At 68.8% G+C, this 57,348-nt stretch carries 57 protein-coding genes, 4 pseudogenes and 1 CRISPR repeat array (2 of these 62 only partly in view); of the genes and pseudogenes, 37 read left to right on the top strand and 24 right to left on the bottom strand.

Annotated features, from left to right (window positions below):
• A protein-coding gene (gene ppdK, locus F4560_RS04650) for a pyruvate, phosphate dikinase (RefSeq protein ID WP_221483337.1) crosses the window boundary here: on the top strand, positions 1–581 show its 3' portion. It extends 2,107 nt beyond the left edge of the window; the window shows 581 of its 2,688 coding nt (coding positions 2,108–2,688); its start codon lies beyond the left edge, outside the window; it ends in the stop codon at positions 579–581.
• Positions 582–780: 199 nt separating this feature from the next.
• Here ppdK and F4560_RS04655 read toward each other — a convergent pair whose 3' ends face one another.
• The 6 genes from F4560_RS04655 to F4560_RS04680 are packed head-to-tail and all read right to left on the bottom strand — an operon-like array spanning position 781 to position 4,271.
• On the bottom strand, positions 781–1,452 hold the full coding sequence (locus F4560_RS04655; protein ID WP_184916694.1) for a LiaF transmembrane domain-containing protein: 672 nt from the start codon (positions 1,450–1,452) through the stop codon (positions 781–783).
• Positions 1,449–1,724, bottom strand: coding sequence for a DUF4342 domain-containing protein (locus F4560_RS04660; protein ID WP_184916699.1), 276 nt, complete (start codon positions 1,722–1,724; stop codon positions 1,449–1,451). The genes F4560_RS04655 and F4560_RS04660 overlap by 4 nt, the downstream gene beginning before the upstream one ends.
• Positions 1,725–1,738: 14 nt before the next feature.
• Complete coding sequence (locus F4560_RS04665; RefSeq protein ID WP_184916702.1) at positions 1,739–2,539, bottom strand: ABC transporter permease subunit; 801 nt, start codon at positions 2,537–2,539, stop codon at positions 1,739–1,741.
• Positions 2,529–3,428 (bottom strand): ABC transporter ATP-binding protein, encoded by a 900-nt coding sequence (locus F4560_RS04670; RefSeq protein ID WP_184916705.1) that lies wholly within the window; start codon positions 3,426–3,428, stop codon positions 2,529–2,531. Before F4560_RS04670 ends, F4560_RS04665 begins: the two co-directional genes overlap by 11 nt.
• Positions 3,425–4,015 carry a hypothetical protein gene (locus F4560_RS04675; RefSeq protein WP_184916708.1) on the bottom strand — a complete coding sequence of 197 codons (591 nt, stop codon included), beginning with the start codon at positions 4,013–4,015 and terminating at the stop codon, positions 3,425–3,427. Before F4560_RS04675 ends, F4560_RS04670 begins: the two co-directional genes overlap by 4 nt.
• Positions 4,016–4,049: 34 nt before the next feature.
• On the bottom strand, positions 4,050–4,271 hold the full coding sequence (locus F4560_RS04680; RefSeq protein ID WP_184916711.1) for an SHOCT domain-containing protein: 222 nt from the start codon (positions 4,269–4,271) through the stop codon (positions 4,050–4,052).
• A 146-nt stretch (positions 4,272–4,417) separates the two neighbouring features.
• Between F4560_RS04680 and F4560_RS04685 the strand changes: the two genes are divergently transcribed.
• Positions 4,418–4,708, top strand: a complete 291-nt coding sequence (locus tag F4560_RS04685) for a PLD nuclease N-terminal domain-containing protein (RefSeq protein ID WP_184916714.1) — start codon at positions 4,418–4,420, stop codon at positions 4,706–4,708.
• Positions 4,709–4,845: 137 nt separating this feature from the next.
• On the opposite strand, the gene F4560_RS45955 is transcribed toward F4560_RS04685, so the two are convergent.
• The 5 genes and pseudogenes from F4560_RS45955 to F4560_RS04705 form a co-directional block, all read right to left on the bottom strand.
• The gene (locus tag F4560_RS45955) at positions 4,846–5,037 is read right to left on the bottom strand and encodes a hypothetical protein (protein WP_312869898.1); all 192 of its coding nucleotides are present in this window, start codon (positions 5,035–5,037) and stop codon (positions 4,846–4,848) included.
• Positions 5,038–5,099: 62 nt separating this feature from the next.
• A pseudogene (locus tag F4560_RS45960) lies at positions 5,100–5,228 on the bottom strand (ABC transporter ATP-binding protein); the annotation flags it as partial.
• Positions 5,176–5,664, bottom strand: a complete 489-nt coding sequence (locus F4560_RS04695; RefSeq protein ID WP_184916717.1) for a universal stress protein — start codon at positions 5,662–5,664, stop codon at positions 5,176–5,178. The pseudogene F4560_RS45960 and the gene F4560_RS04695, both read right to left, overlap by 53 nt.
• 70 nt (positions 5,665–5,734) lie before the next feature.
• Positions 5,735–5,911: a hypothetical protein gene (locus F4560_RS04700; protein WP_184929742.1), complete on the bottom strand. Its 177-nt coding sequence runs from the start codon at positions 5,909–5,911 to the stop codon at positions 5,735–5,737.
• On the bottom strand, positions 5,908–6,903 hold the full coding sequence (locus F4560_RS04705) for an Acg family FMN-binding oxidoreductase (protein WP_184916720.1): 996 nt from the start codon (positions 6,901–6,903) through the stop codon (positions 5,908–5,910). Before F4560_RS04705 ends, F4560_RS04700 begins: the two co-directional genes overlap by 4 nt.
• A 192-nt stretch (positions 6,904–7,095) precedes the next feature.
• Here F4560_RS04705 and F4560_RS04710 point away from each other — a divergent pair, with 192 nt between their 5' ends.
• Entirely contained in the window at positions 7,096–7,677 is a 582-nt protein-coding gene (locus tag F4560_RS04710; RefSeq protein WP_184916723.1) for a CBS domain-containing protein, read from the top strand.
• 144 nt (positions 7,678–7,821) lie between these two features.
• Here F4560_RS04710 and F4560_RS04715 read toward each other — a convergent pair whose 3' ends face one another.
• Entirely contained in the window at positions 7,822–8,040 is a 219-nt protein-coding gene (locus F4560_RS04715; RefSeq protein ID WP_184916725.1) for a hypothetical protein, read from the bottom strand.
• 70 nt (positions 8,041–8,110) lie between these two features.
• On the opposite strand from F4560_RS04715, the gene F4560_RS04720 reads away from it, so the two are divergent.
• From F4560_RS04720 to F4560_RS04780, 13 genes are all read left to right on the top strand, one after another.
• On the top strand, positions 8,111–9,568 hold the full coding sequence (locus F4560_RS04720) for a carboxypeptidase-like regulatory domain-containing protein (protein WP_184916728.1): 1,458 nt from the start codon (positions 8,111–8,113) through the stop codon (positions 9,566–9,568).
• Between the two features lie 182 nt (positions 9,569–9,750).
• Complete coding sequence (locus F4560_RS04725; protein WP_184916731.1) at positions 9,751–10,356, top strand: Rv1733c family protein; 606 nt, start codon at positions 9,751–9,753, stop codon at positions 10,354–10,356.
• Between the two features lie 266 nt (positions 10,357–10,622).
• A complete protein-coding gene (locus F4560_RS04730) occupies positions 10,623–11,207 on the top strand; it encodes a CBS domain-containing protein (RefSeq protein WP_184916734.1) in 585 nt (194 codons plus the stop codon).
• Positions 11,208–11,471: 264 nt separating this feature from the next.
• Positions 11,472–11,918, top strand: a complete 447-nt coding sequence (locus tag F4560_RS04735; RefSeq protein WP_184916737.1) for a hypothetical protein — start codon at positions 11,472–11,474, stop codon at positions 11,916–11,918.
• A complete protein-coding gene (locus F4560_RS04740) occupies positions 11,915–13,345 on the top strand; it encodes a DUF4389 domain-containing protein (protein WP_184916740.1) in 1,431 nt (476 codons plus the stop codon). Before F4560_RS04735 ends, F4560_RS04740 begins: the two co-directional genes overlap by 4 nt.
• Positions 13,338–14,018, top strand: coding sequence for a CBS domain-containing protein (locus F4560_RS04745; RefSeq protein ID WP_184916743.1), 681 nt, complete (start codon positions 13,338–13,340; stop codon positions 14,016–14,018). Before F4560_RS04740 ends, F4560_RS04745 begins: the two co-directional genes overlap by 8 nt.
• 5 nt (positions 14,019–14,023) lie before the next feature.
• The gene (locus F4560_RS04750) at positions 14,024–16,555 is read left to right on the top strand and encodes a cation-translocating P-type ATPase (RefSeq protein ID WP_184916746.1); all 2,532 of its coding nucleotides are present in this window, start codon (positions 14,024–14,026) and stop codon (positions 16,553–16,555) included.
• Complete coding sequence (locus tag F4560_RS04755) at positions 16,552–17,403, top strand: universal stress protein (protein ID WP_184916749.1); 852 nt, start codon at positions 16,552–16,554, stop codon at positions 17,401–17,403. Before F4560_RS04750 ends, F4560_RS04755 begins: the two co-directional genes overlap by 4 nt.
• Positions 17,403–17,915 carry a flavodoxin domain-containing protein gene (locus F4560_RS04760; protein ID WP_184916752.1) on the top strand — a complete coding sequence of 171 codons (513 nt, stop codon included), beginning with the start codon at positions 17,403–17,405 and terminating at the stop codon, positions 17,913–17,915. Before F4560_RS04755 ends, F4560_RS04760 begins: the two co-directional genes overlap by 1 nt.
• Entirely contained in the window at positions 17,912–18,715 is an 804-nt protein-coding gene (ppk2, locus tag F4560_RS04765; RefSeq protein WP_221483338.1) for a polyphosphate kinase 2, read from the top strand. Before F4560_RS04760 ends, ppk2 begins: the two co-directional genes overlap by 4 nt.
• A gap of 103 nt (positions 18,716–18,818) precedes the next feature.
• Complete coding sequence (locus F4560_RS04770) at positions 18,819–19,046, top strand: hypothetical protein (RefSeq protein WP_221483339.1); 228 nt, start codon at positions 18,819–18,821, stop codon at positions 19,044–19,046.
• Between the two features lie 100 nt (positions 19,047–19,146).
• Complete coding sequence (locus F4560_RS04775; protein WP_184916762.1) at positions 19,147–20,544, top strand: MBL fold metallo-hydrolase RNA specificity domain-containing protein; 1,398 nt, start codon at positions 19,147–19,149, stop codon at positions 20,542–20,544.
• Positions 20,545–20,680: 136 nt separating this feature from the next.
• Positions 20,681–21,802: a lycopene cyclase family protein gene (locus F4560_RS04780; RefSeq protein WP_184916765.1), complete on the top strand. Its 1,122-nt coding sequence runs from the start codon at positions 20,681–20,683 to the stop codon at positions 21,800–21,802.
• Between the two features lie 244 nt (positions 21,803–22,046).
• On the opposite strand, the gene F4560_RS04785 is transcribed toward F4560_RS04780, so the two are convergent.
• Positions 22,047–22,493, bottom strand: coding sequence for an STAS domain-containing protein (locus F4560_RS04785; RefSeq protein WP_184916768.1), 447 nt, complete (start codon positions 22,491–22,493; stop codon positions 22,047–22,049).
• A gap of 820 nt (positions 22,494–23,313) precedes the next feature.
• On the opposite strand from F4560_RS04785, the gene F4560_RS44080 reads away from it, so the two are divergent.
• The 3 genes from F4560_RS44080 (at position 23,314) to F4560_RS04795 (ending at position 25,452) form a co-directional block, all read left to right on the top strand.
• Complete coding sequence (locus F4560_RS44080) at positions 23,314–23,547, top strand: sugar phosphate isomerase family (protein ID WP_246478112.1); 234 nt, start codon at positions 23,314–23,316, stop codon at positions 23,545–23,547.
• A 254-nt stretch (positions 23,548–23,801) separates the two neighbouring features.
• Complete coding sequence (locus F4560_RS46810; RefSeq protein WP_512700341.1) at positions 23,802–24,038, top strand: helix-turn-helix domain-containing protein; 237 nt, start codon at positions 23,802–23,804, stop codon at positions 24,036–24,038.
• 133 nt (positions 24,039–24,171) lie between these two features.
• Positions 24,172–25,452 (top strand): tyrosine-type recombinase/integrase, encoded by a 1,281-nt coding sequence (locus F4560_RS04795; RefSeq protein WP_221483340.1) that lies wholly within the window; start codon positions 24,172–24,174, stop codon positions 25,450–25,452.
• Between the two features lie 319 nt (positions 25,453–25,771).
• Here the strand turns inward: F4560_RS04795 and F4560_RS04800 are convergent, their stop codons facing one another.
• The 9 genes and pseudogenes from F4560_RS04800 to F4560_RS46495 all read right to left on the bottom strand — a co-directional run.
• Positions 25,772–27,256: an ApeA N-terminal domain 1-containing protein gene (locus F4560_RS04800; protein ID WP_184916771.1), complete on the bottom strand. Its 1,485-nt coding sequence runs from the start codon at positions 27,254–27,256 to the stop codon at positions 25,772–25,774.
• 560 nt (positions 27,257–27,816) lie between these two features.
• Positions 27,817–28,014: a hypothetical protein gene (locus F4560_RS04805; protein WP_184916774.1), complete on the bottom strand. Its 198-nt coding sequence runs from the start codon at positions 28,012–28,014 to the stop codon at positions 27,817–27,819.
• On the bottom strand, positions 28,001–28,207 hold the full coding sequence (locus F4560_RS04810) for a hypothetical protein (protein WP_184916777.1): 207 nt from the start codon (positions 28,205–28,207) through the stop codon (positions 28,001–28,003). The genes F4560_RS04805 and F4560_RS04810 overlap by 14 nt, the downstream gene beginning before the upstream one ends.
• A pseudogene (locus F4560_RS04815) lies at positions 28,204–28,830 on the bottom strand (TnsA-like heteromeric transposase endonuclease subunit); the annotation flags it as partial. The pseudogene F4560_RS04815 and the gene F4560_RS04810, both read right to left, overlap by 4 nt.
• 63 nt (positions 28,831–28,893) lie before the next feature.
• Complete coding sequence (locus tag F4560_RS04820) at positions 28,894–29,100, bottom strand: hypothetical protein (RefSeq protein WP_184916783.1); 207 nt, start codon at positions 29,098–29,100, stop codon at positions 28,894–28,896.
• Positions 29,101–29,107: 7 nt separating this feature from the next.
• Positions 29,108–29,464 (bottom strand): hypothetical protein, encoded by a 357-nt coding sequence (locus F4560_RS04825; RefSeq protein WP_184916785.1) that lies wholly within the window; start codon positions 29,462–29,464, stop codon positions 29,108–29,110.
• Complete coding sequence (locus F4560_RS04830) at positions 29,461–29,655, bottom strand: hypothetical protein (RefSeq protein ID WP_184916788.1); 195 nt, start codon at positions 29,653–29,655, stop codon at positions 29,461–29,463. Before F4560_RS04830 ends, F4560_RS04825 begins: the two co-directional genes overlap by 4 nt.
• 274 nt (positions 29,656–29,929) lie before the next feature.
• Positions 29,930–30,094, bottom strand: a pseudogene (locus F4560_RS46490) (serine hydrolase domain-containing protein); the annotation flags it as partial.
• A 127-nt stretch (positions 30,095–30,221) separates the two neighbouring features.
• A pseudogene (locus F4560_RS46495) lies at positions 30,222–30,848 on the bottom strand (serine hydrolase domain-containing protein); the annotation flags it as partial.
• A gap of 324 nt (positions 30,849–31,172) precedes the next feature.
• Between F4560_RS46495 and F4560_RS04840 the strand changes: the two are divergent.
• The 18 genes from F4560_RS04840 (at position 31,173) to F4560_RS43385 (ending at position 53,070) form a co-directional block, all read left to right on the top strand.
• A complete protein-coding gene (locus tag F4560_RS04840; RefSeq protein ID WP_184916793.1) occupies positions 31,173–32,417 on the top strand; it encodes a hypothetical protein in 1,245 nt (414 codons plus the stop codon).
• Positions 32,418–33,953: 1,536 nt separating this feature from the next.
• Complete coding sequence (locus F4560_RS04845; protein WP_184916795.1) at positions 33,954–34,418, top strand: hypothetical protein; 465 nt, start codon at positions 33,954–33,956, stop codon at positions 34,416–34,418.
• A 653-nt stretch (positions 34,419–35,071) separates the two neighbouring features.
• Complete coding sequence (locus tag F4560_RS04850) at positions 35,072–36,886, top strand: ATP-dependent nuclease (RefSeq protein ID WP_184916798.1); 1,815 nt, start codon at positions 35,072–35,074, stop codon at positions 36,884–36,886.
• A 672-nt stretch (positions 36,887–37,558) separates the two neighbouring features.
• On the top strand, positions 37,559–37,849 hold the full coding sequence (locus F4560_RS04855; protein WP_184916801.1) for a transposase: 291 nt from the start codon (positions 37,559–37,561) through the stop codon (positions 37,847–37,849).
• Entirely contained in the window at positions 37,846–38,265 is a 420-nt protein-coding gene (locus F4560_RS04860) for an IS3 family transposase (protein WP_184916804.1), read from the top strand. The genes F4560_RS04855 and F4560_RS04860 overlap by 4 nt, the downstream gene beginning before the upstream one ends.
• A 290-nt stretch (positions 38,266–38,555) precedes the next feature.
• Positions 38,556–39,782, top strand: coding sequence for an IS110 family RNA-guided transposase (locus F4560_RS04865; protein WP_184914420.1), 1,227 nt, complete (start codon positions 38,556–38,558; stop codon positions 39,780–39,782).
• A gap of 18 nt (positions 39,783–39,800) precedes the next feature.
• Positions 39,801–40,265: an IS3 family transposase gene (locus F4560_RS04870; RefSeq protein WP_184928897.1), complete on the top strand. Its 465-nt coding sequence runs from the start codon at positions 39,801–39,803 to the stop codon at positions 40,263–40,265.
• 240 nt (positions 40,266–40,505) lie between these two features.
• Positions 40,506–40,823, top strand: a complete 318-nt coding sequence (locus F4560_RS44085; RefSeq protein ID WP_246477729.1) for a phage integrase N-terminal SAM-like domain-containing protein — start codon at positions 40,506–40,508, stop codon at positions 40,821–40,823.
• Positions 40,823–41,143: a tyrosine-type recombinase/integrase gene (locus F4560_RS44090; protein ID WP_246477730.1), complete on the top strand. Its 321-nt coding sequence runs from the start codon at positions 40,823–40,825 to the stop codon at positions 41,141–41,143. Before F4560_RS44085 ends, F4560_RS44090 begins: the two co-directional genes overlap by 1 nt.
• A gap of 96 nt (positions 41,144–41,239) precedes the next feature.
• Positions 41,240–41,464, top strand: a complete 225-nt coding sequence (locus F4560_RS44095) for a site-specific integrase (RefSeq protein WP_246477731.1) — start codon at positions 41,240–41,242, stop codon at positions 41,462–41,464.
• A 164-nt stretch (positions 41,465–41,628) separates the two neighbouring features.
• Positions 41,629–42,756: a CRISPR direct-repeat array (repeat unit 28 nt; unit sequence GGACCACCCCCGCTCGCGCGGGGAAGAC).
• A gap of 1,564 nt (positions 42,757–44,320) precedes the next feature.
• Positions 44,321–46,705 (top strand): CRISPR-associated helicase Cas3', encoded by a 2,385-nt coding sequence (gene cas3, locus F4560_RS04880; protein WP_184928898.1) that lies wholly within the window; start codon positions 44,321–44,323, stop codon positions 46,703–46,705.
• Positions 46,702–47,073 (top strand): hypothetical protein, encoded by a 372-nt coding sequence (locus tag F4560_RS04885; protein ID WP_184916807.1) that lies wholly within the window; start codon positions 46,702–46,704, stop codon positions 47,071–47,073. The genes cas3 and F4560_RS04885 overlap by 4 nt, the downstream gene beginning before the upstream one ends.
• Positions 47,070–48,677, top strand: coding sequence for a type I-E CRISPR-associated protein Cse1/CasA (gene casA / locus F4560_RS04890; RefSeq protein WP_184916810.1), 1,608 nt, complete (start codon positions 47,070–47,072; stop codon positions 48,675–48,677). Before F4560_RS04885 ends, casA begins: the two co-directional genes overlap by 4 nt.
• A complete protein-coding gene (gene casB / locus F4560_RS04895; RefSeq protein ID WP_184916812.1) occupies positions 48,674–49,318 on the top strand; it encodes a type I-E CRISPR-associated protein Cse2/CasB in 645 nt (214 codons plus the stop codon). Before casA ends, casB begins: the two co-directional genes overlap by 4 nt.
• Positions 49,315–50,490 (top strand): type I-E CRISPR-associated protein Cas7/Cse4/CasC, encoded by a 1,176-nt coding sequence (gene cas7e, locus F4560_RS04900; RefSeq protein WP_184916815.1) that lies wholly within the window; start codon positions 49,315–49,317, stop codon positions 50,488–50,490. The genes casB and cas7e overlap by 4 nt, the downstream gene beginning before the upstream one ends.
• 5 nt (positions 50,491–50,495) lie before the next feature.
• A complete protein-coding gene (cas5e, locus tag F4560_RS04905; RefSeq protein WP_184916817.1) occupies positions 50,496–51,215 on the top strand; it encodes a type I-E CRISPR-associated protein Cas5/CasD in 720 nt (239 codons plus the stop codon).
• Entirely contained in the window at positions 51,206–51,871 is a 666-nt protein-coding gene (cas6e, locus tag F4560_RS04910; RefSeq protein WP_184916820.1) for a type I-E CRISPR-associated protein Cas6/Cse3/CasE, read from the top strand. Before cas5e ends, cas6e begins: the two co-directional genes overlap by 10 nt.
• 749 nt (positions 51,872–52,620) lie before the next feature.
• On the top strand, positions 52,621–53,070 hold the full coding sequence (locus F4560_RS43385; protein ID WP_221483341.1) for a hypothetical protein: 450 nt from the start codon (positions 52,621–52,623) through the stop codon (positions 53,068–53,070).
• Positions 53,071–53,353: 283 nt separating this feature from the next.
• Here the strand turns inward: F4560_RS43385 and F4560_RS04920 are convergent, their stop codons facing one another.
• Together F4560_RS04920 and F4560_RS04925 are read right to left on the bottom strand one after the other, a co-directional pair.
• Entirely contained in the window at positions 53,354–54,187 is an 834-nt protein-coding gene (locus F4560_RS04920; protein ID WP_184916822.1) for a hypothetical protein, read from the bottom strand.
• A 565-nt stretch (positions 54,188–54,752) separates the two neighbouring features.
• Positions 54,753–57,348 carry the 3' portion of a P-loop NTPase family protein gene (locus tag F4560_RS04925; protein WP_184916825.1) on the bottom strand. It continues 914 nt past the right edge of the window, so only the last 2,596 of its 3,510 coding nucleotides appear in the window; its start codon lies beyond the right edge, outside the window; its stop codon occupies positions 54,753–54,755.

Here is a 57,348-nt window from a genome sequence, read left to right on the forward strand (position 1 = left end):
CGGTGCGGATCCGAGCGGGTGGAACACCGCACGTGGAGATCATGGTCCCGCTGGTCGGCGACGCGCGCGAGTTGGAGATGGTCGCGGCGCGAGCCCGGCGAACCGTCGCCGACGTGGCCCGGGAGTCCGGCGTGGACATCCGGTACCGGATCGGCACGATGATCGAACTGCCGCGTGCCGCGCTCACCGCAGGCCGCATCGCCGAGTCCGCCGCGTTCTTCTCCTTCGGCACCAACGACCTGACGCAGACGGTCTGGGGCTTCTCCCGCGACGACGTCGAAGGCTCGTTCTTCCCGGTGTACCTCATCGAGGGCGTCTTCGAGGTGTCGCCGTTCGAGACGATCGACCGTGAGGGCGTCGGCCGGCTGATCGCCATCGCCGTGCGCGAGGGCCGCGCCGCTCGCCCGGACCTCGCGTTGGGCGTGTGCGGCGAGCACGGCGGCGACCCCGCGTCCATCCGGTTCTTCCACGAGGTCGGCCTCGACTATGTGTCCTGCTCACCGTTCCGGGTGCCCGTCGCCCGCCTCGAAGCGGGCCGCGCCGTGGTCGGAGAGGCCGACACGACCACCGACAACCGCTAGGAAGGACCGTAGACAGGACTTTCTCAAAGAGAACGTCCTGTCTACGGTCTCCCGGACGGCTGCGGACCCCGTTCCCGTCAAGGCCTTCGCTCGGAGGTCGAGACCGTCACATGTCCGAGTTGCTTCCCACCAGGACGTGGATCCGACTGTGTGCCGCGTCGCGCGGTCGATCCGCGACCGCGCGACGCGGGACTCTCCGTTACTTGGGGTCGTTGCGGACGTCGACACCACCGAAGAGCGCGGTGGCGTTGACCTTGAGCAGGGGCGCGTCGGAAGCCATCACCGTGTCGCGCTCGGTGTTGTCGTCGTAACCGCCGAAGAAGGGCAGCCCGCCCAACGACACCCGCCATCCTCTCGGCACCAGGATTTCCACGCCGCCGAACAGCGCGAAGGCGTCGACATCGGCCTCGTCGTCGATGTGCGCGTCACGCAGGTCGAGCGTCGCGCCACCGAACACCGCGGACACGTTCGCCCGGGTCAGGTGTTCGGCGCGGCTGCGCACCTTCGTGCCACCGAACAGCGCCACGGGCACGCCGATGTCGTCGGCGTCGTGGTGGTCGGCCGTGTGGCGGGTGCGCAGTCCGGTCAGGACGGCGACGCCGATGAGCAGCAGCAGGACCGGCCACAGCGGGTTGCCGGTGGTCCACCCCTGGCGGTCGGCCAGCAGCACGAGCCCGATCGCGGTCACCACGACCGGACCGAGCGAGACGTGCTTCTGGGCGATCATGGCGGTGAGGCCGACCCCGATGACGCCGATCGGCCACCAGGAGCCCAACGTGGTGCCGAAGTCGAGGACGTCCGTGGCGTCGAGGACGCCGAGCACGCCGAGCGTGACGAGCACGGCGCCGATCCAGATCCGCACGGGCTTCATGATGGTGCTCCCTTCCGGTCCTGGTGCCGTTCGACGGTGATGGTCCAGCCGCACCAGAGGGCGGCGATGGCGGCGACCGAGGTCACGATCGGCGCCAGGGCGCCGACGACCACGCCGGCGATGACCGGCACCTCCACCACCGGGTGACCGTCGTCATCCCTGACGACGACGTACCGGTCGCCGGCCTCGTGCGCGAGTTCCGCCGCCTTGTCGACGATCGCCTGACCCGTGACCTGTGCGGTGTAGGCCCGTTCCTGTTGCTTGGTGGTCATATCGACTGCTCCTCTCATCGTGTGACGTCGTGGCGCTGGAACACGGCTACCGCCGCACCCAGCACGACCGCCGTGACGAGCAGCAGCAGCGCGAGCCCGCCCCAGTCGGGGCGGCCGGCCAGTGCGTCGTCGATCCCCGCGTGGTGGAACGGCGAGAGCACGCGCCACGGCCGCAGGTCGTCGCTCAGCACGGACAGGGCGTCGAGCAGGAACGCGGGCAACGCGACACCCACCGGCACTGCGACCGCCAATCCAGGACGTCCCGTGCCCGCGCCGACGAGCAGGGCGAGTGCCCCGAACGGCAGTGCGACCACCGCCGCGGACGCGCAGGCGGCGACCAGACCGGAGACCGGTACGTCCAAGCCGACCACGCGGCTACCGACGACGAGCACCCCCGCCAACGCCGCTGCGACGCCCAGCAGGCCGACCATGATCGCGAGTGCTTTGTCGGCCAGCACCCTGGTGCGGGACACCGGGCTGGCGAGCAGCAGGTCCAGCGTCCCGGCCCGTTCCTCTGCCGCGGTGGCGCGGGCGGCCTGGCCGATCGCCACGCCGAGCAGCACCAGCGGCGCGAGGAAGCCGAACACCTCGGCCTGCACGTACCCGACGCCGCTGGTGAACGAGCCCTGCACGCCGAACAACGCCTTGAACGCCTCCGGATAGGCGTCGAGCAACCGGTCGAGGTCACCGCGGGCGTCCCGGACCGCCGGGTAGACGGCCAGCTGGAGGCCGACACTCGCCACGAGCACCGCACCCCAGCCCAAGGCGTTGCCGCGGTTGTCCCGCAGCGTCTTCCTGATCAGCTCAGCGGCCACGGTCCTCGCCCTCCACGTAGTCGAGGAAGATCTCTTGCAGGTCGGGTTCCTGGCTGGTCACGTTGACCAGGGGGAACAACGCCGCGGCACGCACCAGCTCGCCGACCGGGCCGACGACCCGGCAGTGCACGCGGGTGCCGTCCGAGCGGACCTCCTGCACACCGGCGACAGCCTCGAAGACCGCAGCCGACACCGGCTCCGCGAAGTCGAACGTCAACGCCCGCAACGCCTTGGCCTTCAGCGCGGCGACCTTCGCGTCGACCACCAGGCTGCCCGAGAGCAGGATGCCGACGCGGTCGGCGACCTGCTCGACCTCCGACAGCACGTGGGAGGAGAACAGCGCAGTCCCGCCTTCGGCGGCGAACTCACGCAGGTGGGCGTGGAACTCGCGCTGGGCCACCGGGTCGAGGCCGCTCGCGGGCTCGTCCAGGATCACCAGTTCGGGGCGGTGCAGGAACGCCTGCACGATGCCCAGCTTCTGCCGGTTGCCCTTGGACAGCTCGCCCGCGCGGCGGCTCAGGTCGAGGTCGAGCCGCTTGGCCAGCACACGCGCGTCGGTCAGGTCGGGGTGTCCGCGCAGGCCTGCGAGCAGCCGCAGGTGCTCCTCGCCGGTGAGCCGGCCGTAGAGCCCGAGGTCGCCCGGCACGTAGCCGATGCGCTGTCGAGCCTGGACCGAGCCGGTGGTGAGGTCTTCGCCGAAGAGCACGATCCGGCCCCGTGTGGGACGGATCAGGTCCATCAACAGGCGGATCGCGGTGGTCTTGCCCGCGCCGTTCGGGCCGAGGAGCCCGTAGACCTCGCCGGCGTGCAGGTCCAGGTCCAGGTGGTGCAGCGCCTCTCGGCGGCCGTAGTTCTTGGTCAGCTGTCTGGTGTGGACGACGACGGTCATCGGGCGCCACCCTGCTCGGCGTGTTCTTTGATCGACCGCAGGACCGCGTGTTCCAGCAGCGTGATGAACGGGCCGGCCAGGCGCCAGTAGCGGCGCAGGCGTGCCCACGATCGTGGGTCGGTCGCGGTGGTCCGCGTCTCGTAGGTCAGCAGGGTCCGGCGCTGCCCGTAGGGGACGACCGACAGGGAGCAGGCGACCTTGCCGAAGCCCGGCCGGGAGAAGTCGGGAAAGTCGCGCGCTTCGAGGTCGCGGACGTGCACGAACGGCCGCCAGAACGTGCCGATGGCACCGAACACGATTTCCGCGTTCGGACGTTCGCCGAGGCGGACCCACCCGGAGTCGGCGGGGATGTCGTCCAGCGTCATCCGGGTGTGCCAGGTGTGGCGACCCCTGAGCAGGTCGGGCAACCTGCGCACCCACGTCATCGTGTCCAGCACGGGTCCGTGGAGATCACCGAAGTCGAGTTCGCGCAGGGCGTGGTAGGTCGTGTCGGGGTCGACGTCGACCACGGCGTGCGCGGTGCGGGTGAAGTCGGGGCGCGGCGCGAGCTGGTCGATCAGCAGTGGCCGTGGGAGGGTGGAAGTCACGACGGATCACCTCGGGTGGAAGGTCGGTCTTCGCTCACCGGGTCCGCAGGAGATCGCGAACCCGTCGGAACTCGTCCGCGTCGATCTCGCCCCTGGCCAACCTGTCCTCCAGGATGCGCTGGGCGGAACCCGAGTCTTCGTGCGGCCGACGCATCGCCAACACGGTGATCGCGACCGCACCACCGAGCAGCAGGAGCCCGATCAGGGCCATCATCACGCCGCCGTAGCCCATGCCGTAACCGTTGTACCAGTGCATGACCACTCCTTTCGTCGACACCAGTAGCTCACCGCGCACCCCTCGGCGAATGCGGTCGAAGGCCCTCGATGAGAAGGGCACTAGGTCCACCGATCGGAGTACGAGGACCCTGTGGCCTCGCGCGGCGCCGGAGGACGCTGGTCGGTATGACGAGGCACAAGACCTGGTTGGAGACGACCTCCGCCCAACGGCGGGGCATCCTGGCGCTGAGCGCGGTGGAGGTCGTGCTCGCCGGGGTGGCGTGGGCGGACCTCGCCCGCCGCCCCGCCGAGACCGTCAACGGCCGCAAGCGCTGGTGGGCCACGGTGATCGCGGTGAACATCGTCGGCCCACTGGCCTACTTCCGCTGGGGCCGCAAGGGACACGCACCCCGGTTTCACCGGAACAGTGACCGGTGCAGGCGCCACGCGCCGAACGCGAACAGCACGACCGCGTAGCAGGTCAGCACGCCGATCTCGGGCCGCACGTCCACCAGACCGCCGTGCCGGGCTCGCCGAACGCGTTGTTCGCCCACGCGTGGGGCGTGACGAGCGCGATGGCCGCACGGCGTCGGCGAGGTCACCCGCCCGGTCAGTCAGGCCCACGACGTCGAGCACGTGGTCGACGCGCCTGGCCGCAGCCCGGCCGGACATGCCGTATAGGCGGGCGAAGAAGCGCAGGTTCTCCCGGGCCGCGAGGTCCGGGGGTAGAGCGCGAGTTCCTGCGGCACGTACCCGATGCGGCGCTTCGCGTCGGTGGTCGTGGTGGACAGCCGCTTGCCGTCCACCACGACGTCGCCCGCGTCCGGTCCAGGATGCCGACGACCATCGAGATGGCGGTCGTCTTGCCCGCCCCGTTCGGGCCGAGCAGCCCGTAGGTCTCACCGGCGGCCAGCTCGAAGCTCAAGCCGTCGACCGCGACCAGGTCACCGAAACTCTTGCGCAGTCCGCGACAGGCGAGCACCGTCCGCGTTGTCATCGTCCTTCCCTCCCACCGGGACGATCACGACGGGGCAGTGGGCACGCCGCAGGCAGTACGCGGCCACCGACCCGACTACCTCCAGTCCTGCCCTGTGGTAGCCGTGGCCACCCAGGACCAGGATGTCTGCGTCCTTCGACAGCTCGACCAGAACCGGTCCGGGACCGCCGGTCGGCACGAGCTGTTCCACGCCCTCGGCCTCCGGCCCGGCTCCCGCCACCGCCTCGCGCAGAAGGCGCTCGTGCATGCCGCGAAACGCGTCCGGTCCGGTCCCCAGTGGCGGCGACGCGTCCGAGGGCACCGGGTGCACCTGGCACACCGACACCGCGGTCACCCGCGCGACGCGCTCCTCGGCGTGCCGCACCGCCCAGGCCAGTGCCGCCTTGCTCGCCGGTGATCCGTCGACACCGACCACGATTCGCTTGAAACCATCCACAGCAGGACTTCCTCTCCGAACGAGGGAGCAGGCGGACCGGGGGAGGGGAGGGTCCGCCTGCTCCGGGGCGTCACCGCAGCCAGGCGTTGTCGCGGACCTGGGTTAGGCGAGCCCATTGGCGGCCGAATCCCTGGGTGTCACCCGCGATGGTTAACGCGACGGCGACCAGGGCGACGGCGTAGATGATGTGGTAGTCGTCGGTGCAGTGCACGATCAGCTCGGAAGAGGACCCGACGAAGCCGTTCATGTCGTCTCCCACTGGTCGATGAGGTCGGTGAGGGGACGACGCGGGGTCGGCGGCAGCGGGTCGGCGTTGAACGCGGCCCAGCCGACGCGCAGGAGGATCTGCGGGCAGGAGGTGCCGTCGAGCACGTCGGCGCGCACTCGGTCCCTGGTCTCGGCGACCTCCAGGGGCTGGCTGAGCGGGCAGGTCGCCAGGCCGGCCGCGGTCGCCTCCAGCAGCACAGCGCTCATGGCCTCGCCGGCGCGCAGCACCGACAGCCGGTCGTCCGAGGACGTGGCGAGCACCAGCAGCGACGCGCCGTCGTCCGCCCACTCGCCCGCCAGTTTGTCGATCAGTTCGCCGCCGGGGAACTCGCGCAGCTGCACGTCGCCGTGCTGCGGCACGCCGGAGGGCGCGTTGGCGGCGGGCACACCGTCGAGGTTCGCGTGGCCGCCGCTCCACCGGTGGGCCTCGGACCGGTAGGCGGGGTCCGCGTCCTGGACGGCCGCGGCCTTGCCGATCGCAGTGGCCAACTCGAAGCGGTCACGGGTGCCGACCACCTCATGGGCGAGGGAGCCCTCCTCGATGGCCCGCTCGGCCAGCAGGTCCAGCACCGGCCGCGGCACGTCCCAGGACGAGAAGCGGCGGCGGTCGGTGTGGCGGCGCGGGATCGCGGCGGCCATCGCCACGTCGGCGTCGGTCGGCTCCCGTCGCACGAACTCGATCGCGGCGAGGTGGTCGGGATCGGCCGGGTTGGGCAGCCGGTGGACCACCGCGCGCCACCCGAGCGCCGCCAGCGCGACGCGCAGGTGGTGCAGCGCGGCGCCGCAGCTGAGCAGCAGGTCCGCGCCACGCGGATCGGTCGCGGGCAGCTGCCGGGACGGGTCCGCGTACAGGTGCACGCTGCGGTCGCCCACTCGCCATCGCCACGGTTGGGTGTTGTGCACCGAGGGCGCGCGGCAGGCCAGTGCCACTGCCGCTGCGATCGTCTTCTCGTCGGGCCGGCCGTGGTCCATCCGACTCACCTCCACGCTGTGGTTCTGCGGTTCGCTGTCGACCGTGGCACCGGCGGTGGGGCGTCTCGCAGGGTCGGAGGTCCCGATCCACCAGGGACCGACGTGCCGCGTCCGCCCCCAGGGACCAAAGGCACCGGCTGGAAGGGCCGGTGCGCCCTGCCGACAACGGTTGGGGAGCGGACCGTTGTGGGTATGAACGCCGTAGATGTGATGACCCGGCCGGTGTACACGGTCGAACCGTCCACCACCGTGCGCGCCGCGAGCGCCGTCCTGGTCGACCACGGCTTCTCCGCGCTCCCCGTCGTGGGGCCGGGCGGGCTGCTGGTCGGCGTCGTGTCCGGCTCGGACCTGCTGTTGGCCAACCTCGAACTGGGCGTCGCGACCACCGTCGGGCAGGTGATGACCACGAAGGTCGCGAGCGCACGGCTCACCGCCACGCCCAGCGAGCTGGCGAGCGCGATGCTGGGGCACCGGCTGCGCTGCCTGCCCGTGGTGGACGCCAGGGGAGTGGTGGTCGGTGTGGTGAGCCGCAGCGACCTGCTGCGCGTCCTCACCCCGGACGACGACGTCCTCGCCGCCCGTGCGAACCGGCTCCTCACCGCCTACAGCCGCACCCGGCGCTGGGACGTCGACGTGACCGATGGCCGGGTCGTGGTGACCGGCCAGTTCGCCGACGAGGCCGAACGCCGCGTGGTGACCGCCCTCGTGCACACCGTTCCGGGCGTGGCAGCCATCGAGCTGCGGCGGGTTCCCGCGCCGACCGGTATCGCCTGATCCCGGGACATACCAGGGCAGGAAGCCCCTGCGCCTCCCAGGATTCCCGGACAGGCCGGCCAGTGCCGACGCCTCTACACCGCGCTCCGGCACCGGACAACGCTGAGGTGGAAGAAGTCCACAGGGAGGACGGGTAGAGGGGAATCACACGATGTCACGGTTACGCCGATCCATCGGCGCATTGTTGTTGACGGTCGTCGTCTTCGCGGGGGCGTCGGCCGGCCCGGCGCTCGGCGACATCCCGGCACCGGCCGAGCCCATCGCGACCACGTCGGCAGAGCCGGAGCCGACGACCGCTGAACCAACCACCACCACCACCACCACCACCGCGCCGGCCGAGCCGACGACGACCGAACCATCCACGACAGGCCCCGATACACCGTCGTCACCAGCACCCACTGAGCCGCCGGCCGTACAACCCGCACCGGCGTTCGTGGACCTCAGCCTCGCGGTCGCCTTCGACAAGCCGGTGTTCGTCGCGGACGAGCCGGTCACCGCGCGGGCCAAGGTGACCAACGTCGGCACCGCGCCGGCGAGCCGCGTGACCATCGACGGGACCGGGAACGTGGCGGGCGAGCGCAACTGGCCGGAGATCGGGTACTACGGCGTGCGCATCGAACCCGGGCAGACCGTGGAAGCCACGTTCGCCGGACGGGCGACGACCACGGAGTACCCGGCCTCGATGGTCGTGACGATCAGATCGCTCGACGAGCCGGACGCGAACCCGGCGGACAACGCCGCCACGATCAGCGTGCCGATCACCGTCGTCCGCGGCACGTTCGCGGGAACCGTCTACGCCGACCGCAACGGTGACGCCACCATGAACGCGGGCGAAGCGCTCACCGACCTCGCGGTGGAGGTCCGAGGTGGCAAGCCGTCCGGCTCCTACACCACGAATACGGACTCGGCCGGCCGCTTCACGTTCCGCGACCTGCCCCGCGGGGAATACGACGTCCTGTTCGGCACCAGTGAGGTGTCATTCCCGCCGAAGACGGTGCGGGTGGACGGCGTGGACGACCCGGACCTGCTGTTCCGCGGCGCCCTCTGGGTCGAGCCGGTCCTGACCGCGTCGGCGGCGCTTGACCGGCAGATCTACCGCAAGGGTGACACCGCCCGCATGACGCTGACCCTGACCAACAGCGGCGCGGTGCCGATCCCGGCCGTGCTGGCGTCGTCCTGGGCGAACGGCGACATCCAGGTGGACCTCGGGGACCTCTCCAACCCGGGCCCCGGCGTCACCGTGCCCGGGAACGCGACCCTGACCATCGACGTGCCGATCCCGATCGGTGACGCCGTCGCCGACTACGGCTACCTGTCGGTGGAGTGCGTGTTCGGTGCGCCGCCCGTCTACAACGGCGACCTCCGCACCACCGTGCGCGCACAGGTCCTGGGCGCCGTGGCACCCCGGGTCACCGGCTCGGTGGCGAAGGAGCACTCCCTGCGGCCCCCCAGCGTGCTGGGCGGTCCCTACCCCGGCCCGCCGGTGCCCAACCTGAAGGTGTACCTCAAGGATCGGGACACCGGTTCGGTTGCCGCCCGCGCCACAACGAACGCCGAAGGCACTTTCGAGTTCCGGGACGTGCAGGCAGGCGAGTACGTGTTCGACGTCGTCGGACCGTGGACGGTGGTCTTCGGCCGCACGTTCTTCGTCCGGGCGAGCGTCGATTCCTGGCGCACGGTGATCGTGGCCCCGGGCCCCGACCGGCCCGACCCCGATGCCACGCCCGCGCCCGGCGAACCACCCGCGCCGGGCGCAGGGCCGGCCCACCGGCCCACGACCGCCGTGCTCGCCGCGACGGGCGTGAACGTCACCTGGCTCGCGACGGGTGGCCTGCTCACACTGCTCATCGGGCTCGGCCTCGTCGTGCGCACCGGCCGCAGGTGGACCTGACCGTGTGACGCACCAGTCGGGCATCGGGCCCACGACCCGGTGCCCGGCGCGTGCGCGGCACGTCGGACGCAGAGTCGGAAGTCCCGGCGCATCAGGGACCGCCGTGACGACCAACGACTCTGTGTGTCGCGCCTCGGCCGTACCAGCCTGGAGTGGCCGGATCACACAGAGGAGGTCGGGACATGGACATGCGGTCGGGTAGTGCCGTTTCGAGGTTCGCGCGCCAGCTCTTCGTCTGGCGCAACCCGTTGGCTCGTCCCGGTGACCGGTTGGAGAGCGCGGTGGCGGTCGTCGCGGTGACGATGGTGTTGCTGGGGTTGCCCGTCGCGGCGGCGATGGGCTCGGAGATCCACGCGCAGCAGGCGGTGGTCTCCGAGCGGGAGTCGCGCACCCGCTACCAGGTCGACGCCGTGCTGCTGGCGGGCACACCCAGTTCCGTCGACGGGAACGCGCCCGCCGCGTCGGTGACGAAGCACGACGTTCCCGCGACGTGGACGCTGCCCGATGGCAAGACGCGACAGGGTGAGGTCGAGACGACCGGTGGCATGCTCGCCGGCAGCGAGGTCCGGATCTGGGTCGACGACCGCGGTTCGGTGGTGGACGTGCCGTTGACCGCCGAGGGCGCGGTGTTCACCGCAGTGATGGTCGCGATCGGTTCGTGGTTCGCGCTGGGCTGCGCGATGGCGGTGTTCTACGTGGTGGTCCGGTGGACGCACACCTGGCTCCGCCGACAGCAGTGGGGACTGGAATGGGCGGCGGTCGAGCCCGGCTGGCGGAAACTCGCGTGACGGCGCCCCTGTCGAGGTTCGGCCATCGGTCCGATCAGCGTCGAGCCGGTGGCCGCGCTCGTGGGACGCCGGTTCGACCGGTGACCGGGCCGTCTTTCACCTCGCCTGCCGGTGGCCGTGAGTTCGACCCGCTCTTCTTGCTTCGTATGCCTGCCCCATCAGGCCGTGGGGACCGACGTGGAGCGTGCGGGCCGCCGGTCCGCCCGACCACCGGACCGGGTTGACGTCGCCGTCCGGGCCGGTGCGCGTCGTGCCCGAGGTGCGCCGTGCGAGCACGGAACATCATGACCAGCCCGGTCATCACGGTGACACCGGACGTGCCGATTCGCGTGGCGGCGGCGCTGATGGTCTCGCACGGCTTCACGGCGTTGCCCGTGGTGGACGGCGACCGGCGGCTCGTCGGCATCGTCACCGAAGCCGACCTGCTGCGCGCCCGCTCCGCCGATGGTGAGGCCGGTGACGCACCGGTGCGCGACGTGTCGACCACACCGGTGTACGGGATGGACCCCTCCGCGCCTGCCCGCCTGATCGCCAGGGTCATGGTGGACGAGGGGATCCGGTGCGTGCCCATCCTGGACGGCTCGCGGCTGGTCGGTGTGGTGACGCGGCACGACCTGGTGCGGGCGTTGGCCCGCACCGACGCCTCCATCGAGCCCGAGGTGCGGGAACACCTGGATGCCTACGACCCGAACGGCCGGTGGTCGGTGGCGGTGCGCGACGGTCACGTCGACATCGGGACGACGTTCTCCGACGAGCAGTCCTGGAGGATCGCCGTTGCCTTGGCCGAAGCGGTGCCGGGAGTCATGAGCGCGTGCGTGCACCAGACGAGAGGCGTGGACGCGGAGCGTTGAGCCGGTGCCGGCACAACCGGCCGCGGCGGTGTGACCGGTGCGCGCCGCGTGGGTCAGCGACCAGCGCAGTGCCTTGCGGCTCGTGGGTCATCCGTTCACTCCCTCGCCTTCGGCTGCGCCTTGTCCACCGCGACTCGCGGCGGCGTTCGCAGGGTCGGAGGTCCCGGCTCTTCAGGGACCGTCGTGACGACCAACGACTCTGTGGACCGACCACGGACCGGACGAGCCTGAGAGGTGCGAAGCGGACGACGAGGAGGGCGGGACATGGAAACGCGGTCAAGTCCCGGAGGACCGGCACACCAGACCTCCACCGGGCGCAACCCGCTCGACGACCGGCTCGGAGGTGCCGTCGCGGTCGCCTCGGTCGCGGTGACGCTGCTCGAGCTGCCGATCGCCGCGGTGATCGGTTCGGAGGCGTACGCGACGCAAACCGCGCGGTCCGGGGAACAGACCCGCACCCGCTACTCGGCGCAAGCGGTCTTGCCGGTCGACGCGCCCGGCTCGCTGAGCGGCGGCACCGCGATCGTCGCCTCGGAAGTGGTCGAAGGCGCGGCCGTCGTGGCGGCGGCTGTGGCGATGGGCTCGTGGATCTCGCTGGGCGGCGCGATGGCGCTCGGGTACGTGCTGGTCCGTTCGGCGCAGACCCGGCTCCGGAGCCTGTGGAAGACCGAGTGGGCTGCTGTCGGGCCCGGCTGGAGGACGTTGGCATGACCACCTATCCCGTTCGCGTGCACGGCCGGTTCGACCCGGCGCCCAACCGCTGGTTGTGGCTGGTCAAGTGGCTGCTAGTGGTCCCGCACTACCTGGTGCTGGCCTTCCTCTGGATGGCCTTCGGGGTGGTGGGGTTGGCCGCGTTCGTCGCGATCGTGGTCACCGGCCGTTACCCGCGTCCGCTGTTCGACTTCGCCCTCGGCGTTCTGCGCTGGACGTGGCGGGTGGCGTACTACTCGTTCGGCGCGTTGGCGACCGACCGGTACCCGCCGTTCAGCCTGGGCGAAGAGCCGGACTACCCGGCGACGCTCGACATCGCCTACCCCGAACGGCTCTCGCGCGGCCTGGTGCTGGTCAAGTGGCTGCTGGCCATCCCGCACCTGCTCATCGTCGGGGTCTTCCTCGGCGGTGGCGGCTACCTGGCCTTCCGGGCGGGGGAGTGGGCGTACAGCCCGGCCGGCGGCCTGGTCGGGCTGCTCGTGCTGATCGCGGGTGGGGTGCTGTTGTTCACGGGCCGCTACCCGCGCGGCGTGTTCGACTTCGTGCTCGGCATGGACCGCTGGGCGCTGCGCGTCGCGGCCTACGTGGGTCTGATGACCGACGCCTACCCGCCGTTCCGGTTCGACACCGGCGGCGACGAGCCCGGCGTCGCCACGCTCGACGCGCCGCCTCCGCCAGCACCGTCGAGTGGCACTGCGGGCCGTGTCGTCGCGGCGGTGGTCGGCGTCCTGCTGCTCCTGGCGGGCACCGGGTTGTCGGCGGCCGGGGCGCTCGGGCTGTGGGCCGACCAGACCCAGCGCGACGCGACCGGCGCGGTCACCGCACCCGCGCAGACCCTGCGCACCACCGGGTACGCGGTGGAACTCGGCACCGCCGAGATCAACTGGACCGAGGCGGGCTGGGCGGTCGGTGACGACTGGCTCGGCGCGATCGGCCTGCGGGTCGACCAGGACGCGTTCGTCGGCATCGGCCCCACCGCCGACGTCACCCGGTACCTGGCGGGGGTCGACCGTGACCGCGTGACCGGCTTCGGTGACCAAGCCCTCTACCAGCACAGCACGGGTACCGCGCCCACTGCCCCGCCGCACGCCCAGCCGTTCTGGGTGTCCTCCGGCTTCGGCTCGCTCACCTGGACCGCACAGCCCGGCGACTGGACCGCGGTAGTGATGAACGCCGACGGCTCGCGCGTGATCGACACGCCCGTCGTGGCCACCGCGACCCTGCCCGCGCTCGCGCCGGTGGCGTGGACCGCGTTCGGCGTCGGCGTGCTCCTGCTGTTCCTCGGCGGCGGACTGGTGCTCTTCGCCGCGACCCGACCGACCCGACCGACCCGACCGACCCGACCGACCCGACCGACCCGACCGACCCGACCGACCCGACCGACCGCAGCCGTCCGGACCACCATCGAAGGAGAGACCCATGCGTGAACCCGATGTCGCCTCGCTGATGACCCGCGAGGTGGTGAAGGTCGACGTCGGCGCCCCGTTCAAGGAGATCGCCGCCGTCCTGACCGACGGCGCGTTCAGCGCCGTGCCGGTGGTGGACACCGACGGCCGACCGATCGGCGTGGTGTCCGAAGCCGACCTGCTGCCCAAGGAGGAGTACCGGGGCGGCACCGAACCCGGCCCGTCCGTGTTCGCCCGTCGCGACACCAAGCAGCGCTGGCGCCAGGCCCAGGGCACCACCGCAGCCGATGTGATGACCACCCCGGTCACGACCATCGGCCCGGACGCACCCGCGAGCGCCGCGGCGCACAAGCTGGCGGTGGAGGGTGTGCGCCGGCTGTTCGTCGTGGACAGCGACGGCAGGCTGGTCGGCGTCCTGTCCCGGCGGGACCTGCTGAAGGTGTTCCTGCGCAGCGACGAGGACCTGCGCCGCATGGTCGTGCGCGAGGTCTTGCAGCGGTCGCTGTGGGTGGAGCCCACAGCGGTCGAGGTCGAGGTGGTCGACGGCGTGGTCACGTTGCGCGGCAAGATCGAACGCCGCAGCGAAGCCGACATCGCGTACCGCCTCACCCTGGCCATGCCCGGCGTGGTCGATGTCCACAACCACCTGTCCTACGGCTGGGACGACACCGACACCAGCTACCGGATCGGGTGACGACCGTGCTGGACGCGGCAGAGCTCGCCACGGGCGGCCTCACCTCGGCCGAGGCCGCCCGGAGGCTGCGCGAGGACGGTCCGAACGTGCTCCCCGCCGGTGGTGGGGCGCACCCGGTCGTGCTGCTGTTCAAGCAGTTCGCGCACTTCTTCGCGATCCTGCTGTGGGTAGCCGCCGCACTGGCCTACATCGCGGGCATGCCGGCGCTATCGGTCGCGATCGCGCTGGTCGTCGTGCTCAACGGGGTGTTCGCGTTCGCCCAGGAGTACCGGGCCGACCGCGCGGCGCAACGGCTGCGCGACCTCATGCCCACCCGCGCCACCGTCCGCCGCGACGGCAAGCCCAAGGTGGTGGACGCGGCCGACCTCGTCGTAGGCGACGAGGTACTGCTCCAAGGCGGTGACCGCGTCTGCGCCGACGCCCGAGTGGCGCAGGCCGCCGCCCTGGCCGTGGACGAGTCGATGCTCAGCGGCGAAAGCGTGCCCGTGCACCCGGCCGCAGGCGACGTCGTGCGGGCCGGCACCTACGTCACAGAGGGCGAGGCGACCGTCGTGGTGACGGCCACCGGCTCCCACACCCAGCTCGCCGGCATCGCCTCGCTCACCCGCCACGCGGTCCGGCCCAAGAGCCCACTCGCCCTGCGGCTGCACCGCGTGGTGACCGTGGTCGGCCTCATCGCGGTCGCGGTGGGCGTGGCGTTCTACGGGGTCGCGATGCTGCTGGGTCTCGATCCGGCGGAGGGCTTCCTGTTCGCGGTCGGCGTCACCGTCGCGCTGGTCCCGGAAGGCCTGCTGCCCACCGTGACGTTGTCGTTGGCGCGGGCGGCCCAGGAGATGGCGCGCCGCAATGCCCTCGTACGGCGGCTGGACGCGGTGGAGACGTTGGGCGCCACCACGTTCATCTGCACGGACAAGACCGGGACGTTGACCCGCAACGAGATGTCCGCGGTGCGGGTGTGGACGCCGAAAGGCGAGGTTGTGGTGGACGGGCAGGGTTACGCCCCGACCGCCCGCGTGACCGGTGAACCCGACGCGCTCTATGCCGTGCGAACGCTCGCGATCAGCGCCGTCCGCTGTTCACCGACCGCGCACGTCGGCCACCGGGACGACCGGTGGCTGCCGGTCGGTGACCCGATGGAAGTGGCACTGCACGTGCTGGCCGCACGAGTCGGCGCGGACACGGCGACACCGGAGGCCACACGCTTCCCGTTCGACCCACGTCGACGCCGTTCGTCCGTTGTGGACGGTGGCGGCGTGCACGTGACCGGCGCACCCGACGCCGTGCTGCCGCTGTGCGCACCGGCACCGGGAGCGCACGAGGCGATCGACGCACTCGGCGTGCAAGGGCTCCGCGTGCTCGCGGTGGCGTGGCGACCCGGCACGGCCACCGGCTGGGAGGACGCCGAACGCGACCTCGTCCTGCTCGGCCTGGTCGCGTTGCAGGACCCACCACGCGATGACGTCGCCGACTCGATCGCCCTGTGCCGCAAGGCGGGCATCAAGCTCGCCATGGTCACCGGCGACCACCCGGCCACCGCCCGCGCCATCGCCGCCCAGGTCGGCCTGCTCGGACCCGACCGGCTGGTGGTGGAGGGCAAGGACCTGCCCGCCGATGACACCGCGTTGGGGGAGCTGCTGGACCACGACGGCGTCGTCGTCGCTCGCGTGACGCCCGAGGACAAGCTCCGCATCGCCCAGGCTTTGCAGCACCGCGGTCACGTCGTGGCCATGACCGGCGACGGCGTCAACGACGGACCGGCGCTGCGCGCCGCCGACATCGGCGTGACCATGGGCGCCTCCGGCACCGACGTGGCCCGTGAGGCCGCTGACCTCGTTCTGCTGGACGACCACTTCGGCACCATCGTCGGCGCCGTCGAGCTGGGCCGGGCGACGTTCGCCAACATCCGCCGGTTCCTGACCTACCACCTGACAGACAACGTCGCCGAGCTGACGCCGTTCGTCTTCTGGGCGCTGTCGGGCGGGTCCTACCCGCTCGCGTTGAGCGTGCTCCAAGTGCTGGCCCTCGACATCGGCACCGACCTGCTGCCCGCGCTCGCGCTGGGTGCGGAGAAGCCGAACCCGCGCACCATGGTCGGACCCGCTCGGACCGGATCGCTGATCGACCGCCCGGTGCTGGTCCGCGCCTTCGGCGTGCTGGGGCCGGCTGAGGCGTTGGCGGCGATGGCGGCGTTCACGCTCGTGTTGCTCGCAGGCGGTTGGGACCTCACTGATCCGGTGCTGCTCGCCACCGCCTCGGGCACCGCGTTCACCGCGATCGTGCTGGGACAGCTGGCGAACGCCTTCGCGTGTCGCAGCGCCACCACACCGGTGAAGACCCTGCTGGGCAATCGGCTGCTGATCGGCGCGGTGTTGTTCGAGCTCGCCGTGCTGGCCGTGTTCCTGTTCGTGCCGCCGTTGCCCGACCTGCTGGGCGGCCGTGCGCCGACCCCGCTGGGCTGGGCGCTCGCGGCGATGACCATCCCGGTCGTCCTGCTCGTGGACGCCGGGCACAAGTGGATGAGGAGGCGTTTCGCATGAACAAGCCGGTGGTCGTCGGTGTCGACGGTTCGCGGCCCGCGTTCGACGCGGTGCGGTGGGCGGCGCAGGAGGCAAAGACGCGTGACGTGCCGCTGCGGCTGGTGCACGCCGAGCTGCGCCTGCCCGGCGACGTTCCCGACCACGACGGACGCACCCGCAAGGCGCTGCACGAGCAGGCGCTGCGTTGGCTGCACCGGGCCGCGGACGTCGCCCGTGACATCGACCCCGACGTGCGACTCGACGTGCACGTGGAGGTCGCCGATCCGGCGCCGTTGCTGGTAGCAGAGTCGGTCGACGCGGAACTGGTCGTGCTGGCCTCACGCGGACTGGGAGGGTTCACCTCGATGCTGTTGGGCTCCACGGCCATCGCCGTGACCAGCCGCGGCGCCTGTCCGGTGGTCGTCGTGCGCGGGGACCGGCGGTCCGGTCCCGTCGTGTGCGGGGTGGAGGGCGACAGTCCGACCGTGCTGGCCCACGCGTTCGACCAGGCGGAGACACGCGGTGTGCCGCTGGTCCTGGTGCACGCCTGGCACGCGCCGCCCGAGCCGCTGGCCGACATGGTGGGGATCGAGTTGGCCGAGTACGACGCCGCACAGGGCGGGGACCTCGCCGCACTGGTGGCGCCGTGGCGGGAGAAGTACCCCGACGTTCCGCTGGAGCTGATCGTCGCCCACGGCAACCCGGCGCGCGCGCTGATCGACCGCGCTCAGGACGCCGCGCTGCTGGTCGTCGGCTGTCGAGGTCGCGGCGCCCTTACCGGTCTGCTGCTGGGCTCCACCAGCCACGCCCTGCTGCACCACGCGCCGTGCCCGGTGCTGGTGGTGCGCGCGACCGTGCAGGACCTGTGATGCGCGTCCTGGTGGCCTACGCGACGGCCGAAGGGTCGACCACGGGGGTTGCCGAGCGCATCGGCACGGTCTTGCGCCGGTCCCGTCACGACGTCGACGTGCTGCCAGTCGGCGACGTGACCGGAGTCGAGGACTACGACACCGTGGTCCTCGGCAGCGCCGTGCACGACCAGCGGTGGCTGCCCGAGGCGTCGCGGTTCCTGGCAGGTCAGCGCGCCTCGCTCGCCCGACGGTCGCTGTGGGCGTTCAGCGTGGGGATGCCCGACGCGTTCCGCAGTCGTGCCCGCGACTGGGTGCGCACCGAGGCGGACGACCTGCTCGACGACGTCCTCCTCCAGGTCGAACCACACGACCACCAGCTGTTCTCCGGAGTCGTGCGGCCGGCGCAGTTCGAGTGGTGGCGTCGCGCGCTATTCCGCCTGGCGGGCGGCAGGTTCGGCGACTTCCGCGACGGAGCCGCCATCGACCGATGGGCCGGTCGCATCGCCCGAACACCGGAGAAGAGTCGATGATGGGCGCGAAGCACGGGCTGCGGCGCACGGTCTACGAGGCCGAGTTGAGGCGGTTGCAGGCTGAGCTGGTGAAGGTGCAGGAGTGGGTGCGCGTCGAACGGGCGCGGGTCGTGATCGTGTTCGAGGGGCGTGACGCGGCCGGCAAGGGCAGCACCGTCAAGCGGATCACCGAGTACCTCAACCCGCGCATCGCCCGCATCGTGGCGCTGCCCGCGCCGACCGAGCGCGAACGCACGCAGTGGTACTTCCAGCGCTACACCGCCCACCTACCCGCCGCCGGCGAGATCGTGCTGCTCGACCGCAGCTGGTACAACCGCGCCGGCGTCGAGCGCGTCATGGGGTTCTGCACGCCCGAAGAGCACCGCAGGTTCCTCCAACAGTGCCCGGTGTTCGAGCGGATGCTCGTCGACGACGGGATCCTGCTGCGCAAGTACTGGTTCTCGGTCAGCGACGCCGAGCAGGAGAAGCGGTTCCGGCGCAGGCTGGACGACCCGATGCGGCGCTGGAAGCTCTCCCCGGTCGACGTCGACTCGATCGCCAGGTGGGAGGACTACTCCCGCGCCAAGGACGAGATGTTCGTCCACACCGACACCGCCGAGTGCCCCTGGTACGTGGTGGAGAGCGACGACAAGCGGCGCGCCCGCGTCAACATGATCGCCCACCTTCTGTCCACCCTCCCGTACTACGAGGTCGAGCCGCCCACCTTCCACCTGCCACCGCGTCCCGCGTCCACCGGCTACCACCGCACCGACCGGCGCCTCCAGACCTACGTCCCGGACCACGCCGCGTCACTGCGCTGAGCCCCAAGTCCCGCACCACCGCGTCCGAACGTCCTGTCCCGTCGAGCTCCTTCGAAACTGCCCGTGCGCCCGCCGCAAGCGGAGCCTGGACAGCAGAGAGGAGATGAGTGACGTGGATTACACATCAAGGCACAAGGCGATGCTGAAGGCGGTCGCGCAGGGCAGGGGACAACTCGTGGGAGGCCTGCGGCCGAACCTGGCGGTCGACGGGCTGTGGTGCGACTTCACAGCCACCAACGACCTCGTGCTCGGCGGCCTCGTCCGGTCGGCGGGCTCGACGGCGGTGCTCACCACCACCGGCGCGGCCGTCCTCCACCAGCTGACGGCGTAGGGCCCAAAGTCCCCGCAGAACCGGGCCGACCGCCGCTGTGGGGCGTCCCGCGGACGCGCGACGGTGGGTGTCCCACGATCGACCAACCAGGGGAGTTGCGATGGCCAAGCGCGCCGCCGAGCCGACCTCGCTGACCTTTCTCGGCGCCACCGGCACCGTGACCGGCAGCAAGTTCCTGTTCGACACCGGTTCGTCCGGGGTGCTGGTCGACTGCGGCCTGTTCCAGGGACTTGCGCCGTTGCGCCGGCGCAACTGGCAGCCGCCCCGGCTCGAGCTCGACCGCCTCGACGCGGTTGTCTTGACCCACGCCCACCTCGACCACTGCGGCTACTTGCCGGTCCTCGTGCGCAACGGCTGGTGCGGACCCGTCTACACCACCGAGGGCACCGCCGACCTCGCCGCGATCGTGCTCGCCGACAGCGCCCACCTCATGGTCGAGGACGCCCGACAGGCCAACGAGGGCGGCTGGACCAAGCACAAGCCGGCGTTGCCGCTCTACGACACCGACGACGCCGCCGCGGCCATCCGGCTGTTCCACCGCGTCGACCACGGCACGTCCCTGCGCATCGCCCACGGCGTCGACCTGGAGCTCGGGCGAGCCGGGCACATCCTCGGCTCGTCATGGGCGCACCTGGACTTCGAGGGCCGCACCGCGGTCGTCAGCGGCGACCTCGGCAGGCAGCACCACCGCGTCCTTCTGCCACCACAGCCGCGCCCAGAGTGCGACGCGTTGCTGGTCGAGTCGACCTACGGCGACCGCGCGCACGACGACGAACGCGCCACCGCGCTGCTGGCCGACACGATCCGCCGCACCGCCGCGCGCGGGGGCAGCGTGCTGATCCCGGCCTTCGCCGTCGACCGCACGGAGGTCGTCCTCATCGAGCTTGCCAAGCTCACGCGCGCCGGCGCCATCCCCGACCTGCCCGTGTTCGTGGACAGCCCGATGGCGCTCGCCTCGCTGCGCGTCTACCGCCAGGCCGTCGCCAAGTCCTGGCCGGAGGTCCGGCCGGAGCTGCTGCACACCCTCGAAGACCCGTTCGACCCCGGCCGCCTGGCCGAGCTGCACACCGCCACGCAGTCGATGGAAGTCAACAACCCCCACCAGCCGTCGATCGTCATCTCCGCGTCCGGCATGGCCACCGGCGGACGCGTGCTGCACCACCTCAAGCAGATGCTGCCCGACCCCCGCCACACCGTCCTGGTCGTCGGCTACGCCGCCGCGGGCACCAGGGCCAGGCAACTGGCCACTGGCGCCCGCGAGATCAAGATCCACGGCCGGTACGTGCCGGTCAAGGCCGAGGTCCAGGTCCTCGACGCGTTCAGCGCCCACGCCGACGCCGACGAACTGCTCGCCTGGGCGGCCGGCGGACCCGAACCCGGCACCACCTACCTCGTCCACGGCGAACCCGAGTCGTCGGCGATCCTGGCCGCTCGACTGGCCACTGAGCACGGTTGGAACGCGGTCGTGCCTCGCGACGGCGAGCGCGTCCTGATCTGACCGCGCCGTGGCACGGACCGGAGGAGCAGCAGCTCCTGAACGCACCGCCGGGACGCACGACGGAGACATGAACCGCCATGCGTCCGACTCGACCGAATTCCGATGCCCACGGCACCGCGCAGGACGAGGTGGACACATGCACCATCAAGTCGGAGACGAGCCGATACTCGTCGCCGGAGCCGGGTTGAGCGGGTTGAGCGTTGTCGCCCACATAGCGGCAGCCCGAATCCCGGTCCCGGTGACCCTGGTCGATGACGGGAGTCGCGACCTCGACACGATGACGTGGTCGTCGTGGAGCGATCACCCAGGACTCTTGGACGATGCGGTGACGAGGAGCTACGACCGGATCGCGGTACACGTGGGTGGCCGGTCGCGGGTGCTCGGGCTCGGTGCCTACCGCTACCGCGTCGTCCGCGGACACGACCTGCACGCGGTGATCCGCCGACTGGTCGGCACGACCGTCACGTTCCGACGCGGACACGTCGAGGCCATCCACGGCGGCAACGTCGTGGTCGACGGCGAGGACCTGCCCGCGAGGTGGGTCCTCGACAGCGCGCTGGGGCACCCGCGGCACCCTCGGGCCGACGCCCGACTGGCGTTTCGCGGGTGGCACGTGCGCACAGAGCAGCCGGTGTTCGTGCCCGACCTCCCGACCCTGTTCGACTTCCGCACCCGACAACTCGGCGGCGCGAGCTTCATGTACGTCCTCCCCGTCGACCGGCACCACGGACTGGTCGAGCACACGTCCTTCGTCCCCCCGGACGGGTACGCGGACACGCCCCGTCAGCAGGAGGCGCTGGGGGAGTACGTGCGGGAAGTGCTCGACGCGCGGGGCTTCGAGATCGAGTCGGAGGAAGCGGCCACTCTGCCGCTCACCGCCGCGCCGGCGCCACGCCGGTATGGCAACGCGCTGACCATCGGGACGCAAGCGGGGATGGTCAAGGCTTCGCCCGGGTACGGCTACGAGCGCGTCCAAGCCGACAGCGCGGCCATCGCCCGCTCACTGCGCCGGCACGGCCATCCGTTCGACATCCCGACCCCACCACCGCGATTCAGGCTCTACGACGGAGCACTCCTCGACCTCGTCATCCGCGACCCGTCCACGATGGAACGCGCGTTCTCGGTGCTGTTCCGGCACGCCACCGCCGAGCCGGCGCTGCGGTTCCTCGATGAGGGGACCGCGGTACCGGACGAGGTTTCGCTCTTCGCGACCATGTCCGAAGCCGGGGCGTTCATCGTGGCGCTGGCCGGACGTTGACGGACAGGGTGATCGGCTTCGACGGGCGGGCGTCCGGGCCGCGCCGGCCATCGGCTCCGCGGTCACCGATGCGACCCCGCGCGGGAGACGGCAGACATCGACGTGGCGACGAAGGGAGGACGAACGTCCCGACAGGCAGGAGCCCACCGGCTGGCCGGTGCCGCCGGTACAACGCCCGGTCGGCGACCGAACGGTCGTTGATCAGCGGCGTCGGAGGGGAAGGGCTGCTTCGGGATCCGACGGGTCAGCCGGGGTCGGGCTTGTGGTGGCGGCCGACAGGCGGGATGGCGAGTGCCTGGTCAACCGATGCGGCAAGCTCCAGGTCCCGGTCGACCTCGGTCATCCGCGTGAGCCGCCTGATCGGATGTCCGGGCGGGATCACGACGACCAGCCGTATCCCGCGGCCGATCGCCTGTTCGCGGGCCTGCAGCAACGTGACCAGTCCCAGCGACCCGAAGAACGTCACCTGTGCCAGGTCCAGCACCAGCACCTCGATTGGTGCGACCACCGAGGGACCGGCGGCAGGGGACGGGGCGGCGTGTGACACGGCCGCCACGGCGAAACCCCGGTCGATCGCCGAACGGACCGACTCGATCGTGAGGTGGTCGACCTCGCCCCACACCCGCACCACCACCGCCCGCCTGGCCGGCAGCGTCTCGACCCGCGTCCACACGTTCGTCCCGGAGTCCACACCCGTCACCCCAACCACACCAGCGAAGAATTCACGACGAGCCGCCTGGTGCCGCCAGGCGGTGAATCACCTCCGATCCACGACAGCGCGATGGATGCTGCGCGCTGTGCTGCCGGAGCGACGTCGGTGTGTCGGATCCGCCCCGGTGGCCGGTATCGGCCGCCGGACTCCGGTCGGTTGCACCGCACGGTGGTCCCGCTCATCCGGGCGGATCGGATCTCCAACTCACGCCGGGTAGCTCGTTGCGGATGACCACCAGTTGGCCGCGCAGCCTGGTCACGGCGTGGTGGACCGACGAGCGCACTTCGGTCGGATCAGGCATCGTCGGTTGATCCCCCAGGTGCGACCCTGGTTGCTCAAGGTCGTAATTCACCCTCGGGCGATACCCCGGCATGCAGACGTCCAAACGATCTGCGACGGTCGACCGGCTTCCCGTCATGTCCGACCGTGACCGCCGGTCCGCGACCACCCCGAGAGCACGTCGCGACCGCCCAACCGGGCCGTTCACGGAGACGCGCGGCTCAGCGTGCGGGTCACCGTGGTGGAGAGGGTCCGCCGCCCGGCGCCCGGCGAGGAACCGGAGATCTCCGCAGCCCCGTAGTCCGGTCAACAGGTCTGTCCGAGTCAGGCGTGGTGCTGCGCGGGCGCGGCGGCGCTACCCGGACCAAAACCGAATCCGCAACAGCGCGCTGCAGGTCGACCTGTACGCCCAGGCCAACGCCGACCGGGCGCACGGGATCATCTACTCCGGGTTCCGGCGGGCAGACCGACTTGGTGGTCGTCGCCCTGGCACTCACCGGGCGGCTGGGCGGTCGTCGCCCTGCCCTCCTGGCACCCCCAAAGCCGACATGTCCACCGTGGTGCCCGCCTGGCCGGTCCGGTCACCTCCTTCCAGGACAGCTACCTCGTCAGCGAACAGGGCGCCGCGACCGTCTCGGGCCACGACGCCGGTGAACAGGCGATCGACCACGTCGCCCACCCCCACCCCCGCGTCCGCGACGAACTCACCGAAGCGGGCCTCGATCTCGGTTTCCCGCTGCGGCCACCGGCCTGAAGTGGACACTCCCCTTCGAGCTGTGCTGAAGGGCTGCGTGCTCGCACCCGTTGATCAGGTCACGAGCGGTCGTCTCCACCACGAAGAAGACGTCGGTGATGTGTAGCCCGTTTGGCTGAAGTGTTCGGTGAGTGCGATGCCGAGTGTCCCCTGCGGCGTCCTTTTGCGGAGTTCAGGGGTAGACGCGCTCATCGGTGGCGAGCGCACTGAACTTCCGCGGAGGAACGATGGTGGGTTCGGACAGGGGTGTCGACATGGGGACGGGCGTGGAGCCCGTTGCCGGCGGTGGGGAGTCGTTGTTGTTCACGCCGGCGCGTGCGGCGGAGTTGTTGGCGGTGCGGGAGTCGTGGCTTCGCCGCAAGGCGGGTCGTCGTGAGGTTCCGTGCACGTTCGTCGGGAAGCATCTTCGGTTCTCGGCCGAGGACCTGCGTGCGATCGTCGCCGGAGGGTCGCGTCCCGCTCGTGGTCGGCGGTCCCGGTCAAGGCTGTAGCGAACCGACGGGTCGCGTTGCGGAAGGCTTGTCGTGCTGTGTTCTGTAGTGGAGGTGGTGTCCGTTCGGTGATCGAGGGACACTCGGCTTCGGATGGGTGTGGTGACCACATACGGGTTGACATCTGTCCTTTATGGAGCGTCCATACCTGCTGCGCCTGTTCGGGCGTGGTGTCGTCGTTGACGAGGGAGTCGTGGGTATGGCGTGGGTGGAGAAGCACGGTTCGGGTTTCCGGGTGCGGTTCCGGTTGCCGGACGGCACGTTGGGTTCGGAGACCGGGTTCACCGATCGTTCGGTGGCGGTCGACCGGGCGAGGGACATCGAGTCGGATCAGCGTCGGGGGACGTTCGTGGACCCCTCCGTGGGCGGCATGCCGCTGGGGGAGTGGGTGCCGGTGTGGGCGGACGCGCACGACGTGAGCGCGACGACGTGGGCGAAGTACGACTCGCACCTGCGCAATCACGTGTTGCCGCGGTTCGGTGACGTGCCGTTGAAGGAGATTTCGCGGATCGCGGTGAAGGGGTGGGTCAAGACGCTGCGGCGGTCGTTGGCCGAGCGGACCGTGGGCGATGTCGTGACGCTGTTGTCGATGTTGCTGGGCGAGGCGGTCGACGAGGGGTTGATCGGGGCGAACCCGTGTCGGCGGTTGCGGGTGAACACCGGTGATCACGACGAGCGGCCTCATGCTTCGCCGTGGCAGGTGCGGGTGATGGCGCGGCGGTGTTCGCCCGCGGACGCCGTGTTGGTGGTCACGGCGGCGTACACGGGGCTGCGGTGGGGTGAGCTGGCCGGGCTGCGATGGGGTCGGGTCGACCTGGCCCGCGGTGTGATCACGATCGACCCGGACAAGGGCGCGCTGCACGAGGTGGGCGGCCGTGTGGAGCTGGGTCCGCCGAAGTCGAAGGCCGGTGTCCGCAGGGTGCATCTGCCGCCGTTCCTGGTGGACCTGCTCACCGGGCACCGGGCCGACCAGGTGCACGAGCACGTCTTCACCGGTTCGGACGGAGGGCTGCTGCGCCGGTCGAACTTTCGGCGGCGCGTCTGGCTGCCCCTCGTCAACGGCGATCCGACCCGGGGATGGGCACCTGTCCATCCTGGTCTGCACTTCCATGACCTACGTCACACGCACAAGACCTGGCTCATCGAGGACGCGGTGCCGGAGATTCTCCAGTGCAAGCGGCTCGGACACCGGATGGCAGGGGTCCGGGGCACCTACTCGCATGTGACCCAGGTCATGGTGGACGCGATGCTCGACGGGATGCAGCGTCGATGGAAGCGCTCGATGGCCGCTCCCACGGGTCCGAACGGGGTGACCACATACGGTGTCGACGATCACACCAAGATCGTTTGCTCCCAATTCGCTCCCACGACAGCAGAACAGCCCGCCAGTGAAGATCACCGGCGGGCTGTCTGACCTGCATGTATTCCTGGTGGACGATACTGGGATTGAACCAGTGACCCCTACCGTGTCAAAGATATGGGGGTCCGGCTCTGACCTGCGTTTTCTCGACTGGCGCAGGTCAGAGTCGGTCGTTCCCAACGGTTAGGTCGAGTTCCATCGGGTTCCACCGCGTTCGCGTCGCCGCCAGATCGCCGTTTGATCTTGTTGTGACGTTGGGCTTGGGGCCTTGATCGCTCGGATGTCCTTAACTCGCGCTTCTCGGAATCCGCATGGCGCGTCCGAACTGCTCGTGCAGGAGCCGTGGTTCGTCGACGGTGGCAGAAGGCGACGCTCAGGCCACGCCGCTCGGAGCGATCAGCCACTTGCCTGCGGTACGCGCCGTCGCTCTCAGCTGAGGGTGCTCCTGCACGATTTCTCGCTGCCGCCCAGCCGGCAGGCCTAGCTCGTGCAGCACGTTGAGGATCACGACCGCCGTGGTCACCTCAACGATGGCGATCAGCTCCTCGACCGGGTGGTTCGGCGTCCTGCCCTCGTGCGCAAGGTCGTTGCGGGCCTGCGTTGTCCTGCTCGCCCAGTGGCCCACGTCCGGCATGAGGAGCGCGATCGCGTCCTGGTCGGGGCGCGCGGCGAGAGCGTGAAGCCTGTCCCGCAGGATCGGATCGTTGCGGATCGCGCTACGAAAACTGGCGCGGAACTCCTCGGGTACCTGCGCGAGCATCGCCTCGCGCATCTCCTTGAACTCCTTCTTGGGGAACGGCTTCTTGTCGATGCGAAGGCCGCGGTGCAGCACCTCAGCAGCGCCCACCGCCGTCAGGAGGTTGTTCTCGACGAAGTGGGCTGGCGCGTAGCGCAGCCCAAGGATCATGTTGGTCGCTGCCTTCAGACGGCCGCGCGTCTCGCACCAGCGGGGCACGATCTCCTCGAACGGGAGCGACTCGCAGGTGAAGAAGACTCGGCGGTCGTCGATGGCCTTGGCATCGTGCTTGCCGAGTGCGGCGGGCGAATAGAGCACGTCGGCGTGCCGGCGCGGTGCGGGGCGACCGTCCGGCAGGACTGACTCGGTCCCGGCCACCTCCAGCCGGAGCCAGATCACGCCAGCTGCACGGTGCGTCGCCAGGGTGATCAGATCCTGTACCAGGCGCGCCGTCTCCCGCGCCCCGGCCGCGGAGAACGGGGCCGCCGGGACGGCTCGCACGAACGCCGTGTCCCGCATGCGCCCCACGGTCTCGCCCTTGCGCTGGTCGAAATACGGCAGTGTATGCCGGTGTTTAAGGCGGAACTCGGTCTCGTCGACCACGACCGACCGCGCTTCGACCGGCTTCACGGCAATGCTCCCGGTCCCGTCGATCTTGCCGTCGGGAGCGCCATGGAAGCCCGTGAACACAGACGACGCAGCCCAGAGTCCGAGGTCCTCGACCGAGACCTCGGCCGCCGAGAAGGCAGCGTCCTCCTCGCCGCTCACGTGCGCACCGATGATCGCGGTCATCGCCGCCAGGACGTGCTTGTCGGGGCTGTTTACCTGCGCGAACATGGTCCGCTTCCCGCCCGTGGGTACGCAGCCGAGGAGGCTGATCTCGCGCTGCTCGGCCGCGCCGTGGATGACGTCCCAGGTCCTGGTGCCCTCGTGGTACATCGTCACCCCCGGAGCGGGGTTCGTCGTGATGCGGTCCTCGAACGCGCCGATCAGCGAGAGCGAGAGGCCACCCTCGGGGTCGTACCGGAGCACGCCCGGGACCTGCTCGTCAGCGTTGTCCGGCAGCCACCACAGGCCAGCCCACTCGCCGGACTCGTCGAGATTCAGAGGATCGTTGGCCATCGTTCTCCCTCTGCAGCGACTACTTCTTCCCCGCTGCCAGATGTTCCTTTGTGCCGGAGCTCGACCAGCACACTGCCCCCACCTATGCCGGGCGCGACGCCATGACGATCATCTTATGGCTCGGCAACCTCACGCAAACTTCGCCAGAGCCGTCGGCAGCTGGCAGACCACGTCCACTCGGGACGCGCTGGTGCGCTCGTCTGCCTCGACGCGACCGGGTCGGTGCTCACCGGGCTTGAAGCGCTCGGATGCGCGGTCGTCGCTACGCATGCGCCGCTGGCACGTGAGCTACTCGCACTGGCAGTGAGGATCGGTTTCATCATGCCCAAGCAGCCGGCGGATTCGCTTGGAGATGTGCTGCCACGGCCTTGCCTGTGACCTGGGTGACGTGCCGGAAGAAGCTGAGGCACTGCTCGACGTCGACCAAGCGCAGTGACGGGTCGTCAGGGGGCGTCGTTGCCTCGCGGAAGGCTTGCAGGACCTGCACCTGCGGAAGGGTGGCGTGCCCGTGGGCGATCGCGTGGCGGACCTTCAGCCATTCGTTGATCTTCGTCTTGACGTCATGGGGGCGAACGGTGCCGGTGCTCGGCCAGTGTCGTGCTGTGAGGGTCGTAACCCGGACGCGGGACCGCGCCGGGCCCAGCTCCCGACGGCAGGCCGGTCTGCACTTCGATCAAGTGGTCACGCCAACGTTCAGCCTCGGTGACGACCTCGGCGGGCAGGGCGTCCAGCAACCCGAACGGCTCAACCGCGGGCAACCCAGGACCATCGAGGACCATCGAGGACCCCGAAGTCTGCGGCCGCCATCAGGTGCCCGGCCAGCACCACCTGCTCCCCGCCGGCGTCCGCGCGCAACCGGACCGTCGAGCCCGCGAGCCCCACCACCAAGTGCTCGTCGCCGTCGAACGCGACCCGGTCGCCGACCCTCAGAACCGCCCCGGCTGAGATCACCAGCCCACCGCCTCGACTGTCACGATGGACTCTGGGTGCAGAGGTTGGTCCAGGTCGGTGTGCAGCTCACGCCGCCAGAGCAGATGAAACAGCACCGGCAGCACCGCGATCGGATCGCCGACCTCATCTGCTCCGTCCAGCAGCCCGGCCGGGGCGGCGAACGCCGTGCACAGCGCCGCGGCGACGTCATCGAGGTGGTGGCGGGGATGGCGGTAGCCGGTCAACCAGCGCACGTTCGCCAGTAGCGTCTGCGGCGGGCTGCCGACGACGTCATAGTCCCAGCCCAACGCCTCGCAGGCCTTCCGCGTTGCGTCGAACGCGACTCGGTCGCGTGGCTTGATCCGGTCCGCCGCGCGGACATCGAGCACCAGCGCGGACCCGTCGGCACGACGGGCGAAGTAATCCGGGGCGTGCGACCGGGCCTTGCCTTCCGCCGTCGTCCAGAACAGCCAGAACGGCTGCGAGGCGATGCCGACGACATCGGGGTCGAAGTCCAGGAGGATCAGCCGGTCGCGCTCCAGCCACGACTCGTAGTCCACCAGGCCGCCGGTCGTCGCGGTCCACCAGCGCCCGTTGTAGTGGCGCTGGCCCTTGTACGAAGGGAACCCCCGCACCGGCGAACACGCCTCGAGCCGCGGTCAGGACTGGCGACCCCTTCGAACCGCGCGTCGTTGCCGAGCAACGTCTCAAGGGGCGTCGAGCCCACCGGCGTCGCGGCTTCGGGTCCAGTCGATCAGGTGGGAGTGGTACAGCCCTTCCCACCGCAGCAACGCACCCTTCGCACCGGGCTCGGTCAGTTTCTCGTATTCCTCCACGATCGCCAGCTTGTACGCCGCGGTGAAGGTCCGGCGCTTCGCCTGCCCCGCACGAGGTCCCCGCTTCTTCTTGCCCACCGCACCATCATCGGCCCGTAGATCGGTGGCGCTCAACGTCACAGTCCCAGAAATCCCGTCCAGCCGCGATCAGCAGCGCCTGCTGCCGCCGGTACCGCCCGGCGAGCCATGGCAGCACGATCGTGATCACCAGGATGATCAGCACCGACGTCACCTCGGTGCGGTCCAGGACAGCCACGGCCGCCGTGCCCGCGATCGCGACCCCGGTGAGGATCTGCCAGCCGAAGCGGGCGTCGACGTGCCTGCCGTGCAGGTACGCGAGCACCGCCAGCACCACCCACGCGCCCACCTGCCACAGCGGCAGGCGGCCGTCCATGTTCAGCCCGCCGACCAGGCCGAGGACGGCGAGGATCCCGAGACTCACCGGACCGACACTAGCCGCACGACACGTGCCGTGAGCACCGCGAGCCCGGCCAGCGCGGCGGCGGCGGGCGTGACACTGAGCGGCAGCGCGAAGTACCCGAGCTGCGCCCACAGCACCGTCCGGCCCGAGCTGATGAACGACACGACCTGCGGGTAGAACACGAACAGCAGCGCCGGCAGCGCCACGACCATCAGCCGCGCGACCGTCAGCCACGGGCGCCGCCCGTGCCTGCCTTCCGCCCAGCGCCCGTGCCCGCACCACCCCGAGCACACCGAGCGCGACGGCCAGAAGCCCGATCGCGGCGAGCACCCAGTCGACGAGCTGCCGTGAGCTGCCGGGCTCCGCCGGTGTCTCACCACGGCTCAGCGCGATCAGCCCGTCGAGGATCGTGCCGGTGTCGTCGACGAGCGCGGCGCCGTTGGTCATCACGGCGTAGCCGTAGCCGGACTCGGGGTCGATGGCCTGGATCGCGTTGTAGGTCCACAGGTTGCCGCTGTGCACGAGCATGCCGTTGCCGTCGGGCTGCCAGCCCATGCCGTAATCGTGCACGTCGGACGGCTCGTGCATGGTGTCGAGCGACTCGGTGGCGAACGGTCCGTGGCCGTTCTGCGCGACGAGCCAGCGACCCATGTCGTGCGCGGTCGTGATCACCGTGCCCGACCCGCCGACCCGCCGACCCGCCGACCCGCCGGGCCGCCGACCCGCCGGGCCGCCGACCCGCCGGGCCGTCGCCCAGCTCCGGCCGGTCGAGCCAGATGCCGTAGAGCGAGTTGAAGCCGTTCGGCGCGACGCCGCCCGCCAGGCTGTCGTGCATGCCGAGCGGCTCGAACACGTGCCGGCGCAGGTAGTCCTCGTAGGACTGACCGGAGACCACCTCGACCAGCCGGGCGGCGACGTTGTAGTTGACGTTGCTGTAGGCGAACCGCGTGCCCGGCTCGGCGGCGTCGACGGGTGGCAGGAGGTCGACGTACTCGGCGAGCGTCCGTGCCTCGGTCAGCTGTCCGATGTCGACGGAGGCATCGGAGATGCCGGAGGTCTGGTTCAGCAGGCGGCGCACGGTGATGCGCGGCGGGAGCTGGGGGAGGAGGTCGTGCACCTCGTCGTCCAGCCCGACGCGGCCGTCCTCCACGAGCGTCATCACCGCGGCGGCGGTGAACGACTTGCTGACCGATGCGACCCGCATCGGCGTGTTCCCGGTGACGGCACCGCCGTGCGCGTCGCGCCCGGCGCCGGGGGCGTGCACGATCTCGTCGCCGTGGGTGACGACGACCGAGACGCCGGGCAGCCCGGTCGCGTCGAGCGCCTGGTCCAGATAGGTGTCGATCGATACCGGCGTGGGGGCGGGGAACAGGGCCAGCACCAGCCCGGCCACGAGCGTCCTCATGGGCCAGAACGCTATGGATCAGCAGGTCGGCGTCGGATCCGCCGATCGACCACGGTCACCCCCGACGATCGTCGGGGGTGACCGTGGCGCATAGCCAGACTCAGCCACAACAAACGACGCGGCTACCTACTCATCTGAGTGGCGTTGCAGTATTAGATGTTCACCTTGGGTCACCATGGATGCGGGTGCGGCGGTTGCCATCAAGGTGAATGCTCTGGCAGCCGCGCTCCGTCGTACTTGACCGATACGGTTGTCGGAGATTCCACCGACGGCAGCACGGACATCTACGCTGCTCCGACCGGCGCGGTGCGGTTGGAGGTGGCCATGGCGGAGCTGACTCTGGTGCTGGAGACGGCCGACGGCACCTTTGTGCGGCGCATCCCCGACGCCTCGCCGTTGCCCGCGGTTGACGATCAGGGGTACGAGGCCGAGGACGCCTCCCGCAACGCCGCTTCGACGTTCGGCATGCCGGACTTCATGTTCCTGCCGAAGCAACAGCGCAACGGTTCCGGCATGCGGGAGCTGGGTGACGGGACCGTGGTCGTCGGTCCTCGTGCTGCGGTGTTGCAGGTCAAAAGCCGGGTGGCGCCCAGCGGCGACGCGGCCAAGGAATCCGCCTGGCTCACCAAGAACATCTCCAAGGCATACGGGCAGGCGAGCGGGACCGTCCGACGCCTGACCAACACCCCAGCGGTCCTGACCAACGCCAGGGGACGGTCGATCCACGTCGCCGGAGCCGCGCACCAGTGGCTGTCGATCGTGATCGTCGACCATCCCGACGTGCCGGAGGGGTACCGACCGCCACCGGGACCGGGGAACACACCCGCGGTCGTGCTGATGCGGCGGGACTGGGAGTTCCTGTTCAACCACCTCTACTCGACTCGCGCGGTACTGGTCTATCTGCATCGCGTCGCCGGCGAACCGCTGGAACTGGGCGGCGAGCCGCTCCGCTACCACGAGTTCGCGCTGGCCGACCGGGAGGTGGAACCCGACCCCGTCGCCCCGAAACTCGCCGGGTTCGGCACCGCGGTGTCCACGGCGCGGGCACCCCTGAGCCCGGCGGGACGTGATGACATGGCGGCTCACCTGTTGCTGCGGGTCATCATGGAGGACATCGCCCGCACACCTCTTGTCGAGGAGCGGGAGGCGGATCGGATCAAGGTGCTCGCCGACATCGACGGCTTCCCGATCGACGCGCGCACCGAACTCGGCCGGACGCTGTTGGGATTCATGTCCGCCATCGGTTCGTGGACCGGGGAAGGCGTACGCACCGAAACCCGGCTCGTCGCCCCCAACCCCGACGAGTTCACACCGATGGTGTTCATGGTCGCCTCGCAACTCGAAGAGCACGTACGTGGCGTGTTCCACGGACGGGTCCACCTGTTCCACTACGACCTGCACGGTTCGGAAGCAGCGGATGGCCAGGGTGTGGTCGGCGTGCTGCTCACGCCCAGCAGGCATCCCGAGTGGTTGTGGGACACCACGATGTTCGCCGTGGACGGCCTGCAAGGGTACGAGCCAGCAGACATGGAGGAGATCCGCGCGGTGTTCGCGCAGCACGCCCCCTGAGCCGTCAGACGGCGCCGAGCGCCCCGGCAGCGGCGCTGCACTGGGTGCTCGGCGTATCGGGGGGCGACGATCGGCAGGTTCGGAGGCACCGTCGGTGTGCCGGAAGGTGGCGGTCGAGCGTTCGGCGAGGCGACCACACTTGGTCTTGCGGGCTCCGTTTGTGGTCACTCGTGTACGAGGCTTGTCAGAGGTGCCGTTGAGTGCTGTTACCTGCGGTTTCGTGCCGTTGAGCGCAGTCGTGTGCTCATGCCGTGGGTCGAGCATTCGCGAGCAAGCAGTGGTGTCGACGGCTGTGCTCGTCGCCAGGCGGCTCATTAGGCGACGGTCCCGTGGTTGGCGCAGTGCAGCAGTGAACGAGTCAGGTCGAGGTGGGTCGCCGCCTAGATGCCACTGTTGCTGTCCGGGCGGGTCGTTGCAGTGCATGGCGAGTTGGATGAGGTGGTGCCGCCCGGAGTAGGCAGTCTGGGCGGCCGTCGTCGCCGTACTCGGCCGCCTTGCACATCTACGGCCCGGAGGCGGGCGGCGCAGTACTGATTAGGCAGATCGCGCCAGGGATGGGTGTTGAGGTTGGCCGCCGGCGAGCGGTAGCGGCGGTCAATGGCGGTGCCGGGGGTGTCTTCGTTGTGTGCGATGAGCGCTCACACCACTGTCGGCTCAGGCGGCCGATCCTCGCCGCGACGTGTGCGGTGCGCGGGCGCTGGGCGAGCGCGGGCAGTTCGACGTCTCGGGAAGGCCGAGGGTTGGGAACGGACCAGGCTTTCGCCGTCCTAGAAGCTGAGGAACATCGTGATGCTGATATCGCCTCCACCGGGCGGCCCTGCGGGTGTCGTCGGCCGTCGAGGGTGACCGGTCGGTCATGGTCCGTCCGGCCCGGTGGCGGCCAGTCCTCGTGCAGCAGGTAGGTCACGCGGTCAGGAGCGGCACGTACAACGTCGTCGTGGAGGAGGAAGTACAAGTCAAGGCGTGTATGACGCCGGGCAACACGAACGAGGACTGGCCGCGCCACGCCGACGCCAGACCGCACAGGGATACCGGAGCCGCGTTGTCCTATACTCCGGTGTTGTACGGCGGATGCGCCCGCCGGTCCGCACTTGAGCTACCCACGCAGCTCATTGGTGTAGGGCGAAGGTCTCGGATTCGCGCACCGGGCTATCCGAACCAGCTGGCTCTCGCGCACCCGGATTTGTAGGTCTGACCTCTGGACGTCCCTTGCCTCGTATCGCGGCGGGTGGCGCGTGGGCACCTGCCGGAGCGGGAGCGATCGTGGCTGTTCGACGTGTGCCGAAGTCGGCTGTCCGGGCTCGGATGGCCAAGACCGGCGAGACCTATCAGCAGGCGCAGGCTGCTTTGTGCAAGGTGGTGCCTGACCATCACCTCATCCCTCCGACGAGTGATCGGCCTTGTGTGGGCCTTTGCCAGTCCGAGTTCTCTCTGACTGACGAGCGAGGCCGGGATGGTGGTTCGATGGTCGCTTGTGGTCGCTGTCCGGGCTACGTCTGTGTCGAATGCGGACGGGTCGCGGTCGAGGAGCCTTTTATGCGGTGCGAGCGGTGCGACGAGGCCATCGAGACGTGGGAGAGGTTTGAGCGGCTTCGCGCCCGCTGTGCGGGTCGCCGATGTGTCTCCAGGGCTCGTGCCGGGACCTCGGACTCGGACAGTGCGGACAGCATCTGCGACTCGTGTGACGAGCCGATTTGCTGGTGTGGTGCGGAGCCGGTCGACTTCTACGGTGGCTGGTGCGACCACGACCACGGGTGGTCCGACGACTCGGAGTGGTCGGAGCACCAGGACCGGCACAACCTCCAGCGGCGGTTCGACTATGCCGTCGGCCTGATCGTCAGGCTGGGGGGTGGGAGCCGCAGGCGGGTATTCGCCCGCCTGCACCGGGCGATGCGGGCGAAAGTCGCCGACGCCGACATCGACCAGTTGCGCGAAGGAATCGAGCACGCCGGGGACTGGGAGCGGAAGTTGCGCGCCAACACCGGTCGAGACCCTGTCTGACTGAGGTCGAGGGTCGGCTGGATCACGGAGTGCGTGCACACCTGGGCGAGTGTCAAACAGGCGGTGGTGTCCGCGGGTCTGCTGTGGTCAAGGCGGCGGCGTATTCGGTGCTGGCGAAGAAGTAGTCGGAGACCCCTGTCCAAGATACGTCCAGTCGGCTGGGGCACGGTGCCAGGGGCTTCTGGTTGGCGGTTCCTGTCGGTCAGAACCGAGACGTCCACCGCGGCTATGACGGGGAGCTGGCGTATAGCGTGAGAAGCGTGCCGGGCGGGCCAGATGGCTAGCCTGTCCGGCACGCGGTCACAGGGGCACGCTCGCCGGTATCGCCACCCAGGTTCTGCTGTGCCGCTCACCGAAACCTCGTTGAGGCCCACCGCTGTCGGCCGCCCACCGCAAGTCGTCAAACTTCGAGCGCGCCTTGACACAACCGCGTTACCGGTCACCGAAGTCAATGGCGAAGCTGTATTCGCGGCCGATCGGTTTGTCATCGGCCCTCGACGTGCCGGTAGCTGCGCGGCGAAGCCGATCCGGCGTGTCGAGTCTCGACCTGCCTGTCCGCCTCGTAGGGTCTTGGCACCACCGCCCGAGTTCGTGGGGTCTGGCGATGGGTCGGGGAACGACCTGTACGACGAACTGCCCTGGATGGTTGGCTAGTGCATCTTCAGAAGTACTCCGTGCGCGGTTTCCGTTCGCTCGCCAAGGTTGCGGACATTCCGATCAGCAGTCCGACGATCCTCGCCGGTCCCAACGACGGCGGTAAGACCGCAGCGCTCGGTGCGCTGGGGTTTCTTCTCGGCACGCATACCGTGACCGAGGACGACAGGTCCTATCTCGCCGGTGAGGACGGTGGACGCTGCGCGGACACCGAGGTCATCGGCGACTTCCGCCTGGACGGCTGGGAGCAGGAGAAGTTCGGGTTGCCCGCAGATTTACGGATCCGGCGGTGGGTCGACGGTGAACTCGCGCCCCGCTACGAGATCTGGGGACCGGTACCCGACGACGAGGAGTTGCGGGACCTCAACGGGAAGCTGGTGCCCGACCTCAAGGACCTGGCCACTCGGTTCGGGATCCGGTTGTCGAAGCCGACGAAGCCCGTGCTGTTGGACGCGTTGGCCGAGTACGCGCGTGAGCACTCCAGCGGTCAGGGTTGGAGCGGGATGCCTCCGGCGTTGGCAGACCGGCTTCCGCGTCTGACGGAGTTCGAGGGCCACTCCCTCGACCCTGAGGCCGCGATCCGGTCCGTGCTGGCGGTCCGGTTCAAGACCTACATGGCCGAGGAGAACGTTCAAGGCCGTGTTCGTGAGTTGGAGACCGCCGCACGGGACTGGCTCGGTATCCAGGCGAAGCCGCTGGCGGACCACATCGTGGAGCGTTTCGGGGACATCGCCTCGGTCACCGTCGAAGCCGAGGTGAGCTTCTCGCCGTCGTTGCGTTCGGCTTCGTTGCGACTGGAGCGTGCGTCCGGGGAGCAGGTGCGCCTCGACCGCTCCGGGCGCGGTAGCGCCCGCCGGGTGTCCATGGCGGTGTGGGAGGGGACCAGCGAGTTGCTGGTCGAACATGCCGGTGACGAGGTCGATCCGGAAGTCGGACCTCCGGTCCAGGTCATCGTGGCCTACGACGAGCCGGACACGCATCTGGACTACCACTTCCAGCGTGAGGTCATGGGGATCATCCGGCGCCAGAGCGCGGCGAAGCACGTCAGCGTCGTCGTCGCCACTCACTCCATGAACCTCATCGACGGTGTGGACATCCGTGACGTCGTGTTGCTCAAGCTGGACGATGCGCGCCGCACGGTCGTGCAGCGCCTGGGCAGTGCCGAACACACCGAGTTCGACCGCCACCTGGGTGCGATCGCTGCCGCGGTCGGGCTGCGCAACTCGGTTCTGCTGCACGAGCGGTGCTTCCTCGCGGTCGAAGGCGAGACCGAGCAGTTGGCGATTCCGCTCCTGTTCATGCTGTCAGAAGGTATGTCGTTGCAGGCTGCCGGAATCGCGCTGTGGGCGTGCGGTGGCAACGACGGCGCCCTCAATCTCGCCAGCTACCTGCACAAGCACAAGCGCAGTGTGATGCTCATGATCGACGCCGACAGCGAGGCGAACAGCAAGATCTTCAGGCAGAGCAACCTGACCCGACACTTCGGTCAGGACAGGGACAAGGTCTCCATAATGCTGGGCAAGATGTCGGGCGTCCACGAGTTGGAGGAGCTGTTCGACGACGAGACGTGGGTGCGGACCGCGAACGAGGCGTGGCCGCGGGACGGCGACTGGACACCTGAGCACTTCAAAGCCCATCGCGGGCAGAAGAAGTTCAGCGCCGGAGTCGAGTACATGCTGAAGCAGCACGGTAAGCAGCACCCGTCGGGCAAGCCCGCGATGCTGTGGGAGGTCGTGGTCCGGCTCGACCGCCGCGAGGACGTGCCGGAAGAACTCCGGAACGTCTTCACCGACCTGCGGGAACTAGCTGGCTAACAAGTCCTCCGTCGATCGAGTGCGTCGAGCCCGCCGCTCCAGCATCCGTTCCTTGCGCTGGGCGGCGGTGGGTTCGACCCATACGTGCCATCTCACTGTCGGCGCCCAGCGCTGGAGATGCTCCTCCCGGTCCACACCGCACCAGCGGCAACCGTTGGGGTTGGGTACCGGTTCATCGTTGCTCTCGTACATCACGTCACCCCTTCCGTACAGGTAGTTGTACCCCGACGGTCTGACATTCGCGGGCTCCGCGCCCATGGGACCGGTGGGCTGACCTGCGGGGCACCGAAGGGACGCGGACGCCATGCGGAGTGCGCTCTACCTGCGTGAGTCGATCGCTCCATATCGCCCAGCGAGCAACGGATCCGTGGTCAGCGGCACCGAGCCCAGGCAGGTGCCTCGTTGGCCTGTCGGTACGGGATACGTCCCGGTGCGATGGTCGGGTGCAAGCGCCGTCTGCTTACCGGCGTGGTCTGCGGCCGAGCCGTCCACCCATACAAGATCGTCATGACTGGACATAATGTCCTCTGGGGAGTGGTGTCGCGCCTTGAACACCCTGAACTCCGCGATGAGGCCCCAGGGAACACGTCTGCGACCGACTCCGTCTTTGAGGTTGTCCCCTTGAACCGGACACCCTGATCCCAGACAGCGGTCTGGGGAAGGATGTTCCCCGTGTCAGGCAAGTCGAAGTACCCCGAGCAGTTCCGCAGGGACGCCGTCGAGCTGGCCCGCTCGTCGGACCGGCCGTTGCGGCAGGTCGCCCGCGAGCTGGGCGTGAACCACGAGACCCTGCGCAACTGGGTACGCACCGCCGAACAGGCCCAGGCGGCCCCCGCCGACGCGGCGGCGGTGGTGGACCAGGAGGAGCTGCGGGCGCTGCGCAAGCGGGTGGCGGAACTGGAGTTGGAGAAGGACATCCTCCGGAAAGCCGCCGCGTATTTTGCCAAGGAGATGGGTCGTTGACCCGCAGCTACCGGTTCATCTCCGAGCATCGCGCCGTCTTCGGCGTCACCCGGCTGTGCAGGGTCCTGGGCGTGCGGCGCCCCGGCTTCTACGAATGGCTCGCCGCCGCCCCGACCAGGGCGAAGCGGGCTGCGGACGACGAGGGCCTGGCCGCCGAGATCGGGGAGGTCCATGCCGGTCACCGGGGTGCCTACGGGCGTCCGCGGATCGTCGTCGCGCTGCGCCGTCGTGGCCGTCGGGTGAATCACAAGCGGGTCGGCCGGGTCATGCGCGAGCGCGGGGTCGTCGGCCTCACCCGCGGGCGACGCAGGTCTTTGACCAGGCCCGATGCCGTCGCGGCGCCGGTGCCGGACCTGATCGGCCGGGACTTCACCGCCCCGACCCCGGGGAGGCGGCTGGTCGGCGACATCACCTAATGGGTGGGTGAGACCTGCGGCGATGGATCGTCTGTGGGTCGAGCGATTGGCAGGTGTCCACTGAGATATCACCGACCCGAGGTCTGGGAGGGTGTGCTCGTCGAGCCGCTGACGGGTGACCACTCCTGTTCCACCGACCATGAGGTCTCTAGGTAGACGGTGGCCCTGCCAGTCGCTGGGCTTGCAGCCGGCTGGTGAGGTGTCGTGCCTCGAGCACTGTCCATTAGGTCGCCGCGCAGGCCCTCGGGCTCGTCACACCCTGTCCGCGATCACGACCCCCGAAAGGGCACATGACGATCACCTGCGGGATCGATTGGGCTGAGGGACACCACGACGTCGCCTTGCTCGACGCCGACGGCCGGCGGATCGCGAAGTTACGCATCGACACCGGCCTGACCGGATTCACCGAGCTGATGACACTGCTCGCCGAGCACGCGACCGACCCGACCAGCGTGTCGGTCGCGATCGAGACCGACAAGGTGCTGATCGTCGCGGCACTACGCGCTGCCGGGTTCGACGTCTACGCGATCAACCCCCGGGCGGTGGCCCGCTATCGGGAACGGTGGGGCCAGGCGGGCGGGAAATCCGACCGCGGTGACGCCCTAGTGCTGGCCAACGTGCTGCGCACCGACCGCCACCTGCACCGGCTACTACCCGCGACCAGCGAGACAGGACGAGCGGTCAAAGTCCTTGCCCGCCAACACCAGGAGGCGATCTGGGTCAGACAGGCGACGGTGAGCCGGCTGCGTTCCCTGCTGATCGAGTACTACCCCAACGCCCTGACCGCCTTCCCGATCCTGACCCACCACGCGGCGTTGCACGTCCTGGCTGCCGCGCCGACGCCGACGGCCGCGGCCAGGCTGACCCGAACACGGATGGCGACCCTGCTTCGCCGAGCAGGCCGTCGTAACGACCCCGGCCTTGCCGAGCGGATCGTCGCACAGCTGCAGACGCCGGCCCTGCGGCAACCGTCACCGGTGGAAGCCGGCTACGGTCGCGCCGTCGCGGCGCTGCTGGCCGTCGTGACCGTGATGCAAGTCGGTATCGCAGACCTCGAGGCCGCGTTGGCGACCGAACTCGGCCGGCACCCGACCGCCGGACTACTGCGCTCGGTGCCTGGGCTGGGACCGATCCTGGCGGCGCGCGTGCTCGGCGAGATCGGCGATGACACCACCCGCTTCGCCACCGCCCAGAACCTGCGTGCCTTCGCCGGAACCGCACCGATCACCAAAGCCTCCGGCAAGTCCACGGTGGTCCGCGCCCGCCACATCCGCAACCGGCGCCTGGGCGACGCCTGCCACTGGTGGGCCTTCGCCTCGATCACCAAGTCCACCGGCGCCCGAGCCCACTACGACCAACGCCGCGCCACCGGCGACAGCCACAACGCCGCCCTACGCAACCTGGCCAACAAACTCCTCGGCCGCCTCTGGTGGTGTCACACCAACAACCAACCCTGGCGCGAAGACGCAGCCTGGCCGCAATCACAACCACCAAACAAACCCCCACTTGACACCTGACCCGCGTGAGGTGTCTACCTGCCCACCCGGGAGGGCTGGCTCTACCTGGCCACGGTCATCGACCTGCACAACCGCGAGGTCATCGGGCACGCGATGGCCGACCACATGCGCGCCGACCTCGTCCGCGACGCCCTCGACCTCGCCGTCAAACGTGGTCTGACCAGCGAAGACGCCATATTCCACGCCGATCGCGGGTCGCAATACACCTCCGGACTGTTCCGCTCCACGCTCGCCGGTCACGGCATCCGACCGTCGGCGGGGCGGACCGGGTCCTGCTTTGACAACGCGGTCGCGGAATCGTTCTTCGCCACCCTCAAAACCGAGATCGGCACCACCGTCTGGAACACCCGGGACGACGCCCGACGCGACGTTTTCGCCTACCTGGGCTACTACAACCACGACCGTCTACATTCGACACTCGACTACCGCACCCCGCACGAAGCCCGTGTCGGCTATCGTCGAGGACTCACCCTCGTGGCATGAAATCCGGTGTCCGGACTTCGGGGACAACCTCACTTGACCGATCCGACGTGGTTCCCCAATGTTCGACGCCTCGACCCCACTCCTGGGGGTCAGGGGGTCGCAGGTTCAAATCCTGTCGTCCCGACGGCCAAGAGGTCTTCGCAGGTCAGACACTGCGAAGGCCCTCTTTTTGTGATCTTGGTTCGTTCTTCGAGGTCGAGCACGTCGCTCAGCGATACCTTGACTCGGAGGAGTTCCGCGATGCCCCTGCTGGACCTGACCAAGATCACCACCGGCCTGTCGAAGACCTGGACGGGCTACCTGGGCGACTGGGACCGGACCTTGCGTTCGGCCGGTCACCCGGAGACCACCCGCTACAACTACCTTCTGGCCGCCACCCAGCTGGCCCGCTATCTGGAGGAGTACTCGCCCGACCCGGACGCCGACGACGCGGCCGACGACCCGTGCGAGGTGACCAAGGCCCACATCGAGGCATTCCAGGCCTGGATGATCGAGACCCGCTCGGGCGCCACCGCGCTGAACAAGCACAAGGGCCTCCAGCAATTCTTCAATGGCTGATGCTCGACGAGGAGGACATCGACCGCTCACCGATGGAACGGGTGAAGCAACCGCAGGTCCGGAAGAAGCTGATCCCGGTCATCCGTGACGACGACACGAAGCGGGTTTTGGACACGTGCAAGGGCAAGGATTTCGTCCAGCTCCGCGACGAGGCCGTCATCCGCCTCTACTACAACACCGGCGCCCGCCTCTCCGAAGTCGGCAACCTCACCCTCGACGACTTGGACATGGACACCGACTCGGTCCACTACCACGGCAAGGGCAATAAGGACCGCCGTGTGCGCTTCGGCCCGAAAACCGCCCGTGCCCTGAGCCGCTAGCTCCGTGCCCGCACCAAACACCAGGCCGCCGACCTTCCGGACCTGTGGCTGGCCGAACGCGGCATCCGCCGATTCGCCCCAAACGGCATCAAAATCATGCTCAAACGCCGCGGCTTGGCCGCCGGCGTGACCGGCGTCCACGCCCACCGCTGGCGGCACAACTTCGCCCACGAATGGAAACGAGCCGGCGGCGACACCGGCGACCTGATGCTGCTGCTCGGCTGGACCTCCGAAGACGTGCCGCGCCACTACGGAGCCAGCGCGGCGGCCGAGCGAGCCCAGGAGACTCAACTCCGGATGGGCATCGGCGAACATGTTTGAGCTTCGGAGTCGCGTTGATGAGGCACATCGGCTACACCGAGGGGATCGCCCTTCTCGCGCGGGACGAAGACATGATCTTGCGCCAGGTGCCTTCCCGGACAGGACCACCCCCGCTCACACGGGGGAAGACAGTGACGCCGGGCTCGTGTCGGGCATCGGTCGCCAGACCACCCCCGCTCGCGCGGGGAAGACCTGGACGACGGCGTAGCCCACGCGGTGCCGTACGGACCACCCCCGCTCGCGCGGGGAAGACTTGCGCAGCGACAGCACGGCGAAGTTGGCGCCGGGACCACCCCCGCTCGCGCGGGGAAGACCTCGCCGAGCAGGGGATCACCGAGGGCAAGCTGGGACCACCCCCGCTCGCGCGGGGAAGACCCCGTCCGGTGTCTCCCAGGAAGGCGGGAAGCCGGACCACCCCCGCTCGCGCGGGGAAGACAAACTATCCAACACTGGTCCGTTCAGGTCATCCGGACCACCCCCGCTCGCGCGGGGAAGACAGACGGAAGGGGCCTGATGGCGGGTCTTCGCTGGGACCACCCCCGCTCGCGCGGGGCAGACACGGTGCGCGAGGTCGCTTTCGACCCGGCGTGGGGACCACCCCCGCTCGCGCGGGGAAGACGAACAGAGTCAAACCGCCGCCCTCAGAAATGCTGGACCACCCCCGCTCGCGTGGGGAAGACTAGCCAGCGATCCCCGTAACACACACACCGATCGGACCACCCCCGCTCGCGCGGGGAAGACGCGAAAGGCCCGGGCGGCGCCTTGTTGCTGGAGGGACCACCCCCGCTCGCGCGGGGAAGACGTCCGCCAGTCCGCACCGGGGGCGCGGATCGAAGGGACCACCCCCGCTCGCGCGGGGAAGACGACTCCCGAATGCAGGTTCGCTTCGACACCGAGGGACCACCCCCGCTCGCGCGGGAAGACAACGGCAAGAGCCGGAAGTCCTCGGCGTGCAACGGACCACCCCCGCTCGCGCGGGGAAGACACGACCGCGCCCGACGTGGACGACATCAACGAGTGGACCACCCCCGCTCGTGCGGGGAAGACCGTACTGTCCGGCCATGCCCCGACCACTTGGACGGACCACCCCCGCTGGCGCGGGGAAGACGGTTTCCTCGACGGGAAGCAGGACCCGGAGTTCGGACCACCCCCGCTCGCGCGGGGAAGACGTTCGGCGTGGTTCCCCCGACATTGGTCCAGAGGGACCACCCTTGCTCGCGCGGGGAAGACCGACCGAAAGCCTCTCCGAGGCGGCCGGGGCGGCGGACCACCCCCGCTCGCGCGGGGAAGACTCGGCCGCGGTGGCGGTCAAGCAGCGCTGATGGGGACCACCCCCGCTCGCGCGTGGAAGACACAAACTCTTGCCGGGGCATGAACGGGTTCGGCGGACCACCCCCGCTCGCGTGGGGAAGACGCCGACGTGATGGGCGACTAGGTGCTCAACGGCGGACCACCCCCGCTCGCGCGGGGGAAGACCTCACCACCCGGTCCGGTTTGCCGTCCACGATGGGATCACCCCCGCTTGCGCGGGAGAGACTCGGCGGTGATCAGGCCCGGCAAACCGATCGGAGGACCACCTCCGATCGCGCGGGGAAGACCGGCGCACGTGGCGGTGGTTCCAGGCCCGGCTGGGACCACCCCCGCTCGCGCGGGGAAGACGCGGGCACGGACAGGCAGGTCCGGACGACCTCGGGACCACCCCCGCTGGCGCGGGGAACACTGGGTCGCCAAGATGAACCTGCCGACGCTGTACGGACCACCCTGCTCGCGCAGGGAACACTTCGGATATATCGACTGTCGACTCCCTTGATCAGATAATCCCCGCTTGCATGGGAAAGTGTCGCCCTGGCCGACGCGACAGTCCGCGTGATCGGATCACCCCGCTTGCGTAGGGAACACGCCTGCCCGATCCCTTGGGTCGCTGAGGACGAGCTACCTATTGTCGCAGGATAAGGCATTCTGGCCAGTCACCTTACACGTTGCGGTGTGTTTATCCGGATCGTTCCGGTTTCGGATCTCGATGGCAGGTCGATGCCGTCGGACATGGCGTCTTACTCCAACGGGCAGGCGTCGAGGCGCGAGCGGCGCGTTCGCTGTCTGATCCGGAGGAGGTGCTTCGTGTGTGTGGGATGGCGGTTTCTATCACAGTTTTTGTGTGGCCTGAGGTTGCCGGTGGGTGGATGGGGTGGCGGTCGGACCGTGGGCGGCGCCTGTCAGCGACCGATGTGTACGCCGCCTGGCCGAGCCGGGGTGCACTGGATGTTGGTGGGCCGGCTCCTGCTGATTTGTGGGACTGGGTAGGTGGCTGGTCGTGGGTGGGTCGGCGGTTATTGGTCAATCCGGTTAATGTCGGGGTCGAGGTGTGCGGGTGGAGTGGGGTTGTGGTTTCCGGCCCGCCGGGCTACTTCGGTCCCATGGGACGCCGGATGAAAAGTCCTGCATTTAGCGGATTCTGCTTCCAGTGCCTTCCGACGCTGTCGGTATGTGGTGGTCTCCGATGTGTCCTTCTTGCATGCCTGCATCCGGTTAGTGATTTTCGGTCAATTTCGAAGTCGGTGGTGTGGAGATTCTTCATTGTTGCCGGGTTGGGGTCGGTGCGATCTCCGGCATGCGGTGTCGGTTCTACCGCATTTATGCGGAGCGGTCGGCTCCGATCGGCTGATGTTCTCGCGGTCATCCGGGCTGTACTGCGGATAATTTCTGGCGAGGCGTTGCTACGTTTGGGTGAATTTAGGTGCCGAAGGTGCTGGTGGTGCTGCCCTGATTGGATTTGTCGAACTGGCTTCTGCTTCCATGTCGCATCTCGGCGTCGGGAGAGCGCCGGGTTCTGATGCGAGGAGTGAAGCAATTGTGGGCATGCCTCCCGTGTGGGGTGCCTGGGGGAAGTGGTCGCGCGGACGGTCGCCGCATCCGTTGGTGTGCCACCTGATCGACACGGCGTTGGTGGCGCGGGAGCTGCTGCCGCGGTTGCTCGGACCCAGGTGTCTTGCGGTGTTGCGGGCGGCGTTTCGGCCGTTGGGGGACGCCGATGGTTGGATCGCCGTGCTGTGCGGCATCCACGACTTGGGCAAGTACTCGCCGACGTTCCAAGGGATCAAGGCCGAGCTGGCCGCCGAGCGTCTGGGGCCGGAAGCGGCGCCTGATGTCCACTTCGTGTGCAAACTCGACGGTGTGCAGCGCTTGGACGTGCCGCACGGCCTGCTGACGGCACTGCACGTCAAGGACATGCTCGCGTCGTGGGGAGTCGACACCGTTGTCGCCAGCGATATCGCGGTGGTGTTGGGTGGTCATCACGGATACTTCCCCAAGGGCTCGGCGGTCGCGCAGGCCCGGACGGCCCGGAACGACCACGGTGGCCAAAAGTGGGCGCGGTGGCGCGACGCGATGGTGCTACAGGTCGTTGATCATCTGGGGTTGGGCGATCCGCGGACGTTGCCGTGGTCGCAGGTCGAGTTCGGTATCGTCGCGGCTGTCAGCCTGGCGGGACTGACGACGGTCAGCGACTGGATCGCCTCCGACGAGTCGAACTACAAGTCGCCCGACGGGCCATTCGATCTTGCCGAGTATGTCCGCGTCGCACGTCCGCGCGCCGTCGATGCGGTCGTGAAGGCCGGTGTGCAGCGGTGGACACCGCCGGTCGACACCAGCTTCAGGGGCCTCAACCCGACGGCGCCGGATGTGCGGCCGGTTCAGGTGGTGGCCGAGCGGTTGGCGGCTGATCGGCGTGGGCCCACGATGGTGGTGGTCGAAGCGCCGACCGGTGAGGGCAAGACATTGCTGGCGTTCCAGGTGGCAACGACGTTGGTGCGCAACCTGGAGCTGTCCGGTGTGTACGTGGGCATGCCGACCAAAGCCACGAGCAACCAGGTGCTGGACGAGTTCGAGGCGCTGTTGGAACGGATCGGGGACACCACCGGTGTGCATCTGGTGCACTCCGACGCCCGAGCCCACCTGGCCGAGCGGGACACCGAGCCGTCGGATGTCGGTCGTGACGATCCGCACGACGGTGACGCCGCGGCCCGGGAGTGGTTCACCCGGAAGAAAAGCCTGCTGGCCAGTCTGGGTATCGGGACCGTGGACCAGGTGGTCCGGGCGGGCATCCGATCCGGGCACGGGTTCGTGCGGCTGGCCGGGTTGTCGGGGAAGGTCGTGGTGTTCGACGAGGTGCACGCCTACGGCGTGCACATGTCGACGCTGCTCGACCGGCTGCTGATGTGGTTGGGGCGGTTGGGTGTCTCGGTGGTGATGTTGTCGGCGACGTTGCCGACGCGACGTCGTGACGAGTTGGTCAGGGCGTGGCAGGCGGGGCTGACGGGACGTCGTTCCGGCATGGTGGCCGCGGTGCCCGCCTGTGAGGGCTACCCACGGGTGACTGTGGCTGGCGAGGATGGGGTCGCTGTGCAGGAGGCCGGTGTCTCGATGATCAATCAGGGGCGGGACGTCGTGCTCGACCACCCTGTACCGGCCGAGCAGGTGGTGTCGTGGCTGCTGGATCAGGCGCGCAGCGGACGCGGTGTCGCGGCGGTGCACAACACCGTGGCCCGCGCCAAGAGGACCTACGAGGAGGTGGACGCGGCGGTCGCCCGACTGCCTGAGGAATACTTCGCCGAGGGTGTGCGGCCGGTGGTGAAGCTGATCCACGGGCAGATGGATCGCGTCGAGCGCAGCGACGTAGAGGAATGGCTCCGACGCGGGTTCGGCCCTCGCGGCAGCCGCGCACCGGCCATCGTCGTAGGGACGCAGGTACTGGAACAGAGCCTCGACCTGGACTTCGACGCGATGCTGATTGACCTCGCGCCAATGGATCTGGTGATCCAGCGCGCGGGACGAGTCCACCGGCACAACCGCAAGCAGCGAGGGCCGCTGCTACTGGGCATCACCGGAGTGACCGACACCGACGGCGCACCGGTGTTCCCGCCACACGTGCACACGATCTACTCCCGCTACATCCTGCTGCGAACCTGGGCGCTGCTGCGACACCGCACGGTGATCCGCTGCCCGCGGGAGGTTCCCGCCCTGGTCGACACCGTCTACGGCCCGGCGGAGGCCGTCACGTGCCCCTCCGGGTGGGAGACGACGTGGCGGCAGGCGGAGGCGGCACACCGCGCGCACGGTCACAGGCAGGTCGACCGGGCGGCGAATCTGTACCTGCCCGTACCGGTCGGGGAGGTCGCCCTGGAACAACTGTCCGAGCAACCGCAAGATCCCCGACGGACTCGTGAGGGCAAGGGGAACCGGTGATCGACGACGAGTACGACGACCTCGACACCGTGGTCGAAGTGGTCCTGTTGCGAGCCGACGAGAACGGTTCGGCCGGCAGGATCATCCCGGTGCGCGGCCTGACGTCGATAGACCTCACCGCCACCGGACTCACCGCGACGGCGGTGCGGGAGTTGACGGACTCCAGCACTGTCCTGTCAGCCCCGGACGGAGTGCCGTCGGAGGTGGTGCACGTCCTGCGGGCAGCACCGGTTCCGCCGCTGTTCGCCGGCTCCTCATGGCTGCGCCACCACCGGCCGCTGGTGCTGCGTAACGGGCGATGCCCGGTCGCGGGCCACATCCTCAACTACGAACCGGAGTCCGGCGTGTACGTCGATGGTGACCTGTGACGCGTGAGGCGGCGACATCGTTCGACCTGCTAACCGAGCGGTGGATCCCGGTGATCGACCGCAACGGCACACCCGACAAGGTCGGGCTGAGACGACTGCTGCTCGAATCACACGCGCTCCGGCGCATCTCCGGCAGCACCTCGCCCATGACCGCCGCCTTGTACCGGCTGGTGCTGGCGTTGTTCCACCGCGCCTACGCGGTGACCACCGAAGTGGAGTGGAAAGACCGCTGGGAGGCCAAGTCGTTGCCGGCCAAGCCGCTGCAGAAGTACCTGGCCGACTTCGGCGACCGGTTCGACTTGTTCGATCCACAACGGCCCTTCCTGCAATGCCCGGCGCTGGCACGCGTCACACCCCAGACCCCGGCGAAGCTGATTCCCCACCGCGCGGTGGGCAACAACGTCACCCTGTTCGACCACACCACCGCCACCGACATCACGCTGCTCGATCCGGACGAAGCCGCCTGCTGGCTGATCACCACCCAGGCGTTCGACCCAGGCGGCACCAAAACCCCCTATGAGCGCGTGAGGTCATCGAAGCTGGCACCGTGCAACCGCCTGGGCGTCGTCCTGGTCGAGGGCGACACCCTGCTGCAAACGCTGCTGTTCAACGCCCTGCTGTACGACCCGGAACTGCATAAGCCGCGCAAGACCACGATCGACGACGCGCCGATCTGGGAAGCGGCCGTTCCCCCGCCGGGCATCCCGGACAAACGGCCGGCGCGTGGCTGGACGGATCTGTTGACCTGGCCCTCACGGCGCATCCTGCTCTCCCACCGCCGCGACGGTGACGCCATCAAGGTCGACGGGGTCGTCATCACGCCCGGGGTCGAATTCACCGGTGAGCTGGTGCACGACGAGAAAATGGCGGCTTTTCGTCAGCCGACCGGGAAAAACGGCAAGCCGAAGAAAGACGCGCCGCTGCAGCCGATCCGGCTGGCCCCACTGCGTGGCGTGTGGCGGCACAGCGTCGAACTCCTGCTCGCCGACCAGCCGGGGGAGGGGCGGTCCCGGGTGAGGCCACCAGCGCTGGACCAGATCGCCAGACTGGCCGAGCGCGGCCGGCTGCCGCAAGGCGCCTCCTACACCCTGCGTGTGTTCGGTCAACAGCTGAACAAGGAGCAGTCCGTGGTCGTGGACTACCTCGAAGACGCGGTACCGGCACCGGTGGCGCTTCTACGTGCCAATGACCCGGTCGTGGCGACCCTGGTGGGCATCGCGATCGCACTCGCCGACGACGCCGGGGCCGCGCTGCGCCACTTGGAAAGCGGCTATCGGGAGGAACGGCGAGCCAAACCCGTCTCCGGACTCGATCTGGCGTACTGGCCGCACCTGACCAACGCCTTCGGCGAGCTGCTGGAGGATATGGCCAAGGCCCGGCGGAAACAGCGCCCGGAGACCGATGCGCTGACCGCGTGGGCCGAGCACGTCGCCCGCACCGTCCGGTCCGCCGGCAACCGCTGGGCCACAGGCGCCTCGATCGACGGACGTGACCTGCTGATCATCGCCAAACACGTCGAGAAGTTCGACAACATCGTCGCCAAGCTCGTGCGCACCTTCCAGGCGAAGGTGCGCGGCTCCCTCACGAAAGAGCAGGACGGGTGACAGACAACCACCTCAGGCAACGCCGCCGGGCGTTCACCGGCTACCTCTACGGCCTCTACCACGGCCTGTCCTCCGACAACGGCACCAAGGCCGCCGAGTCCCGCCGCGTACTGGCCCGCCTGCGGCGGACGTTCTCCGGTCCACGTCAGGAAGCCGAAGCCTACGAGTACGTCTTCACACACGACCCCCCGCGCAGCGAGGAGGAGGCGTGGCTGCTGGTGGCCGGGTTGTTCGCCCTGCATCCGCAGCCGCGGCGCGATCCGTCCCGACGCGGCTCGATGGGCGGCTCGATGGGCGAGCTGGAGGCCCGGCGCGGTTTAGCCGCTGCCCGGCGCTTCACCGACCTGGTGGCGCGCGACCGCGACGGCCTGCCGCACCACCTGCGCCAGACCATCCGACTGCTGGCCTCCCACGACATCACCGTCAACTACGACCAGCTGCTGGACGACCTGGCGATCCTGCTCGGTGACGACTACCGCGAGCAGGACGTCCGCAGCGTCCGCCTGCGGTGGGCCCGTGAATTCCACCGCCCATCACCCGAGCGCGCCGCCATGACCACTGCCAAGGCCACCGACACGGTCGATGACGAGCCGGACGACGACTCGGCCCAAGACGACTTCGCCACCACGGAGAACTTGTGATCCTCGAACTGCACCTGCTCCAGTCCTTCCCGGTCAGCAACCTCAACCGCGACGACACCGGCCAACCCAAGACCGCCACCTTCGGAGGCCAGAGCCGCGCCCGCATCTCCAGCCAGTCGCTCAAGCGCTCCGCCCGCCTGTTGTTCAACGACTACGGCCTGGACAAGTCCGAGACAGGGATGCGCACCAAACGGCTGATCGGCAACGCCGCCAAGCGACTGGCCGGGGCAGGGCGTGACGCCGAGACCGCGCCCGGCGTCGTGACCGCCGCGCTGGAATACCTCGGGTTCGGCGTGGACCAGGACAAACTGCTGACCGAATACTTGCTGTTCGTCGGTCCCGAAGCCATCGACCGGCTGGCCGACTACAGCCAGACCCACTGGGACACCCTGGCCGTGACGGCGGCGGCCAAGGCCGCCGCGAAGCAGGCCGAAGACGAGGCCAAGGTCAAAACCAAAGGCAGGGTCAAGAAGGCGAAAATCGAGAAGCCGAAGCCCGACAAGCAGGCCGAGGCCGATGCCAAGCACATCCTCGACGGCGCCCGAGCCGTGGACGTAGCCCTGTTCGGGCGCATGATCGCCGACAACAAGGACTTCAACGTCAACGCCGCATCCCAGGTCGCCCACGCCCTGTCGACCCACGCCGTGCGCAACGAGTTCGACTTCTACACCGCCGTCGACGACCTCAAACCCGACGCCGAGTCCGGCGCCGACATGATCGGTACCGTCGACTTCAACTCCGCCTGCTACTACCGCTACGCCAACGTCGACATCGCCCAGCTGACCACCAACCTCTCCAGCGACTCCGACCTGGTCGACCGCGGCCTGCGCGCCTGGCTGTACTCCTTCATCCACGCCGTCCCCAGCGGCAAGCAGAACTCCATGGCCGCCCGCACCCTGCCCGATACCCTGCTGGGCGTCGTCCGCGACCGCGGCGCGTGGAACCTGGCCAACGCCTTCCTCAAGCCGGTCGTCGCCGACGACCTAATGGCAGCCTCCACCGAGCGCCTCACCGCCCACTTCGCCCGCCTGCGCGACTTTTACGGCAACGGCCAGATCCGTGCCGTCGCCGCAGCCTCCGTCACCGGTGACATCGCGCACCTGGATCCCAGCGACACAGTCACCGGCATCGACCAGTTCACCACCCGCCTGCTCACCGCGACCCGCAGCTGACCACCATGTCCACCTCTCTGGCCCTGTGCTTCGACGCACCCCTGCAGTCCTGGGGCACCCGATCACCCGGCACCCTGCGCGACACCGCCGCCGAACCGACCAAATCCGGTGTCGTCGGCCTGCTGGCCGCCGCCTTGGGCGTCCACCGCGACGACCACGACGCGATCACCGATTTGGCCGCGCTCACCCTGGCCGTTCGCATCGACCGCGAAGGCATCCTCGAACGCGACTTCCACACGACCCAGAACGTCCCCACCACGCTGGGCAAAGGCCACCGCACCGTAGTCAGCGAGCGCTACTACCTCGCCGACGCCCTCTTCCTAGTCATCGTCGAAGGCAAACCGGAACTACTGCGCCAACTGAGCTATGCGATCGACAGCCCGTGCTGGCCGGTGTTCTTCGGCCGACGCGCCTTCGTCCCCGCACGACCACTGCTCACCCGCACCGGCCTCACCAACCAACCCGCCATCCAGGTCCTGAGCACGCACCCGTGGCTGGAAAACGACCCCGACATCAGGACGAGCGAAAGCGACAAAACCGAGCGCGTGCCGTTGCGCACCGTCATCGACTGCGAAGCCGTCACAGCGGGCGCCGTGCTGCGCCGTGACCACCCGATCAGCTTCACCCACGGCGACCGACGGCATGGCCACCGTTACATCCTGCCCGGCACCACCCCGCTCACCGATCCCATGATCAACGATGGAGACCAAGTCCAGTGTTCCTGACCAAACTCTCCCTCAACGTCAGGTCCCGCGAGTTCCGTCGCGACTTCGCCGACGTCCACGACCAGCACCGCACCGTCATGTCCGCCTACCCCGACACCGACGGCGACACCCCCGCCCGCCAAGCCCACGGCGTGCTGTGGCGCCTGGACCCCACCCACATCGGCTACACCGCCTACATCCAAAGCCACACTGAACCCACCTGGGCCGACCTGGCCCGCGACTACACCACCGCCACCCCCGAAGTCCGACCACTGCAACCAGTGCTCGACGCCATCGCGCCCGGCCGCAAACTGTCCTTCCGGCTACTCGCCAACGCCACCCAGGACACCCGCCCCGTCGAACTCAAAGGCAAGACCCGCCGCGTGGCACACCACAAACCCGACGACCAGATCGCCTGGCTCATCCGCAAAGGCGAACAACACGGCTTCGTTATCCCCACCGCCCGCGACGGCCAACCCGACGTCAACCCCTCACCCGTCCCGAGAATGACCGGCCGCAAAGACAACAGCACCATCACCATCGACCCGGTCCGCTTCGACGGTCACCTCATCATCACCGACCACACCGCCTTCACCCACGCCCTCACCACCGGCATCGGACGCGCCAAGGCCTACGGCTGCGGCCTACTCACCCTCGCCCCACCACGCAACACCTAACCCGAGATCCACCCCACGACGACGCGGACAGACCGGATCCCATCCAACCGGCGCGACCACTTCACCCCGCTCGCGCGGGAAGATGGCCGCGAACGCGGTCGCATCGATGTCAGGCTGGGGTCAGCCCCATTTGCGCCGCGGCAAGAGGACCCGGCCGCAGCGGTTCGGGCATGTCACCGTCACCCACAGACCGGCCGTTGCTCGACCGCGCCGAACACCACAGCTTCACCGCTCGCGCGGGGCGACACGCTTGAGCAGAGCGGCACTCCCAGGCTTGAGGCGGACCACCCCCGCTCGCGCGGGGAAGACCTGGCACACGCCGTCCGCGTAGCCCTTGCGGACGGACCACCCCCGCTCGCGCGAGGAAGACCAACCTGATGGGCACAACCATGCCGTCCTCAACGGACCACCCCCCGCTCGCGCGGGGAAGACCCACTCGGTGGTACCGCGAAACGCAGCGAGCACGGACCACCCCCGCTCGCGCAGGGAAGACGCCCGTTTGCAGTCCGGGCACGGGCAGCCCCACGGACCACCCCCGCTCGAGCGGGGAAGACGTGGGTCTGCGTTCCCTGGTCGGCAGTTCGTTCGGACCACCCCCCGCTCGCGCGGGGAAGACATTTCTTGACCAGGCACTTTACGCAACGAATCACTGTTCTGGCATCAGTTTGTTGCTGGGGCGGCTTCACGTTGAATCGCATGTCGAACTGGGCTTGTCGCCCGTCAGGTCGCAACTGTTCGAAGGACTGCTCGTGCTCAACGACCTGTTCTCCCGCGGCATCGCCGTCAAGGTGCTCGAAGGCATCGCCGCTGGCGAACACGTCGAACGCAACCTCATCCTCGACCTCGCCCTGGCCGAGGACCGCCGCCGCGACATCGTCCGCAAGACCCGCAACGGCCTGGACTCCGCCCGAGCCTGCGGCCCGCTCATGCCACAAGTCGCGCGCTTGGAACGTCCGCTTCTGCCGATGAGCGGACGCGATGCACGACGACATGCCCTCGATCAAATGCCGGACGCCACCCATGATCCGCACCTCAACAAGCCACACACGATCAGGCTCCGGAGCGCTCGGGTTACCGCGCGATGCTCAGTGTGTGGGAGGTCGGCGACACCGGCCACGCCTTGTAGTCCCACCTGGCGTGCAGCACGTGGTCTCGTCGGCAACCGCGAAACCCAGGGTGGGCAGCGGTCAGCCCGCTGAAGAAGGCGGCCCGCGAACTGCTGGGCTATCCGCATCTGACACTGGCGCGCATGGCCGCAGTGACGCCTACGACCTCGTCAACGGCGAAGACACACGGGGTCGAACTTCGCGAGGCATCGCAAGAGTGCGGACGAAGCGGGTGCGAACAACGTCCGCCGCACGATCGATCCCCCAGGCACACCGGATGCGGGATTTGCCGGTCAAGCACCGATACATCTTACCTCTAAAGACCTCACGGCAGGTCCTTAAGGCACCTGCACCAGGCGTACCCGCGACGGTTCGATTACTCATCGGCTTCCGCCTTTGCATGTTCTGCCATCTTGAGCCGTAGCGGTTCATAGCACGAGGTTTCGAGTTCGTCGCACGGGCCGAAGTCCTCGATGACACCGGCCTTTTTCCATTCCCCAATCCTCCCAAGAGAGACGGCAACGCTTGCCGCGAGCAGTGGTGGATGAGTGCTGAAGCGGTTGATGAACGACAGAAGAGGGTTGTCGTCCGGGTCATCGTCTGGGCCACTCTGGTAAATGTAGGTCAAGTTCGGATTATTATTGACCATCGCGAAGATGCGCCGGACGGTGTCCTCGGAAGTCAATTCGGCAAGATCGGGCGGTGCGTTCTTCTTGCTCAGACGCTTCCAGAACCTTTTTCCGACAGGTTTATCAATCCCTTGGTCGATACGCGAAAACTTGACGACTGTCGCCCGCGCCTCTTCGTAGTCCTCAGGCATGGCCTCAAGTTGCCGCAGGTTCACTCCGTCGAAGACCACGCGGATGACCCACATTAGTGCGGGGATCAAGCGGTCGTAGTGGAGCGAATTCTCGTGAATCTTGTCTACGCCAGAATTGAACATGGATTCCACGGCCGGCCTGTATGGGTGCCACTTTTCCTTGAAGTCGAACGGCGGGTCTGTACCGAGATCCTTGAGCATCGCGTGACATCGGTAATGCCAGAAGATGTCGTATGCCGCCAACACTGTGTGATAACCTCGTCTGAGCTGTTCCGCGCGACGTTGCTCTCTCTGGCCGAAGAGGTCGAGTTTCTTCGCTCGCAGGGTCACGAATCCGGTGATGATCGCTACGGCGAGACCGGCTATGCCCGCAATGATCGCTGTTCCCACAGGCATATGATCAGGCACCACAGCGGTGGTTATGCGGCTCGTCAACGGATTGACCTCAGGTTCACCGTCTTGGAGTAGTGGCTGGCGAAGTGGGTCGTGGCGATCACAGGCCGCCCCTTCGGGCGAGGCCCCCGCAACCGCAACGCGAAGGACTATGACTGGACCACCGTGGAGGACATCCCGTGGACGGGGCCGTCTCGGGATCTTCCGTCACGACGCCGTCAGCGCTGGAACGTCGAGGCGCGGGCGTGGTGGGAGGCGGTGCGGCAGATGCCGCACTGTCGTTTTGGGCCGGACCAGACTGGCGGTTTGGGATCGAGACCGTCCGCTTGGAAAGGGGTTCTGCGCGGTGAGTGGAACCGCCCGGCTGAGCTGCGGTTGCGCTCGGCCAAGCTCGGCTTGACGCACGAAAACCGGCTCAAGCTCCGCATCCGGTATGTCGAGCCTCTCGACGAGGCCGCCATGCCCGCAGCCGATCCCGCCGTCGTGACGCGCCTGGACGACCGCCGCAAGAGGTTGTCTGGTGCCCCCTCGTGTTTCAACCGCGCCGTTGTGGGATGGGACGTCAGGAGTACTCACCACGGAGGCGTGCTTGCTGCTGCCGGTTCTCTGCGGTAAGCAGCCGTTTCTGCTCGGCCGCGATGCCGATCTCTGCCACACGGATGAGCGCGGGAACACGCTCGCCGAGGCTCTTGTAGTACGCCAGAGCGGCATCGGCCCGCTGGATGTCGTCACCCCGTGCCGCTTCGGACATGGGGAGAGCTGCGTCGGCGATGAGGTCGGCTGTGACGCCACGTCTGAGCAGGAGCGGTCCGAGTTGGTCGACGGCGTCTTCGCCGCCAGCGATCGCTTGGAGGAGGTGCTTGGTAAACAGCACGCCTTCGTTCAACAGGTCTTCGGCGAGTGTGGCGTCATTCCCTAGGAGTTGGGTGAGCAGGCTATGGCCGATTCGTGGCTGGTCGAGCGCGAGATACTGTCGGATAAGGCGTGCACGGAGTGGGGCCGTCAAACTCGCAAGGTATTTCTCGCAGCCGCAGGGCCTGAGTGGCAGCAGGTAGCGTGCCTCGGCGAATTCACTCAATCTTCGCTCGTACCACTCCGCCGCCAGGTCTTGATCGTGAGTGATCAGCCCCTTGAGCATACTGTTGATGTGCCAACCATTATTCTCGCCCTGATCTGCGCGCAAGTTCAGGAAGGCATTGCGCCATGCGGTGCGCCAGGTGTCTGGTATGGACATCCACCGCCCGTCCACTGGGTCGAACTGGAGCGCGGTTGCTGCGGCTATCTCCGGCACCGGATGTGTGAGCAAGCGGTAGAGGATATCTTTGTTGGTGTCCCTGAAATGTCCGTAGCTCAACAGTCTGGCGTCGTCGGCTTGGAGACCGTCAACGACGGAAACCACGGTGTCGTTCAGCGTGGAATTGGACAGTACGCTGGCGATGACGATGGGCCGACGTTGCGGTTGCGCGAGTTCGGTTTGAAGGACATCGGCAGGAAGGTCAGATGCAGCCTTGGACAGGGACTCGGCTAAGGCGCTCTGCATGAGATGGGGGAGATCGGCGTCGCGCGCTCGGAGGTACCACTCGACAGGCCCGGCGAGCTGTGGCGCCATCAAACCTGCCACGTTGGATCCGGCCCACTCGTGGCCGGCGTGCCTTGCCTCCGCGGTGAGATAGGCGAATCGGGCGACACCGTCGGCGGGACCGAGACAGGCCAACCTCGTCGCCAACGCTCTGGTTTCAGCAGCCAACTCTTCCAGGTGACGTCGGAGATCATCCGGCTCGACGCTTGGAGGTCGGTGTGAACCGACGAACGCCACCAGGTCAACGTCCGCGTCGAACCCCGGCAGATCGCCTGATCCGGAGTGCTTGAGGAAACGGTCGGCCCTCAGTGCCAGACCGGGATGGGTTTGAGTCCACGCCTGGAGCGACTGGAGAATCACACGCCCACCATCGATGCCGGCTGCGACCTGCTCGGGGTGCAAGGTGACACCAGCGGCGGAGGAGCCACGGCCCAACCGTACCCATTCACCCGCCAGGTCGATCAGCGGACGGATTGCCTCCGGAGGGCATCCCCTACCGGTGTCCGACCGTGCCAGGTCGAGTGGCGCGGGCACACGTGACCACAAGATGATGAGCTGGCGCAGCGTTGCAGGGCTGGCTACGCCGTGGCCGAACACAATGGCGTCAACGTTGCTCAAGGAAGGCCAGGTGCCTTCCAGTTCCGGCGACAGCACACCTGCGACGGTCTCGGTCGTGACAAGCCACCGCTCAGGTGTTCTGTCGCGAGTCAACCAGTCCAGCACGGTGTCGAGGATTCGCTCTCGTGCCGTTACATCTCGTGCCCCGTCAGGATCGAGCCTTGTCGCTGCTTCCTTGAGGACCCGAAGGGGGTGGTCGGGGGTTTGGTGGCGAGGTCGGGTGTCGCCGATCGCTGCATCGAGCAGCACGCGAACCGCTTCGGGCAAGGCCCAGCGTCGGACGACGGTCGATGCCAGCGAGTGTGCGGGACCGAAGTGGGGGTCGTCCTGTAGTGCGGCGACTGCCGCCTGCGTCGCCCGGTGCCCGGCGTGTTCGTTCAACGTTGCGTAGAGTTCCAGCCTGTTGAACACTGCCCGTGTCGTATTCCCGCTCTGGATTACCATGTCGGCCCAAGCGTCGGCCAGCCGCTGGGCTTCTTCCGATCCCGTGTGGGCAGCGAGCAGCACAGCTTCGGCCAGACCTCCCGGACGGCCGGGAAAAGCAGCATCCAGGGTGGACAGCGTTCTGCGGGCCGGACTGGTGAAGAACCACCGTGCGACCAAGGGGCCTCGTAGCACGGGTTGCAGGCTCCATCCGGAAGGAGCTTGGTCGAGCAAACCATTGTGGGCCAACCGGTACAGCAGGCCGCTGATGTCCGCTGGTGCCATCCCGACCAACGAGGCGAGCTGTTGGATGTCCTCGGCGTCGGCGTGGCCCAGCGCCGCGATGCAGGCCAACACATCCACCGCGGCTTCGGACGTCGTCGCTGCGAGGAGGAATCTCTCGACGTTCGCGACCAGGGCACGACCGGTCGCCACCTGGTAGCCGTCACCCTTGAGCAGCAGATCGCACAACGCCAACGCCCACCCCGGGCGCCCGCGCGCCTGCATCAGAATCGATGCACGGGCCTGGTGACCGGTC

The organism is Saccharothrix ecbatanensis (assembly GCF_014205015.1).
GTDB classification, from domain to species: domain Bacteria; phylum Actinomycetota; class Actinomycetes; order Mycobacteriales; family Pseudonocardiaceae; genus Actinosynnema; species Actinosynnema ecbatanense.

What these genes read in the sequence shown, in the direction of transcription:
- F4560_RS04745 (WP_184916743.1), top strand. Translation starts at nt 13,338, where the DNA reads ATGCGTGAACCCGATGTCGCCTCGCTGATGACCCGCGAGGTGGTGAAG.
- F4560_RS04735 (WP_184916737.1), top strand. Translation starts at nt 11,472, where the DNA reads ATGGAAACGCGGTCAAGTCCCGGAGGACCGGCACACCAGACCTCCACC.
- F4560_RS04705 (WP_184916720.1), bottom strand. Translation starts at nt 6,903, where the DNA reads ATGGACCACGGCCGGCCCGACGAGAAGACGATCGCAGCGGCAGTGGCA.
- F4560_RS04845 (WP_184916795.1), top strand. Translation starts at nt 33,954, where the DNA reads ATGCGGTGCGAGCGGTGCGACGAGGCCATCGAGACGTGGGAGAGGTTT.
- F4560_RS04740 (WP_184916740.1), top strand. Translation starts at nt 11,915, where the DNA reads ATGACCACCTATCCCGTTCGCGTGCACGGCCGGTTCGACCCGGCGCCC.
- ppk2 (WP_221483338.1), top strand. Translation starts at nt 17,912, where the DNA reads ATGATGGGCGCGAAGCACGGGCTGCGGCGCACGGTCTACGAGGCCGAG.
- F4560_RS04660 (WP_184916699.1), bottom strand. Translation starts at nt 1,724, where the DNA reads ATGACCACCAAGCAACAGGAACGGGCCTACACCGCACAGGTCACGGGT.
- F4560_RS04840 (WP_184916793.1), top strand. Translation starts at nt 31,173, where the DNA reads ATGGCGGAGCTGACTCTGGTGCTGGAGACGGCCGACGGCACCTTTGTG.
- F4560_RS44085 (WP_246477729.1), top strand. Translation starts at nt 40,506, where the DNA reads ATGCCCCTGCTGGACCTGACCAAGATCACCACCGGCCTGTCGAAGACC.
- F4560_RS04670 (WP_184916705.1), bottom strand. Translation starts at nt 3,428, where the DNA reads ATGACCGTCGTCGTCCACACCAGACAGCTGACCAAGAACTACGGCCGC.
- F4560_RS44095 (WP_246477731.1), top strand. Translation starts at nt 41,240, where the DNA reads ATGCTCAAACGCCGCGGCTTGGCCGCCGGCGTGACCGGCGTCCACGCC.
- F4560_RS04865 (WP_184914420.1), top strand. Translation starts at nt 38,556, where the DNA reads ATGACGATCACCTGCGGGATCGATTGGGCTGAGGGACACCACGACGTC.
- F4560_RS04685 (WP_184916714.1), top strand. Translation starts at nt 4,418, where the DNA reads ATGACGAGGCACAAGACCTGGTTGGAGACGACCTCCGCCCAACGGCGG.
- F4560_RS04795 (WP_221483340.1), top strand. Translation starts at nt 24,172, where the DNA reads ATGGAGCGTCCATACCTGCTGCGCCTGTTCGGGCGTGGTGTCGTCGTT.
- F4560_RS04710 (WP_184916723.1), top strand. Translation starts at nt 7,096, where the DNA reads ATGAACGCCGTAGATGTGATGACCCGGCCGGTGTACACGGTCGAACCG.
- cas5e (WP_184916817.1), top strand. Translation starts at nt 50,496, where the DNA reads ATGTCCACCTCTCTGGCCCTGTGCTTCGACGCACCCCTGCAGTCCTGG.
- F4560_RS04680 (WP_184916711.1), bottom strand. Translation starts at nt 4,271, where the DNA reads ATGCACTGGTACAACGGTTACGGCATGGGCTACGGCGGCGTGATGATG.
- F4560_RS04770 (WP_221483339.1), top strand. Translation starts at nt 18,819, where the DNA reads ATGAGTGACGTGGATTACACATCAAGGCACAAGGCGATGCTGAAGGCG.
- F4560_RS04800 (WP_184916771.1), bottom strand. Translation starts at nt 27,256, where the DNA reads ATGGCCAACGATCCTCTGAATCTCGACGAGTCCGGCGAGTGGGCTGGC.
- F4560_RS04755 (WP_184916749.1), top strand. Translation starts at nt 16,552, where the DNA reads ATGAACAAGCCGGTGGTCGTCGGTGTCGACGGTTCGCGGCCCGCGTTC.
- F4560_RS04775 (WP_184916762.1), top strand. Translation starts at nt 19,147, where the DNA reads ATGGCCAAGCGCGCCGCCGAGCCGACCTCGCTGACCTTTCTCGGCGCC.
- F4560_RS04780 (WP_184916765.1), top strand. Translation starts at nt 20,681, where the DNA reads ATGCACCATCAAGTCGGAGACGAGCCGATACTCGTCGCCGGAGCCGGG.
- F4560_RS04700 (WP_184929742.1), bottom strand. Translation starts at nt 5,911, where the DNA reads ATGAACGGCTTCGTCGGGTCCTCTTCCGAGCTGATCGTGCACTGCACC.
- F4560_RS04760 (WP_184916752.1), top strand. Translation starts at nt 17,403, where the DNA reads ATGCGCGTCCTGGTGGCCTACGCGACGGCCGAAGGGTCGACCACGGGG.
- F4560_RS44090 (WP_246477730.1), top strand. Translation starts at nt 40,823, where the DNA reads ATGCTCGACGAGGAGGACATCGACCGCTCACCGATGGAACGGGTGAAG.
- F4560_RS46810 (WP_512700341.1), top strand. Translation starts at nt 23,802, where the DNA reads ATGGGGACGGGCGTGGAGCCCGTTGCCGGCGGTGGGGAGTCGTTGTTG.
- F4560_RS04725 (WP_184916731.1), top strand. Translation starts at nt 9,751, where the DNA reads ATGGACATGCGGTCGGGTAGTGCCGTTTCGAGGTTCGCGCGCCAGCTC.
- cas3 (WP_184928898.1), top strand. Translation starts at nt 44,321, where the DNA reads ATGCCTCCCGTGTGGGGTGCCTGGGGGAAGTGGTCGCGCGGACGGTCG.
- F4560_RS04655 (WP_184916694.1), bottom strand. Translation starts at nt 1,452, where the DNA reads ATGAAGCCCGTGCGGATCTGGATCGGCGCCGTGCTCGTCACGCTCGGC.
- F4560_RS04830 (WP_184916788.1), bottom strand. Translation starts at nt 29,655, where the DNA reads ATGGTCGTGGCGCTGCCGGCGCTGCTGTTCGTGTTCTACCCGCAGGTC.